A 57671-nucleotide genomic window follows, 5' to 3' on the forward strand; every position below is an offset into this window, starting at 1 on the left:
TAGTGATGTAACACTTCTTCACCTGGTTTCATTGGAACCGTTTGCGGAACGAAATCTTCATCATGACCTGGATTAGAATAATCATAAGGCCATCTGTGAACTTCTGGAATTTCTCCAGGCCAGTTACCGTGAATATGCTCTACCGGTGTAGTCCATTCCAAAGTATTTGATCTCCAAGGATTTTGTACTGCTTTCTTACCAACAAAGATACTGCTAAAGAAATTATACAAAAATACCAATTGAAACACACCACCAACCAAGGCAAATGTTGTAATCAAAACGTTTACGTTTTGTAAATCATCAAACAATGGAAAGTTAGTATTAGTATAGTAACGTCTAGGTAAACCAGCTAGTCCAATAAAGTGCATCGGGAAGAAAACACCATAAGCACACACTGCAGTTACCCAAAAGTGAACATAACCCATATTTTTATTTAACATTCTTCCAAACAATTTTGGGAACCAATGGTAAATACCTCCAAACATACCGTAAAGAGCAGAAATACCCATTACTAAGTGGAAGTGAGCAATTACAAAATAAGTATCATGAACGTTAATATCTAATGTACTATCACCTAAAATAATTCCAGTTAAACCTCCAGTAATAAAGGTTGACACCATTCCGATAGAAAACAACATTGCTGGATTCAATTGTAAGTTTCCTTTCCATAAAGTTGTGATCCAATTAAATGCTTTTACAGCAGATGGAATCGCAATCAGTAAGGTTGTAAAAGTAAACACAGATCCCAAGAATGGATTCATACCAGAGATAAACATATGGTGTCCCCAAACAATTGTAGATAAAAATGCAATTGCAAGAACAGACATAATCATCGCTCTATATCCAAAAATTGGTTTACGAGAGTTTGTAGCTAAAATTTCAGATACAAGACCCATCGCAGGTAAGATAACGATATATACCTCAGGGTGACCTAAGAACCAAAATAAGTGCTCAAACAATACAGGAGAACCACCTTGATAATGTAAAACCTCACCAGCGATATAAATATCAGACAAGAAGAAAGAAGTACCAAAACTTCTATCAAAGATTAATAATAAACAAGCTGACAAAAGAACAGGAAACGATACAACTCCAATAATAGCAGTTACAAAGAATGTCCAGATAGTAAGAGGTAATCTAGTCATAGACATACCCTTAGTTCTTAAGTTAATTACTGTTACAATATAGTTCAAAGAACCCATCAAAGAAGATGCTATAAAAATAGCCATGGAAATTAACCATAAAGTCATTCCCATTCCTGAACCAGGAATAGCTTGCGGTAAAGCACTCAAAGGAGGATAAATTGTCCAACCTGCAGAAGCAGGACCTGCTTCAACAAATAATGAGCTTAACATAATAACAGCTGACAAAAAGAACAACCAATAGGAAATCATATTCATGAATCCAGAAGCCATATCCCTTGCTCCAATTTGTAGCGGTATCAGCAAATTACTAAACGTACCACTAAGACCGGCGGTCAGTACAAAGAAAACCATTATGGTACCGTGAATGGTAACTAGTGCTAAATAGACGTCATTTTTCATTACTCCATCTGGAGCCCATTTATCACCTAAAATAAAATTGAAAATTTTAAAAGATTCTTCTGGCCATGCTAATTGCATTCTAAAAAGCATTGACATACCAATTCCAATAACTCCCATAATAATACCTGTAATTAAGTATTGTTTGGCAATCATCTTATGATCAATACTAAAAATATATTTAGTAATGAATGTATCTTTATGATGATGTTCGTGTTCGTGATCGTGTCCGTGATCGTGACCTTCTGCTGACATATAAGTTTACTTTAAATTTTCTTAATAATTATTTTACTGCTACTACAGGAGCAACAACTACTGAATCTTTCGAAACACCTTCACCATCTGCAGCGGGTGCAGGAGCAGCGTTAGCATCTCTTACTTGTACAGCCAATAAAGCTTGTTCTTTTAACCATTTTTTATAATCCTCTGGGGTATCAACTACAATTTTCATTTGCATGTTGTAATGTGAAGCACCACAAATTTTATTACAAAGTAACAAATAATCAAAAGTATATGGATCAAGAGCAGTTCCACCCTTAGCCACTAAATCAATAGATTTTTTAGCTCTTAACTCATTAATATGAGATACTTTCTCAATCATATAAGGTAACTCTCTATACTCAGCTGTTGTGTAAACTGGTTCGAAAGCAAATTCAGTAACCATACCAGGAACACAGTTCATTTGAGCTCTAAAATGTGGCATATAAGCAGAGTGCAAAACATCCTGCGACCTCATTTTAAAGTGAACCTTTTTCCCTTTAGGAATGTGTAATTCTGAAACTACAATATCATCTTGAGAATTTTTGTCTGACATATCCACACCAAGAGTATTGATTCCCTCAATGTATCTTACGTTTGCCTTACCAAGAACATTATCTTCACCAGCATAACGGGCAGACCACTTAAATTGCTGAGCATAAAGCTCAATAACTACTGTATCTTCATCTTCATCTATAAACATAATGTTAGTCCAAGCATACAATCCGTAAAGAATCAAACCTGCAAGAACAACAGCTGGAATAATACTCCAAACAGCTTCTAGCTTGTTATTATCTGCAAAGAATAAAGCCTTTTGACCTTGCTTTCCTCTATACTTAAAACTAAAGTAGTGAATCAATACCTGCGTAATAGCCTGTACGATAAACAATAAAACCCATGAAATATTCATCAAACTATCTACTTGAGCACCATGTGCCGAAGCTGGAGTATGCAAAACTAAACCACCCCATTTAAACAAACCATAAATAGTTAGTATATAAATGAATGCTAGAAATCCAAACATCAAATAACCCTGAACATTATTATCATTATCATTAGCCACTTGAGAATTGTCCTCATTTGAACCTACCTGAGTAAGATCAAATATTTTGGTCAATTGCCATAGAGCAACTGCTAATAAAACTAAAACTATAATTACCAACAAACTCGTCATCTGTTTATCTCTTTAAATATTAATAATGAAAATGTTTACTTTCTTCTATAAATGGATTTCTTTTTGGTAACAAAGGAGTCTTAGTCAAAGCAGTAAACACTGCAAAGATAAACAATCCTAAGAAGAAAAGAACTGATGAAATCTCAGGAACACCGATAAACCAACGATCACCTACTGTTCCAGGCATAATCATATTAAAGAAATCAACATAGTGACCCGCTAATATAACTGTTCCAGCCATAACGATAACCCAACTAAGTCTTTTGAAATCAGTATTTAATAAAATTAATAATGGGAATACAAAATTCATAACTACAGCACCAAAGAAAGGAAGGTTGTACAATTGAATTCTTGTAATAAAATAAGTAATTTCTTCAGGAATATCTGCATACCAGATTAACATAAATTGAGAGAACCATAAGTACGTCCAGAAAATACTAATACCAAACATAAATTTAGCTAAATCGTGTATATGACTAGTATTTACATACTCTAAATATCCTTTTGATTTCAAATATACAGTTACAAGAGCAATAGTAGTAATACCACTTACAAAGAAACTAGCAAAAACGTACCATCCGAAAAGAGTACTAAACCAGTGTGGATCTACAGACATAATCCAATCCCATGACATAATAGATTCTGATACAATAAAGAAAACTAAGAAACCAGCTGACATCTTAAAATTCTTTTTGTAGAATAAATTATCATTAGCCTCATCTTGTGCAACACAATTTTTAGCAGAATAAAATCTGTATAGATTCCATCCTATCAAAAATATAGCAGCACGAATTATCCAAAATGGAAAATTCAAATAACTTGCTTTATTAGCAATAAGCTCATCATGCGCAACTACTTCTGGGTCTAACCAAATAAACAAATGGTTAAAATGAAGTCCGCATAAAATTAAAATAAAGAAGAAAATAGCAGAACCATAAGGAAGGTAAGCTGTAATCCCTTGCATAACTCTAAACAAAACAGGAGACCATCCCGCTTGTGCAACTTGTTGAATAGCATAAAAAGCTAAAACCCCCATTGAAATTAACATAAAGAAAATACACGCAACATATAAAGCAGCCCATGGCTTATTTTGCAACTGGTGCAAAACATGATTTAAATGTTTTGTATGTTCTCCATCTTCATGAGAAACTTTCGCTTGTTCGTGATGAGCAGCACCATGCGCATCATCTGCCACTTTACTCTCTTCATGTTGAGCAGCACCATGTTCACCATGGCTCTCAGCAGCAAGAAGAATTTCAACTTCTTGAATATCTTTAGGTGCATTTAAAAAACCATACCCAATCCCCAATAAACCAACGGCCATTAGGATAAAAGAAAGAGTTTTTAATTTACTTGAAAATGTATACATATCTATTACGATCAGTTTGTTCAACAATTATAATTGGCTTTTAAGCTTCAAAACGTAGTCAGCAACTAACCAACGTTCGTGAGCACTTAATTGATTAGCATGAGAACCCATAGAATTCAAACCATAAGTAACTACATGAAAAATACTTCCCTCTGTAATAACTCTATCTTTGTAACTAGGAACTCCCAAAAATTTCTCTCTTTCTACCAATTTACCTTTACCATTTCCAGATGCTCCATGACAACTGATACAATAAATTTCAAAAAGCTCTTTTCCTTTTTCAGAACCACGATCAATAGAATCTAATGGAGACTTTGAATTTGCTTTTGCTAATTCGTACCCTTCAGTAGTATTTGCGTATTCATATGGCTCAAACCCTCTGTTAATAGTACCATCTGGAGGAAGTTGACCTTCTTTTCCATTTTTAAAAGCAGCAGATTCTGAATAAGTTTCATATCCTGCTGATTCGTACATATTAGGAAAGTATTGATAGTTCGGTGATTTATTATTATGACATGATGTCACTAATACAGTGATGCCTAATAAAAGTGCTGTTTTATATACCCTTTTCATATCTTAATTAGTGCTTTTCAATTACTTTAACTTCTACAGCGCCTGTTCCTTGGAAAAAAGAAACTAACGCTTCTTCATTATCATTAACAGCTACTTCCATCAAGAAGTGATCATCTGTAGTTCTTACATCTGGATTTTCAGCTTCTTTGAATGGCCACAATTTACTTCTCATGTAAAAAGTAATAACCATAAGGTGAGCTGCAAAAAATACAGTCATCTCAAACATAATTGGCACGAAGGCAGGCATATTTTCAATATAACTAAAACTTGGTTTACCACCAATATCTTGAGGCCAATCTTGTATCATTACAAAATTCATCATCCAAGTAGCAAATGAAATACCTATACAACCGTATATGAAAGAACAAATTGCTAATCTTGTAGGCGCTAAGCCCATTGCTTTATCCAACCCGTGAACGGGAAATGGAGTAAAAACTTCTTCAATATGATGATGAGCTGCACGGGTTTTTTTAACCGCATCCATCAATATATCATCGTCATTATAAATGGCGTATATTACTTTATTACTCATGGTGTGAATCTTTATTTGCTTCTCTTTCTCTAATATAATTATCTCCCGTTCCTTTTAATATTGTTTTAACCTCTGCTTGAGCAATCACAGGGAAAGTTCTAGAGTATAACAAAAACAACACGAAGAAAAATCCAATTGTCCCGATAAAAATACCGATATCAACAAAAGTCGGAGAAAACATTGTCCAAGAAGACGGTAAATAATCTCTATGTAATGATGTAACAATGATCACAAAACGCTCAAACCACATTCCAATATTTACTACAATTGAAATAATGAAAGAGAACATGATACTTGTTCTTAATTTTTTAGACCACATAAATTGAGGTGAAAACACATTACATGTCATCATCGACCAATATGCCCACCAGTAAGGACCAGTAGCTCTATTCAAAAATGCATATTGTTCGTATTCAACACCTGAATACCAAGCGATAAATAACTCAGTAATATATGCAACACCAACAATAGAACCTGTAATCATAATTACAATATTCATCAACTCAATGTGTTGCAAAGTAATATAAGCCTCAAGGTTAGAAACTTTTCTCATAATAATAAGCAAAGTGTTTACCATTGCAAAACCCGAGAAAACTGCTCCTGCCACAAAGTAAGGAGGGAAAATCGTTGTATGCCATCCTGGAATTACAGATGTAGCAAAGTCCATCGATACAATCGTGTGAACAGAAAGTACAAGTGGAGTTGCTAAACCAGCCAATACCAAAGATACTTCTTCAAAACGTTGCCAATCTTTGGCTCTACCGCTCCATCCAAAACTTAATATAGAATAAATTCTTTTATTAAAAGGAGTTATAGCTCTATCTCTCAACATAGCAAAATCTGGTAGCAAACCTGTCCACCAAAATACAAGTGAAACAGATAGATACGTTGAAATTGCAAATACATCCCAAAGTAATGGTGAATTAAAGTTAACCCATAATGAACCAAATTGATTCGGTATAGGTAAAACCCAATATGCCAACCATGGACGACCCATGTGTATAATTGGAAATAAACCCGCTTGAATAACTGAGAAAATAGTCATTGCTTCTGCAGAACGGTTAATAGCCATTCTCCATCTTTGACGGAAGAGTAAAAGTACTGCAGAAATTAATGTTCCTGCGTGACCAATACCAACCCACCAAACGAAGTTGGTAATATCCCAAGCCCATCCAACGGTCTTATTCAAACCCCATGTTCCGATACCTGTAGATACGGTGTAAATAATACAACCTAATCCCCAAAGGAAAGCGGTTAATGCGATTGTAAATACAATCCACCAATGTTTATTAGCTTTTCCTTCAACAGGAGCAGCTACATCAACTGTTACATCGTGATAGCTTCTATCACCTATAACTAAAGGTTTCCTAATGCTTGATTCGTAGTGAGACGACATAATCCTTTATATGTTTCTAATTAATATTTATTTTAATACTAGGTATTTCTAACTTTAACATGATAAATCACGTTAGGCTTAGTTCCAACATGCTCCAATAAATGGTACATTCTTTCATCTTCTAATAAATTAGCAACATGACTTTCCTTATCATTTACATCTCCAAATATCATTGCCCCTGTAGTACAAGCACTTGAACAAGCCGTTTGAAATTCACCATCAACGATAGTTCTACCTTCTCTCTTAGCTTTTAAGATTGTCGCTTGTGTCATTTGAATACACATAGAACATTTCTCCATTACACCACGAGAACGAACATTAACATCTGGATTTAACACCATACGTCCTAAATCATCATTCATATGGAAATCAAATTCACTATTTCCGTTGTATAAGAACCAGTTAAAACGACGCACTTTATATGGACAGTTGTTTGCACAGTAACGAGTACCAACACATCTGTTGTATGCCATATGGTTTTGACCTTGACGGCTATGAGAAGTTGCAGCAACAGGACAAACAGTCTCACATGGAGCATGATTACAATGTTGACACATTACTGGTTGGAAAGCAACTTGTGGATTATCACCCGCTTTTTCCATCTCGTTAAAAGTAGACAATGAACTAGATAAACCAGCTATATTCTCTTTTCTTTCGTTATCACCTTCAAAAGTAGATTCAGAAGAATAATATCTATCAATACGCAACCAGTGCATATCTCTACTTCTTCTAATTTCAGACTTACCAACAACTGGAACGTTGTTTTCAGCGTGACATGCTATTACACATGCACCACATCCAGTACAAGCATTCAAATCGATTGACAAATTGAAATGATGTCCAACAGAACGATCAAAAGAATCCCATAAATCAACAGTAGTAGATTTAACTTCTTCATGATCTAAAGAAACCATAGGAACTGGGTTCCATACTTCAGCATCTGCAGTATTGAAGATCTCTAAAGTAGTTTCCTTAATAATATCCCCTCTACCCATTAGAGTCTTTTGACCTTGAACACAAGCAAACTCATGTGTGCCATTAGCTCTTTCAAAAGTAACAGATTGAACGTCATTAAAACCTTTATATAAACCGTAAGCATTTAAACCTACTTGCATTTCTTCTTTCAAAGCAGCCTTGCGACCGTAACCTAAAGCTAAACCTAATGTTCCCACAGCTTGACCTGGCTGAACAATAACTGGCACATTTTCTAATTTAAGACCATCTGCAGTAGTAATAGTAGCATAACTTCCGTTTAAACCACCATTAGCAACAATCTCATTAGAAAGTTCCAATTCCTTAGCATCTGCATTCGAAACAGTAACATAATTATCCCATGAAACTCTAGTAATTGGATCCGGAAACTCTTGCAACCAAGGGTTAGCAGCTTGTTGACCATCTCCTAGACCAGTTTTAGTATATAAATTCAATTCAAAACCTGAACCAGCTTTAGCACTTGCCAAAGTAGATGCAGCAGAATTGTAATCAGCAGCAGCGCCTGAAATAGCAACTGAACCGCCAACAAAAATACCATCATGTAACACCTTATTCCAACCAGCACCATCAGTTACACCTGCAGCAGTACCTTTGATATAATCATAATATGTTCCTCCAATACCGTTCAAAGACATTAAAACATCTTGAAATTGTTTTGTATCGAACAATGGTCGAATTGTAGGTTGAGTTATACTATAAGTACCTTTTGTCAAACTTAAATCCCCCCAAGATTCTAAATAATGAGGAACTGCAGCGGCAATGGTACTTACTAAAGCTGTTTCATCTTCTTTCAAAGAAAAAGCAACTGACATTTTAACCTTTTTAAGACCATCTGCAAAGGAAGCAGAATCAGCCAATGTGTAGATAGGATTGACACCACTCATTAATAAGGTATGAACGCTACCTGACTTCATCTCATTAATTAATTGAGCAACTTTTTCATTAGATCCTTTTCTGATTTGTCTCGTGCCTGCAGTTGAAAAAGCAGCACTTGACAATGCATTATTAATTGCAATAACTAATAATTGTGCATTTTTATCTTGAATACCTGAAACCAAAACACCTTGTGCTCCAGCCATTTTCAATTGATTAGCAGCTTTAACTACTTCAGCTTTCACTGTAGCATCTAAAGTAACTGACACATTTGATCCGGTAACAATATTATAAATTTGAACTAAAGCTTGTTTTTGAACTGCTGTAGACATTGCTAAACGCTTATCAGCAGCTGCACCAGACAAAGTCATATTAGCCTCCAACTGGAAGTGACGTGACATTTTTCCGTTTTTAGGAATTCTTCCTTGTGCAAAACCAGTATCATATCCACCACCTTGCCAGTCTCCTAAGAAGTCAGCACCAACAGATACAATTAATCCAGCTTGTGAAAAATCATAATCAACTAAAGCTCTTTCTCCGTAAACAGTTTCAAAAGCATCTAATGCTGCAGAAGACGATACCGCATCATAAACCACATGCTTTGCATTAGGATTTTTTGCAATAAACTCAGCTATTAATTTTTCAGTTGAAGGACTTGCCAAAGTATTAGTCAAAAGAACTACTTGACCACCCTTTGCTTTTGCATCAACTAAACTTGAATTGATTTTTGCAGTAACATTAGACCAAGCTACAGGTTTACCCTCCATCTTTGGTTCTTTCAAACGCATACTATCATATAATGATAACACAGACGCATGAACTCTAGCGTTAGCAGCAAATTTTGCTCCAGAAATAGTATTATTCTCTATCTTAATTGGACGCCCTTCACGTGTTTTAACAAGAAGATTTGCAAAATCAAAACCATCAAACATTGAGGTAGCATAATAATCAGCTACACCAGGAATGATTTGTTCTGGTTGTAATACATAAGGTATCGACTTGTGCACAGGACCTTCGCAAGCAACAAGCGTAGCTGCCGCAGTACTAAATCCAACGTACTTTAAAAAATCACGACGTGATGTTGAAGACGAAGACATCGCCCCTTCATTTCCTAAGAACTCATCGGTAGGAATTGCTTCAACAAATTCGTTATTTTTAAGCGCCTCAACAATAGAACTATTTACGTCTAGTTCCTCAACACTTTTCCAGTATTTTTTGTTTGATGACATTTTATATAAATATTAGAATCTTAATTATTATTTTCTTAAATCAGCAACCTGAAATTTAACTACTTCTTAGTTAACTCTCAAATCTAGTAGTGACATTTACCACACTCTAAACCTCCCATTTGAGCAGCAGTCAACTTATCGACTCCATACTTCTTAGAAAGCTCTTCGTGAATTTTGGTATAATACTCATTACCCTCCATTTTAACATCTGTTTTTCTATGACAATTAATACACCATCCCATAGTTAATGGAGCAAATTGTTTTTGAATCTCATAAGTTTCAACAGGTCCGTGACAAGTTTGACATTCTACACCTGCAACAGTAACGTGTTGTGAGTGATTGAAATAAACAAAATCAGGTAAGTTGTGGATACGAACCCATTTAACTGGTTGTGTTTTTCCAGTATATGATTGCGTATTTCTATCCCAACCAACTGCTGTATACAACTTTTGGATTTGCTCATCATAGAATGCTTTACTGTACTCTGGAGTAGCAGTAGTCTCAGCAACTTCGGCAATGTTCTTATGACAGTTCATACAAACATTCAAAGAAGGAATACCAGCATTTTTACTTACTCTAGCAGCAGAGTGACAATATTTACAATTGATCTCATTATCACCAGCATGAATCCTGTGAGAATAATGAATTGGTTGAATTGGCTCGTAACCTTGATCAACACCAACTTGCATTAAAAATCCGTATACAAGATACCCACTAGCCAACAACATAAAAATTGCTGTAACTAAAACTAAAAATTGATTTTTAGCAAAAGCTCTCCAGATAGGAATAGATTTTTCTTTTTGTGCAATTTCGATTCCGTTTGCATTTGCAACTTTCGTCAAAACTTTATTCACTAAGAATAACATTACCACCAACATTGCCATTACTAAAGCAAGAGCTCCAAGAATAACATTGTTAGATATTCCACCTTCAGCAGGAGCAGCACCACCAGGAGTAGCACCAGCTACAACAGGAGCAGCAGCTTTCTCTTCAGATGTATATGCAATAATATTATCAATGTCTCCTTCTGACAATTGAGGAAAAGCAGTCATTGCAACTTTATTGTTTTCTTCATAAACCTTTACAGCAGCAGCATCACCTGACTTAATAAGTTCAGCACTATTATGAATCCACTTATAAAGCCATGGCATATCATGTTTACCAGCAATACCTCTCAACATAGGCCCTGTAGCCTTAGCATCAAGCTTATGACAAGCAGCACAATTTGCATTAAAAAGTTCTTTCCCTTTTACAGGATCGCCACCTTGCGCGGCCGCAGGAGCTTCAGTTGCAGCTGCAGGAGCAGCATCTTGAGCAAAGGAAGTTAAGGAAAAAGCTAGCGATAAAGCAAAGCTTAAAAATAAATTCCTTGAGATCGAATTATGGTTACCCACCTTTTTCATATTATATAATGATTATCTACTAAAAATTGGCATAGTTTTTAATACTGTAACGCTATAAAAAGCTACCCCTTTATTATAAATCTCGACAAAAATACGACTTATGCGCTATTCACAAAAACCTAAAATAACCTTATTTCCAATTTATACTTATTCTAAATAATAATTCACTTTCACATTACGGCATTAAGCATTACTTTTGTCTAAAAATCATGACATTATGAATATTTTAACAATTAAAAATTTCCTTGCCCCTAGTATTTTACTGTGTTTTTTCACTATTGTTACACTAGGCCAACAATCACAAACAAGCATCAAACAGGATGAAAAATTCGAACAGTTACTAAGTGAAAAACGAAAAATAAACAGCTCAATGGTTGCTAATGAGCGATATAAGATTCAAGTATTTGTTGGAAATAGCGAAGGTGCTCGCAATGCTCTTTATGCTTGTAAACAAGATTTTCCAGAATTGGATGGAAGCATCAACTTTTTTACTCCCAATTATAAGGTTTGGATTGGAAACTTTAGGACTCGACTTGAGGCCGTACGCCATAGTATGGACATTAAAAGAAAATATCCAAATATGCTAATTATAAAACCGCAATAAGACACCGAACTTATTGAATGATGAAATTTCCTTGATAATTCTCTAAAAAATAAACAAACATCTTTCTGGCAGGATAACCTCCTCTAGTTTGCACTACGACTCGGGGATTATTAATCTTTTTGAAATATTGGCGATACAGCACCTTAGGATCTGAATAGCAGTTCGAAAATGTAATGAAATAAGCGTTATCACCTCTTTGCAAAGGCCTTCTAGTTTTGTTTAACCAAAAATAGTTATGAATATCCTCGAGCTTTCCTAAACCTACATAATCCAAATGTAATGGTTGGGCAATATAATTATCAACATGCGCTCCTGGAAACCATTTATTATTAACAATAAAAGTACTAGAATAACCCTTCTGCAAAATATCTTGGTTTCTAAGTTTAGAAAATTCATTTTTAAAAAAATCCCAATCATACATATCTAAGGTCACGTCACGTTTACCTAAGCTACTAGCCTGTTTATCCCCCATAGTACCTGGGAAATAATTAATAACTAAGACCCCTAAAAAACAAATCAGTACTATAAAATAATTTGCATAATACACCCAATTTAAAATAACACTATCCTTTTTCACATCAGACAAGTAACAAGAAACCAAAATAATCAAGGAAACATACCCAGGACCAGACCAATGAGGCAATGTATCCCTAAAAAGGGAAACAGCTAACAAAACGACAATCAAAGGCAATCCCATCAAGATTAGAATGCGCTGAAAACTTACATCAATTGTTATTTTTTTCTTAAAAAAAGCGGTGATTCCAACCGCAATAATCGTACTATTTATTGGATTATTATAAAAAGCTCCTCCCACTACTTCTCGAATAAAACTACTAAAGTTAATTCCGTTTTTGACAACAACGCGATCACTATGAAATTTGTAGGTGATAAAATCATTATCGATATTCCAAAGTATTATTGGCGAAGCAATAAAAACCGTCAACAATAGTGACACATACAAATATGGATTACAAAATAATTGTCTTTCGAATAAAAGAATATAGGCTCCAAATCCAAACCACAAAAAAACTGCATGTACTTTACTCATAATACAGCAACCAACCAAAATCCCAAAGTACACAAGATTACGATTTACTACGCTTTTAGCTTGATGTACCACAACAATTTGCAAAACACAATAAATACTAAGAATCCAAAAAAATAATTGAGGCGTATCAGGTAAAATGAATATGCCAGCGATAATACTAGAATAAAGTGAAGAAGTGAAAAGTAATGCTGCAAGAATACCTGCCCTTTCCCCTTTAATTTTTTTACCGATTTTATAAATAAAAAAAGTATTCACTCCAGCTAATATAATTGGACCTAAACGAATAAAAAATTCTGATGTAAAATATAAATTGAATGTCGTCAACTTAATCAACAAGGTCACTAAAGGAGGATGATCAAAATAATTCCACTGTAGGTGATGCGCATAAGATAGATAATATACTTCATCATTGCCTAATGACATTGAACAAGCTACAATCACACGTATTAATGTAGAAATAAGAATAATTAGGTAAATAGTTTTTTTTGAAGTCATTTTAAATTTTGAAAGTATAAAAAGAATTTGCTCCAAAATTCCAGAAAAAAACCAAGACAGTAACAACAACTTTACAAACATAAAAATTGATGGAAGTCCGTTTTTGCAAAAAATACAAAACACTTGTATTAATACTAAAGCCAATAACTGCAATAACTAAAAAGCTAATAAATTGTGCAGCTATATGCGGATCATTATCTTGAAAGGTAAAATATTTGTTCAAAAGATAATTATTGGTTACCCCAAATAAAAAGCCAAATCCATTTGCCACAAATTTATTCCACTTTAATTTTTCTTTACAGAACCATGTAACAGAAAAATCAAGGATTAAACCTGAAAACCCCACAAGACCAAATTTCAGAAATTTTACAAGATCCATATTATACTTAATTAAAATAGGGATTAGGGAATTCTGAATCTGAGGTTTGTGTGACTTTCTTCCATTTTCGAATCAATGGACTGGACAATATTATTTTTACCCAAATTACAGAGAGAGATCCAAACAAAACCCCTATGACAGCTCCCACAAATACATCTATCAAAAAATGATGAGCCAGATAAATACGTGAATACCCTACCAACATACTAGCCAACAATAAACAAATACAAACAGCTTTTTTACGACAGTATAAACTTAAGACAGTAGCAAATGCAAAAAACGAAGCTGTATGACCTGATGGAAAACTACTAAAACCAATACGACTAGAAGAAAACGTATCTACAACATAAGAAACCTTATGAATACCGAAGTAAACACTCGGTCTTGGCGCACTAACTATATTTTTTAAAAGCTGAGAAAACAATCCTGAACTAATATAAGACAACAGTAAAACGAAAGCCAAAAAACGATACTGCTTCATAAACAGCAAAAGTACAACGGTCAACAAAATAAACCAACCATCACCAAATAGTGTAATGTTTTCGAAAAAGGACCTTAGAAAGATGGTATGACACTGATTCAGCCAAATAAAACCTTCTGTTCTCGAAAAAAAGAGCAACAAGAAAACTACAAAGAAGATCAGAAGAAGTTGTAGCCCGTAGAATAATTTATTTTGATTGATAACAATAAAAAGTGCTTTCATTTTACAAAAAATTAAGTTCTTGTAAAACTAGCAGACAAATGTTTTTAAACCGTCAAGCCAACTTTGTAAAAATACAATCAAATCTTTAACCCAAGGTTAGCAATGAAAACTTAAAGTTAAGCATCTATAAAAAGCATTTAACAAATTATAAACTGAAACATTTTCGAAAAAGAAAACAAAACCATCAAATCAATTCGCTAGGTCTAACATTCTTTTGCTTTTTGAAGTAATTAGATAAATGACTTTCGTCGGTAAACCGAAATTCATGAGCAATTTGCTTCATAGACATTTGTTTGCTCAAAATTCGTTTCTCAATTAATTTGACACGCAAAGTATTAATGTAGTCGCGATAACTGATTAAAAACTTTCGTTTAAAATAGGTACCGAAGTAACTTTCTGAAATATTAAAATGAGAGGCAATTACTTTGATTTGAATTAAACGAGGATTATAAATATTTTGATGAATATAGCTTATTATCATCTCGTTATCGATACCACTGCCTGAAATTTTAAGGTTCATGATCGAAAGCGTCTCCTTAATCAAACCAAAAATTGAAAGAATTTGATAGAATATAATAGCCGAGGTAGAAATATCACCTTTACTACTATACGACATAATATTTTCAATAGTATTTTTTAAAATTAAACTACACGGAAATCCTAATTCCAACACATTTTCCTTCAAAACTTTGTCTCGCATAAAACTCTCTGGCGTATTCAGTAAAAACTCATCACAAGAAAGCTTCTTATTCGAATCGAAATAATTATCAGTGAACTTAATAAATATAAAGCGAGTACGCTCCTTAATATCAAAGTAATGTTCATCATCTGGTGACAATACAAACAAATCACCAGCTTTATACTGCAACAAGTTCGCGTTCAAATGATGCACACCACTCCCCTTGACAATATAAATTATCTCATAATAGGTATGACTATGTGTAGGTAAATGAAACTGATCTTCTTCAAATTCATCCAAAAGTAAGGTCTCAAACTGACGTAATTTATGCATAACCGATATTTACAATTAAACAGCGCAAATTTACAACTAAAATAGGTACGAGAATGAATAATTTTGAGCTGTAAAAATATCTAAACAATTAAAATGAAAAAGAGCCTTCTATCCCTTACCCTAGGCGGATTAACGATCGGGATAACCGAATTTGTAATGATGGGTTTACTACCTGATATTGCAAACGATTTAGATGTAAGCATACCTGTTGCCGGATACTTAATATCCGCTTATGCTTTTGGCGTTGTAATTGGAGCGCCATTATTAGTTATTCTAACTCGAAATCTACCTCCAAAAAAAACCTTATTAATTCTGACTGCCTTGCTAGCACTATTCAACTCCTTATGTATCATTGCACCGAATTATAACTTTTTATTCCTGGCGCGGTTTCTATCAGGGTTACCACATGGAGCATTCTTTGGTGTTGGAGCCGTTGTAGCAAGTCGACTTGCAGAAAAAGGCAAAGAAGCACAAGCCATATCGGTCATGTTTCTCGGGCTTACTATAGCAAACGTAGTAGGTGTCCCCATTGGTACATATATAGGACATCACTTTACATGGCGATACACCTTTATTATAGTAGGTGTTATAGGCACAATCACGTTGCTGTGCATACAATTCTGGATGCCAAAGATAGAAGCAGCCGAAGCGGGAAATATAAAAAGTCAACTACAGTTTTTCAAGAAACCAGAATCCTGGCTCGTAATCTTAATAACTGCGGTAGGATCAGGTGGATTCTTTTGCTGGATAAGCTACATCGCACCATTATTAACCAAAGTGTCTGGATTTAAAGAAGCTGACGTACCTTATATTTTGATCCTTGCAGGTCTAGGAATGGTGGTAGGAAATATAATCGGTGGAAAACTAGCAGACAAATTCTCTCCAGAAAAAACTACAATTTACATCTTGCTAGCAATTGCACTAGATTTAACGTTGGTATTTTTCCTTTCTAGCCATACAATAATCAGTTTACTTTTAGTTTTTACAACAGGAAGCTTGGCAATTGCATTAATTGCACCGGTACAAATGATGATGATTAGAACAGCTGTCGGCGCGGAAATGATCGCATCAGCCACTATACAAGCAGCCTTCAATATCGGTAATGCACTTGGCGCATTTCTCGGAGGATTACCCTTAGTTGCAGGCTACAGTTATGCCTCACCTAACTTGGTTGGTGTAGTGATGTCATTACTTGGTGTATCACTAACTATTCTTTTTATAAAAAGAAAGAAACATGCAGCAAAGGTTGTCACAACTTAAGAAACTGCTATTAAGTAATAAAGCAGACCTTGAACAGTCACAACAAGACACAAAAAAACCGCCTCTCTCACGAAAGGCGGTTTTTGTTTATTCGTTTATAACATTTCCATTTTTGTCATAGAAATGATATTCCAAGTACGTGTAAGCGTCACGTGGTATGATTTTAACCCATTTTTTATGTTCAAAAAACCATTTTGAACGTAATGATGGAAAACCTTTACTGAGGTATGCAGCCACAAACGGATGTGTATTTAATACAACATTGCTATGGATTTTTAATAATCTATCAAGATCAGATTTAATTTTGTCGATGATTAAGATTGGTGCTTCAATTTCACCATTCACATCGTTTGGATCTTCTTCTCTAGTTTTAATGTTTACTTCAGGTCTTACTCTTTGTCTTGTAATTTGAACAAGTCCAAATTTACTAGGAGGCAAGATCTTATGCTTCGCTTTATCATCATTCATTTCTTCTCTAAGGAAGTCGAATAAGACTTTACGATTCTCTGGATTAGACATATCGATAAAATCAATAACGATAATACCACCCATATCACGTAGACGTAATTGTCTTGCGATTTCGGCAGCTGCTATCATGTTCACTTCCATTGCGGTGTCTTCTTGGTTGGTAGCTTTATTAGAACGGTTTCCGCTGTTGACGTCTATAACGTGCAAAGCTTCAGTGTGTTCAATAATAAGGTAAGCCCCTTTACTCATGGAAACAGTTTTCCCAAAGGATGTTTTGATTTGTCTCTCTATATTGTATTTTTCAAAAATCGGATTGTCTTTTGATTGATAGAACTTAACAATAGATTGTTTAGAAGGTGCAATTTCTTGCAAGTAATCTTTTGTTTGATTGTACAACTCTTCGTCATCAATTTGAATGCTACTAAAAGTATCATTAAAAACATCTCTTAATATTGAAGAAGCTCTATTGAGTTCTCCTAATACCTTAGATGGATGATGAGCTGTTGGTAATTTTTTACACATTGCAGTCCATCTGTCTAGCAGGTTCTGCAAATCTTTTTCTAATTCGGCTGTATTTTTGCCTTCGGCTACTGTACGTACAATAACGCCAAATCCTTTTGGTTTGACAGATTGCACAAGCTTTTTCAATCGGTCTTTTTCTTTTTTGTTTTCTATCTTTTGAGAAATAGAAACACGATCAGAAAAAGGAACCAGAACAATAAAACGACCTGCAAGAGAAAGCTCAGCACTAATTCTTGGTCCTTTGGTCGATATTGGTTCTTTGACCACTTGTACTAAAATAGATTGATTGGCATTGATTACAGTTGTAATCGAACCATCTTTTTCTATCTCTTTTTCAAACTGAAAGTTTTTTAGGGAGAAATCTTTTATTTTACCTGCGCTTACAAGTTTTATGAATTTCAGTTGGGAAGATAAATTAGGTCCCAAATCGTGATAATGTAAAAAGGCATCTTTTTCATAGCCTACATTTACAAAAGCAGCATTAAGACCAGCAACGGGTTTCCTTATTTTGGCAATAAAAATATCACCAACTTGAAAGTTGCTTTTTTCTTCTTCTTTGTGTAATTCAATTAGTTTTCCATCTTTTAATAAGGCAAAATCTACGAAATCAGAACTAGATCGAATGATTAATTCTTTATTCATTTGTAAATTTTTATCCGAACTTTTTGGCTTTTAGCTCTCGGCTCTTGGCTTTTGGCAATTAAAAATTACAAAAAGCTATTAGCTACAGGCCAAAGGCTAATTGTAGGGATGGATTAAACAATAATTTGAACAGGTTTTATTACCCGAAGAAAATCAGCTAGCAGTCTTCAACTCATAGTTATCAGTAAACTGAGGACTATAATTTGAAGACTGAAGACTAATTTTCAATTTCAATGAACTTTTAAAAAGAAAAAAGTAGTTATAAACTACTTTTTCTTCTTGTGACGGTTAGCTCTCGCTCTTTTTTTACGTTTGTGCGTCGCTACCTTATGTCTTTTTCTTTTTTTACCACTTGGCATAATCTTTTAGATTTTATGATTAATAATATTATTTTGCTTCGTTATTTGTTTTTACTCCTTCTACAAAAACTTTTGCAGGTTTGAAAGCTGGAATATTGTGTGCAGGGATTTTGATTGTAGTGTTCTTAGAAATATTTCTTCCTGTCTTTTCAGCTCTCGTTTTAACGATAAAACTTCCAAAACCTCTTAAATAAACGTTATCACCAGTTTCTAAAGAGTTTTTAACCTCCTCCATAAAAGTTTCAACTGTTGCCTGAACATCACCCTTTTCAAGACCTAGTTTTTCTGAAATTTTTGCTACGATATCTGCTTTCGTCATTGTCTTTCCTATTTATTATATTGTAATAATTTTTTTTGAGTGTGCAAATATAGGAATTTAAAATACAATATATCAAGCTAATTCATTAAATTTTAATCATATAAACTTTTACTTTTGTTTACAAATAATTAATGATGATTTTTCATAACACGCTTATTTCTTGGTACTTACAAAATAAACGCGATTTACCATGGCGCAAAACCACCAATCCATACCACATTTGGCTCTCTGAAATCATGTTACAACAGACCAGAGTTGCGCAAGGAATGCCTTATTTTTTGTCTTTTACCACCAATTTTCCAACCGTTTTTGACCTCGCAAATGCCGACGAAGAGCAAGTTTTAAAATTATGGCAGGGATTAGGTTACTATTCTCGCGCTAGAAATTTACATAAGACGGCACAATATATAGCTTTTGAATTAGATAGCCAATTTCCAAACAACTATAATGATCTATTAAAATTAAAAGGTGTTGGCGAATATACCGCAGCAGCTATTGCATCTTTTTCTTATAATGAAGTTGTTCCTGTAGTTGATGGTAATGTTTTTAGAGTACTCGCACGGTATTTTGATATTGAATCTGATATTGCCCATGCAGCAACCAAAAAAGAATTTACAGCTCTAGCGGCAGAATTAATCCCTGCTGATCAACCTGCACTCTTCAATCAAGCCATAATGGAGTTTGGAGCTTTGCAGTGTGTACCCAAGAATCCCGATTGCGAAAATTGTGTTTTTAGCGACAGCTGTTTGGCATTACAAAGAAAAAAAGTTACCCTACTACCTGTAAAATTAAAAAAGACAAAAGTAACCAACCGCTACTTTAATTATATGATTCTTGAAGATGCAGAGAATAAAACCTTGGTTCAAAAACGAACTCAGAAAGGAATTTGGCATAATCTTTACGAATTTCCACTTTTAGAAACTCAAAAACCTGAAGATTTCGATTTTGTATCTGAAGCCATCGAAAAAGAACTCTATAAATCTGAAAATATCACTACTATATATGAGTACGATCACAAGAGGGTAATTCATAAATTATCCCATCAACATTTGCACATAAAATTTTGGAAAGTAGTAATTGAAGGAACATTATCAGAAGGCATAGATCAAATCCAATTAAAAACACTCCCCTTCCCGATCGTACTTCACAATTTCATCGAAGGAATTTAAAAAAAATGTACCTTTGAGTTAAATACCATAAACAATTATGAACGGAACATTAAATAAAGTGATGCTTATCGGTTTTCTTGGCGAAGATGTCAAGATGCATTACTTTGATGGAGGAAATTGTATTGGACGATTTTCATTGGCCACAAACGAGGTCTATATTAACAAAACAACCAATGAAAAAATAACCTCGACGGAGTGGCATAACCTTGTTGTGCGTAATAAAGCGGCCGAAATATGTGAAAAATATTTATCGAAAGGAGATAAAATTTACATCGAAGGAAGAATAAAATCACGACAATGGCAAGCTGAAGACGGATCAACCAAGTATACAAGCGAAATTCAGGTCACAGAATTCACTTTTTTATCAACTAAAAAAGAGAACGAAAACAACAAACAAAATTCTCCAACTGAATCCACAAAAAACACTAACTTTGACCCTCAAAATAATAACGACTTACCAATTAATGATTTGCCGTTTTAAATGTCTAACTAATCTTTTGTAATTTGGACCCAGAGCCCAGTTTAAATCTCGCATATACAATAGACACTGATCTATTATTTGGTTCCTTCGCAATACTAGCTTTGCTATTTTGCTCAGCAGTAGTATCAGGAGCAGAGGTTGCTTTATTTTCGCTTTCGCAAAAAGATATCGACGACTCCCTTCAAGAAGATCAATCTAAGGGTAAAATCCTTGCCGACCTTCTTACTCGCCCAAAAAAATTACTAGCTACTTTACTTGTTGCAAACAACTTCATCAATATTGGTGTTGTTATTCTGTTTTCATTTGTGGGAGGTAATCTATTCGCAACAATACATTCACCAGTACTCAAATTTATACTTGAAGTAATTGTAGTTACTTTTCTACTTTTACTATTTGGAGAAGTATTACCCAAAGTGTACGCTAGTAGAAACAACATTAAGTTTGCAAAGTTTGTCGCTTATCCTATTCTAATTTTAGAAAAGGTTTTATCACCTATAAGCATACCTATGCGTAGCGCAACCGTTTTTTTACACAACAAACTCGGCAAGCAAAAAACCAGTTTTTCGGTCGATCAGCTATCGCAAGCCTTAGAACTAACTTCTTCTGACGACACAACCTCAGAGGAACAAAAGATTTTGGAAGGAATCGTTTCTTTTGGTAACACAGACACCAAGCAAGTAATGAGCCCAAGGACAGATGTTTTTGCATTAGAAATAAATGAAACATTTGAAGAGATTTGCCCTAAAATAATCGACAAAGGCTATTCTAGAATTCCAGTTTATCGAGATAATATTGATCAGATCGAAGGAATATTATTTGTAAAGGACCTACTCCCATACATTAATAAGAAAGAATTTAATTGGGCATCACTAATAAGAGAACCATTTTTTGTACCTGAAAATAAAAAACTAGACAACTTGCTAAAAGATTTTCAAAACATGAAAAATCACTTGGCCGTAGTAGTCGATGAGTATGGAGGAACCTCTGGACTTGTTTCTTTGGAGGATGTTATCGAAGAAATTGTAGGCGACATCAGTGATGAATTTGATGATGAAGATGTGAATTACTCACAACTAGACGACAAGAATTATATTTTTGAAGGGAAAATAAATTTAAAAGATTTTTATCGAATAGTCGAAGTTGAAGACGAATTGTTTGAAGCTAAAAAAGGTGAAGCCGAAACTCTGGCTGGGTTTTTACTCGAAATAGTGGGTAACTTCCCCAAAAAAGGACAAAAAATAACTTTTGAAAATTGTACTTTTAAAGTAGAAACAGTCGACAATAAAAGGATCAAACAAATCAAAGTAACCCTGGAATAAGACGCAATATTTCTTTCGAAAAAAAACTAGAAAGCTTTTCCTCGATGCACTAAATCACTATAACTGACGTTTTCTAGCTTAACAACCTGAAAAGACAAGGTAAAAAAATTATGTTACTAAAAAAGATCACCTCTCTCAGCTTATTTTTTGGACTTACACTTTTGGTAAGTTGCAAAGATACCGTATTGCCAAAACCCTCAAGCTATCTGCGTCTGGACTATCCCGAAGCGCAATACGCAGCTTTTGCCAACAATTGTCCTTTTGCATTTGATATTAACGAGAAAGCAGTAATAAAGGGTGACAAAAATTGTGGTTTTAGCATCACTTATCCAAAAATGAAGGCGACTATTTACCTCACCTACAAACCTGTAAATGGCAATATCAAGAACCTGCTTCGTGACGCTCAAAAACTCACATACGAGCACGTGATCAAAGCAGATGACATTTTGGAGCAACCTTATTTAAATCCTGATAAAAAAGTATACGGTATGTTTTACCAAGTAAATGGAAACGCAGCCACAAACTCTCAATTTTATGTAACCGATAGTACAAAGCATTTTATAACTGGATCTGTCTATTTCTATGCAAAACCAAATTTTGATTCCATCATGCCCGCAGCGAGTTACATCAAAAATGACATGCAGCGACTTATGGAAACTTTGAAGTGGAAATAATACTGATTCATCAACAAAACAGTTTAGTTAGCTACTCAATCAAAGTTAAATAGCACGGATTAAAAACCGGACACACTCGATCTCATAAATTTACACTACTATATACAACAGTTGTCTCCTATAATTACTAAATTATAAACATAAAAAAGCCATTAAGACGAACTACATCTTAATGGCTTTTTTATAATTTGAAGGATATTTTTTATTTAAAGTCAGAAACTTTGTAAGTAGTTCCATCTCCAGCTGCTTGAACGATTTTTGTCAAAGACGCTTGATTTTGAACTGTTTTATCAAAAGAAACAGTCGCCAATTTTTTATCAAAATCTACAGCTGCTAATTGAACGCCATCAGTTTTAGTCAAATCTTCTTGTATAGTTTTAGCACAACCTTCTGGACAAGTCATCCCTTCAATTTTGAATGTAGCCGATTGCAAATTTTCTGCAGCAACTTCTTTCTTAACTACAGCTGTTTCAGCCTTAGCGTTTTGTGGAATTATTTTCTCTGAGACTTCGGCTTCTTTTTTACAACTTGTAAAAACAATTCCCGCCAAAACCACTAATGCAATTGATTTTATAATTTTCATCTGAAATAATTGTTTAAAAATTAATTACAAAATTACTCAAATTAGTGTCGATAATTCATAAAATAATTACAATTTTGGGTTAAAATAAAACAGCATGGAAGCAAAACAAGGAAAATGGGCCTACTTAACATTATTAGCGCTTATATGGGGAAGTTCTTTTATATTAATTAAAAAAGGTCTTATCGGTTTAACCGCAATTCAAGTGGGTTCTTTGCGAATTATATTTGCCTCTATCTTCCTGATGATAATTGGCTTTAAGAGTTTATCAAAAGTTCCAAAAGAGAAATGGAAATACCTTGCCTTAACTGCTTTATGTGGCACGTTTTTCCCTGCGTTTCTATTTGCTATTTCGCAAACAGAACTCGATAGTGGCGTAACAGCTATTCTTAATTCTCTTACTCCCTTAAATACACTAATCATAGGTGCTATAGCTTTCAAAGTAGGATTTCAAAAAAGACAACTTTTTGGGGTTTTCATCGGGTTGGCAGGTAGTTTATTATTAGTTTTAAATGGCGCAATGAACCATCCGGAACAAAATTACTACTATGCTTTTTTAATCATCATTGCATCAATTTGTTACGCAATCAATGTCAACCTAATCAAGCATTACCTATCAGACCTATCACCATTAAGTATCACAACCGGGAATTTTGCTGTGTTATTTTTACCTGCGCTTGCCATTTTATTCTTCTCTGGATTTACAGAAACAATGGCCGTAGAAAAAACACAAACATCAATACTCTTCATTTTGATTCTTGGCGTATTAGGAACTGGTATCGCAAACATTATATTTTTTAAACTAATACAAATTGCCTCACCGGTATTCGCCTCTTCGGTAACTTATTTGATTCCGTTAATCGCCTTTAGCTGGGGACTATTAGACAACGAAAGCCTCACTCCTGTTCAGTTCTTTGGAGCCTTCATCATCTTAATTGGCGTTTATCTATCTGCTAGGAAGCAAAAAGAAACTACCTGAAACAAAAAAACCAATCTTCATAATAATTTGAAGGTTGGTTTTTTTTTAAATAGTAAGTCTTTCGAAAACTACTGCGCTACTTGCAATTGCGCTTCAGTGATAGGACTACCAAATTTATCAAAATAATGAATTGGAATATTTAATTTCTTAAGACCCGGTAGCACTACTTCGGCATTACCAATTATAATGATTCGCGAATTATCAATTAAAAAATACTTATTCGCTGCTTTCAAAACATCATCTGCAGTTACTGCAGTTATCGTTTTAATATAATTTTCGTAGAAATCTTTAGGCAATTCTTCAATCTCAGTATTCAACGCATAACGGGCAATAGATTGAGGTTTTTCAAAGTTCATCACAAATCGGCCTATAAAACCAGCCTTAACATCTGTCAACAATTGGTCAGACACTTTTTCAGTACGCATTTTCTTGATCTCCTTAACAAATTCAACCACCGCACTATCTGTAGCATTTACACGCACCGAAGAGGATGATCTTAATTTATCAATATATTTTCCAACCCCCATTGAGGAATTAGCTCCATACGTCCAACCATTTGCCTCACGAAGATTCATATTCAAATTACTATTATACCCACCACCCAAAATATGAGTTGCAATTACTGCCGGAAAAAAGTCAGGTGCATTCATTTTTAAGTGAACAGTATTCACCACCGAGATTTCGGTTTGAGATGCAGTTGGCACATTAACAAAATTAATCTCAAGCGCACCTACATTTGCAGGCTCAGGATAAGATGCTACTGTCGTATTTCGTTTTTGCCATTTTCCAAAAAGGGTTTCGACACTCTTTTTAACTTCATTGAATTTCACATCCCCAATAATAACGAGATAGGCATTTTCTGGAACGAAGTACGCATTATAGTAGTGTTGAATATCTGCAAGACTCACATTATCGATCGTTTGCAAAGTGATATATTCGCCCATTGGGTGTTCTTTACCAAAGCTCAACACATCGACAACTCTATTTGATATGGCTGGAGCGCTTTTTTCTTGCGATTTTAAACTTTCGCGCATTTTGGCTTTTTCTTTATCCAACTCTTCTTGAGAAAAATTAGGATATAAAGTCCCAAAAGACATCAACTCCAAAACTCTACCAGCATATTTTGATAGTGAATTGGCATACGCACCATGCGAATTAAAATTAACGTTAGCGCCCAAAAAGTCCAACTCTTCATTAAAATCGTCTTTGGAGATCTTCACACTTCCGTTCCCCATTAGGCTGCTTGTCAAGTCATCTACTCCTTTTTTATCTTTTTCAGCATAAGGCGGATTATCAATTGTCAAATTAAAAGTGACTCTCGGTAATTTATGATCTTCAACCACCATCACCTTTAATCCATTCGAAAGTGAAAATATTTGTGGTTTTTTGACATTTACAACGGGTGGCTTGCCTTGTTTTGGCTGTTTATAATCTTGTGCTTGCATAGTAGCGGTAAACAATAATAGGATGAATAATAAGGAATATGTTTTCATATAGATGAACTATTTTTTTGATGGATCGCGCGACACTCCTTTTGAATTGAAGCAGATTACCAACCTTTAAAAAATACGATTTAAATCAAAATTAATTTTTTGGTTCTGGAACTGGAACATAATCCAACAACAATCTTTGATTTGGATTTAAATATTTTCTGGCAACTTCTCTAATTTCTTCTCTAGAGATCGAATGATAAATATCTATTTCAGTGTTTATCAAATTTACATCACCGTATAACATGTAGTATTTTGCTAAATTCTCAGCAACACCTTCCACGTTTGAATTATTGTTCACATATTGATTTTCGAATTGATTTTGCAACTTTTGAAAATCTTTTTCTGAAATTAAGTCTGTTTGAATTTTTACAATCTCTTCATCAATCTCTTTCAGTAAATCTGCAGCACCAAATTCTGCCATAGGCAAACTATAAATTATGTACATTCCGTAATCTTCTTGGCTGTAGTTAAAAGCACCAACTTGCAATGCCTTTTTACTTTGATCAACCATTTTTTTGTACAATTTTGAACTTTTACCATCACTTAGATACCCCGAGATATAATCCAATACTCGTGCTTCTCTAGTTTTCATCGAAGGCGTTCTGTATGAAGCCACCACCATCGGAATCTGAATATTTGGATCTTCGTATCTTGCTTTTATCGTTTCGGTTATTGGAGCCTCTTCAAATGAAACCCTTTTCACAGCTGGTCCTTTTGGTATAAAGCCAAAAAATTTTTGGATCCACTCTTTGGTGATTTTAATATCGATATCACCTGCAACCACCAAAACAGCATTATTAGGAGTATAAAATTGCTGATTAAACATTTGAAAATCTTCTAATTTAGCCGAATCCAAATGTTCCATAGAACCTATAATAGGCCATCTATAAGGATGTTTGGTGTACATATTTTCTTTAACCACTTCGATCACCGCACCGTAAGGCTGATTATCTGATCGCGACTTTTTCTCTTCCTTAATAACACCTTTCTGCGTGTCTACTCCTATTTGATTAATCACAGGATGATACAAACGCTCAGCCTCCATCCATAAACCCAACTCCAAACTGTTTGACGGAAAGACTTCATAATAATAGGTACGATCTTCGGTTGTATTGGCATTATTAACACCTCCATTGGCCGAAACCAATTTCATCCATTCCCCTCTTTTAATATTTTTTGTTCCTTCGAAAAGTAAGTGTTCGAAAAAATGTGCAAAACCAGTTTTATTTGGGTTCTCATCTTTAGAACCTACATGATACATCACTGAAGTAACCACCACAGGCGCGGCGCTATCTTTATGCAAAATCACATGCATACCGTTATCAAGATTATATTCTTCAAAAGTGATTTTCTGAGCAGACGCTACTCCACCCAACATAAGAGCAGTACTTGCTATCATTATATATTTTTTCATAAGGATTAATAATATTGTAATGTAATTACCTAAATAATGACATCAAAAATACAGTATTTTAATCATCAAAGAATATTTGTTCCTAATAATTCATCAAAAACAAGCTGCAACACCCATAAATACAAGGGAAATTGAAACCAGACTACAAAACTTAATAAATTTTATTTTAACTAATTGCATAATAAAATATTAATTGTATATTTGCAACCTTAAAAATTTATAAATCAATCGGTATGTATGCAATCGTAGAGATAGCAGGGCAACAGTTCAAAGTAAGCAAAGACTTAAAGGTTTATGTTAACCGTTTGGCTAGTGAAGAAGGTTCAAAAATTTCTTTTGACAAAGTTCTTTTATTAGACGACAATGGTAATGTAACTTTAGGCGCCCCAGCTATAGAAGGTGCTTCAGTAGAAGCTAAAGTGTTACAACACTTAAAAGGAGACAAAGTTATCATTTTCAAAAAGAAAAGAAGAAAAGGATACAAGAAAAGAAATGGTCACAGACAATATCTTACTCAAATTGTAATTGAAGGTATTACTGCTACAGGTGCTAAAAAAGCAACTAAAAAAGCAGCTGCTGAAGCAAGTACTGAAGAAGCACCAGCTCCAAAAGTAAAAAAAGCTCCAAAAGCTAAAAAAGAAGATACTCAAGAATAATAACAATATTTAAAACTAATACGTCATGGCTCACAAGAAAGGTGTCGGTAGTTCCAAGAATGGTAGAGAATCAGAATCAAAACGTTTAGGTGTTAAGATTTTTGGTGGACAAGCTGCTATTGCAGGGAACATCATCGTAAGACAAAGAGGTTCTAAACACAACCCAGGAGAAAATGTATACATCTCAAAAGATCATACATTACACGCAAGAGTTCCTGGAATTGTAAAGTTCCAAAAGAAAAGAGATAACAAATCATACGTTTCAATCCTTCCATTCGAAGTTGAAGGATAATTGATTTTCTCAATTGATAATAAAACCCAATTCGCAAGAATTGGGTTTTTTTTTGGCCCAAACTTAACTTCCGCAATTAAATTTTTTATTTTAAAACGTCAACTTCTACATTTTAAGAATCAATTATGTATCGAAAAGGCCTTTAAAAAAAACAGTAAAACTTTCAAATAAAAGCAATTCTTCATTTTTTGAGCACCTACATTACTATTGCTTTAATTTTACATATTATTTCAACTACCAAAAGATGATTTAATAAATAAATATTTATATTTACTACAATCTCAAAAACCTAATCAGATAATCAAACACAACATGACCATTAAAAAAGCTTTTATATTTGACCTAGATGGAGTTATTGTAGACACGGCGAAATACCATTATCTAGCCTGGAAAAAAATTGCAGATCAACTTGGAATTGATTTCACACATGAGCATAATGAGCTCTTAAAAGGCGTTAGTCGTATTCGTTCTCTGGATATTATATTAGACTTAGGGAAAATTGACGCAACACAAGAAGACAAAAATAAATGGCTAATTCAAAAGAATGATGATTACCTATTGTATTTGGTCGATATGAATCAAAGCGAAATATTACCAGGTGTTCTTCCGATATTAAAATATTTAAAAGAAATAAAGCAACCAATTGCCCTTGGTTCTGCCAGTAAAAATGCGCGACCAATCCTTGAAAAAACTGATATCATTTCGTACTTCGATGCCATCGTGGACGGAAATGATGTAACAAATGCCAAACCTGATCCAGAAGTATTTTTGATTGCAGCTCAAAAGCTTGCCATAAGCCCTGAAAATTCAATTGTTTTTGAAGACTCAATTGCGGGTGTGCAAGCTGCAAACATAGGCAAAATGACTAGCATTGGTATTGGAGACCCTAGCACATTATACGAAGCAAAATACATATTTAACGATTTTACCGAGATCACCACTCAATTTGTAGACACACTAATCCAGGAACAAAGCTAAAGCACAGCAGAAGCTAATTTTAAACAACACAAAATGAACCAAGATTATATACAACCAGACAATTGGTCTATCATAGAAGAAGGATTTGATGTCGAAAGAGTAAAATCATCCGAAAGCTTGTTCAGTATTGGTAATGGAGCAATGGGACAACGTGCCAATTTTGAAGAACAATATTCTGGAAAAACGTTCCAAGGAAGCTACATCGCCGGAATATATTATCCAGATAAAACTAAAGTGGGTTGGTGGAAAAATGGCTACCCAAAATATTTTGCAAAAGTATTAAACGCACCCAACTGGATCGGAATAGACATCGAAATTAACGGTGAGGCATTAGACTTGAACAGTTGTACTAAGATTGAAAAATACCGTCGTGAATTAAACATGCAAGAAGGTTGGTACAACCGATCTTTCACGGCAACTTTACAAAACGGCATCACGGTTGAAGTGAATTCTAGACGCTTTCTATCCATCAATGAAGATGAAATAGGCGCCATCAAATTTGATATTACTCCATTGAACCAAGATGCAACAATCATTTACAAACCCTATCTTGACGCAGGAGTATCAAACGAAGACACAAACTGGGAAGAAAAATTTTGGGAACCACTTGACGTAGCAACTGATAACAATAAAGGTTTTGTTACTGCTCAAACGCTAAAGACAGCTTTCAAGGTTACCACTTATATGCACAATAGCATTTTTGAAAATGATAAAGATCTGCAATTATCACCGCTATCCATCGAAAACGAAGTAGATAAAACACAATTTACTTATCAAGTTTCTGTTTCGAAAAGTATAAAATCTTCTATTCAAAAATTTGGAGGATATACCGTATCATTAAATCATAATAATACACTAGAAGCCGCAAAGAGTGCTATAGAAAAAGCAACTACGATTGGTTATGAACAACTTTTGTCTGACCAAAAAGAAGCCTGGGGAAAAATTTGGGAGATGTCAGATATCACCATTAAAGGAGATGTAAAAGCGCAACAAGGTATCCGTTTTAACATCTTCCAACTAAACCAAACTTATTTAGGGAAAGACAGCCGTTTAAACATTGGTCCCAAAGGATTTACAGGAGAAAAATATGGAGGCTCAACGTATTGGGACACCGAAGCATATTGCATTCCGTTTTATATGGCAACCAAAGATCAAAAAGTAGCTCGCAACCTACTAACCTATCGTTACAATCAATTAGACAAAGCGATTGAAAACGCAGAACAGAATTTAGGGTTCAACAACGGAGCAGCGCTCTACCCTATGGTAACCATGAATGGTGAAGAATGCCATAACGAATGGGAAATCACACACGAAGAAATTCACCGCAACGGTGCCATTGCATTTGCTATTTTTAATTTTTACCGTTTTACAGGTGACTATTCCTATATTCCAGAAAAAGGTTTGGAGGTATTAATTGGTATTGCCCGCTTTTGGCATCAGAGAGCTAGTTATTCGAATGACAAAAAACAATACGTAATTCTAGGTGTTACTGGACCAAATGAATACGAAAACAATATCAATAATAACTTTTACACCAACTATATAGCCAAATGGTGTATTGATTACACAACAGCACAATTAAAAAGAGTTGCTATTGAATACCCTAAAGATCACAAACGTATCATTGAAAAAGTAAAACTGGGTGATGCGGAAATACAAGCTTGGAACAAAGTAGCATCCAACATGTATTTTCCTAAATCAGAAGCCCTTGGAATCTACCTTCAACAAGACGGATTTTTAGATAAAGATTTAGTACCGGTAAAAGATTTAGACAAAGCACAGCGCCCTATCAATCAAAAATGGTCATGGGATCGCGTGTTACGATCTCCCTACATAAAACAAGCAGACGTACTGCAAGGTTTTTACTTTTTTGAAGATCACTTTACGAGAGAAGAATTAGAGCGTAATTTTGACTTTTATGAGTCATTTACCGTACATGAAAGTTCGCTTTCACCATGCGTCCACTCTATTCAAGCCGCTAAGTTAGATAAAATGGATATGGCGTATCAATTTTACCTGCGCACATCACGTTTAGATCTTGACGATTATAACAAAGAAGTTGAAGAAGGTTGCCACATCACATCAATGGCAGGAACATGGATGAGTATTGTAGAAGGTTTTGGCGGAATGAGGATCAAAAACAGCCAATTGCACTTCACACCAAAAATCCCAAAAGAATGGGAAGCTTATTCTTTTAAAATCAATTTCAGAAACCAAATCGTGACAGTAAACGTCAGTGCCGCACAATCTACTTTTACAGTCGATGGCAATCAAGAATTAGTTTTAAATGTTAATGGCAAAGAATTAACTGTTGCTCCAAATGTAGTAGCAACCATTTAAAATTAGTTACAACCATCAAATTCCGGTATAATCAGGTAGAAAGGGTTTTCTATCTACATTCAACATATAGCGACAAATACTAAAGCTCTTTCACTTTCATTCCAAAAAAAAGCAACTCAGTAATGTGTTGCTTTTTGTGTTTATAAACACTTTACTTCCTCAAATTACGAAGTATACCAGGAACCCTAGTCGCACAACAATAGAGATAATAGCGATTTTTAGTTTTAAATGAAATTTCGGGAAGTAGATACAATGCAGAATGACATCTACAACTTTTCAAATAAAAGACGTCAGTGAAAATCATTTTTTTTAGACTTTTACTAACTGATAAAAATTGGATCAACCCGAAGCGTCACGAACTTGAACCGTTTTTTTGGCGTTGCAAGTCCCTAATAAAAAATTACCAAAACAAACAAATGTCTTAATAAATTCGACTTCCACGATTTGAGAATACACATTCCAAGACATTCTTAAACACAAAAAATCCCGATTGCTCGGGATTTTTTACTTTATATACTGAAAATTCTATTTCAATTTTTTCTTGATTGCTACTTCATGGTAACATTCGATAACATCTCTTTCTTCAACGTCGTTGAATCCTTTTACTTGGATACCACAATCATAACCTTTGGCTACTTCTTTGACATCGTCTTTGAAACGTTTCAAGGCTACTAATTCTCCTTCGTGAACTACAACACCTTCACGAATAATACGAATCTTAGCGTTACGTTGGATTTTACCATCCATAACCATACAACCTGCAATAGTACCCACTTTAGAGATTTTAAACAATTCTCTAATTTCAGCAGTACCAAGTACTTCCTCTTTCATTTCAGGAGCTAACATTCCTTCCATTGCATCTTTCAAGTCATCGATTGCTGCGTAGATAATAGAGTAGTAACGGATGTCGATTTCTTCCTTATCAGCCAGTTGTCTTGCGTTTCCAGCAGGACGAACGTTAAATCCGATAATGATCGCATCAGAAGCAGAAGCCAACATAACGTCAGTTTCAGTAATTGCTCCAACACCTTTATGGATAATATTAATCTGAATTTCTTCAGTAGATAATTTAGAGAACGAATCAGAAAGTGCTTCAACAGAACCATCCACATCTCCTTTAAGGATCACGTTCAATTCTTTAAATTGACCTAATGCAATACGACGACCAATTTCATCCAGTGTAATATGACGTTGTGTACGTACAGATTGTTCACGCATTAATTGAGAACGTTTTGCAGCAATTTGTTTTGCTTCTTTTTCGTCTTCAAAAATATTGAACTTATCACCTGCTGTAGCAGCACCATCAAGACCTAAAACAGAAACCGGAGTAGAAGGACCAGCAACTAGTACTGAGTGACCTCTTTCATCATGCATTGCTTTAATCTTACCGTGGTGTTTACCAGCCAACATATAATCTCCAATTTTCAATGTACCGTGTTGTACTAAAATTGTAGATACATAACCTTTACCTTTATCCAAGAATGCTTCAACAACAGTTCCTTGTGCTGCTTTATTTGGATTTGATTTCAAATCTAAAATTTCAGCTTCAAGTAATACTTTTTCCAAAAGTTCTTTAACACCAGTACCTACTTTAGCAGAGATGTCATGAGATTGGATTTTTCCACCCCAGTCTTCTACTAGTAAGTTCATACTTGCCAAACGTTCTTTAATTCTTTCAACGTTCGAGTTCGGCTTATCAATTTTGTTTATCGCAAAAATGATTGGCACCCCAGCTGCTTGAGCATGAGAAATTGCTTCTTTTGTTTGTGGCATGATATCATCATCCGCCGCAATAACAATAATAGCAATATCGGTAACTTGTGCTCCACGTGCACGCATCGCGGTAAACGCCTCGTGACCTGGTGTATCTAAAAATGCAATTTTTTGACCGTTATCTAAAGTTACTCCATAAGCACCAATATGCTGTGTAATACCTCCAGACTCACCTGCAATTACATTTTCTTTACGAATATAATCTAGTAACGACGTCTTACCGTGGTCAACGTGACCCATAACTGTAACGATCGGCGCTCTAAATACTAAATCTTCTTCTTTATCAACAACTACTTCGATTGCTTCTTCAATGTCTACAGTTATGAATTCAACTTCATAACCAAACTCATCAGCAACAATTGTCAAAGTCTCTGCATCCAAACGCTGGTTCATGGTAACCATGATTCCAAGTGACATACAAGTACCAATAACTTTAGTAATTGGCACATCCATCATGATTGCAATTTCACCAACAGTAACAAACTCAGTAACCTTAATAGTTTTACTTCCTTCGTCTATAGCTCTTTGCTCATCATCAGATTTTTGACGGTGCGTATCTCTTTTATCTCTTCTGTATTTCGCCGCTTTAGATTTACCACCTTTTTTACCTTGTAGTTTCTCTAGCGTCTCACGAATTTGATTCTTAACTTCTTCTTCTGTAGGCTCAACTTTTGCAACAATAGCAGGTCGATTACCTTTTACAAAACCAGGTCTAGAACTTCTGTTCGCATTGTAACCACCACCACCAGTATTTGGCGTAATCTTATTAGGATTTGGTGCACCAGGAACTCCAGGAGGTCTTGGCGTGCCCGGTTTAGGAGCAATTCTTTTACGTTTATTTTTATTAGCCGCACCTGCAGCACCTGGTTTATTAGGTGTTATTTTTGGCTCTTCTTTTTTCTTTTTAGGTTTGTTAAACTGAGACAAGTCAATAGTTTGACCTGTTAGTTTAGCACCAGATAGTTTTTGATACTGCGTTGCAATAGCTTCTTCAGCAGGAGCTTCATCAGTAGCGGGAGTAACAACTACCTCTACTTTTGGAGTTGTCTTTTTTGGAGCAACTGGCTCAACAACTTCAGCTTTAGCTTCTTTTTTCTCAACAACTGGTTTCTCTGCTACCACTTCTTTAGGAGTTACTTTTTCAGCAACTACTTTTTCTTTAGGCACTTCAACAGGTGCTACTGTAGCTTTAACAGCGGGAGCAGCTTTCTTTGGGTTAAGATCAATCTTCCCAACTTGAACAGGTCCCGTAACCACAGCTCTAGCCTTGATTACTTCTTGTTGTTTCAAGCGTTCCTCTTCGTCTTGCTTACGTTTGTCTTCAATTTCATTTTCTCTCTCAACACGCAATGCCTCTTTTTCCTTTCTTCTTTCCTCTCCTACTTCTTTTGAAGCTTCTTTTTTTCCTTTGTCACCCGCAAATTGACCGCACAAGACCTTGTATTCATTATCAGAAATTTTTGTGTTGGGGTTAGACTCAATGCTAATCCCTTTATCTTTCAGATAATCCACAGCTCTTTCTAAAGAAATATTCAATTCTCTTAAAACTTTGTTTATTCTAATAATTCTCTCTTCAGACATAAAACCTTTTTAATATTACCTTTTTCGTTGTGTTGCTAGAAGTATTTAGAGGTTAACTCTCAAATTCTTCTTTCAAAATTTTCATTACATCTAGAATTGTTTCCTCTTCTAGGTCTGTTCTTCTAACTAAATCATTTACTTCTTGAGCTAAGATACTTTTTGCAGTATCCAAACCAATTTTAGCAAATTCTTCAATTACCCACGCTTCTATCTCATCTGAGAATTCTGTCAACTCCACATCATCCTCATCTGCCGTAGCACCAGCTACATCGCCTTCACGTATAACATCTAACTCATAACCTGTCAATTGACCAGCCAATCTGATGTTATGCCCTCCACGACCAATAGCCTTAGACACTTCTTCCAATTTCAAAAACACTTCTGCTCTCTTAGTTTCTTCATTGATTTTAATCGAAGATACTTTTGCAGGGCTTAATGCTCTTGTTATATACAATTGAATGTTACTAGTAAAATTAATAACATCAATATTTTCATTACCTAATTCACGTACAATTCCGTGAATACGTGATCCTTTCATACCTACACAAGCACCAACTGGATCAATTCTATCATCATAAGTTTCAACAGCTACTTTTGCTTTTTCACCAGGAATTCTTACAACATTTTTAACCATAATCAAACCGTCAAAAACCTCAGGAATCTCTTGTTCAAACAATTTCTCTAAAAACTTCTCAGAAGTTCTAGACATAATAATTTGAGGTTTATTTCCTTTTAGCTCAACGCTTTCAATAATTCCACGAACGTTATCTCCTTTACGGAAAAAGTCAGAAGGAATTTGTTTTTCTTTAGGTAAAACAATTTCGTTACCTTCATCATCTACCAAAATTACAACTCTTGGTCGAACATGGTGCACTTCTGCGGTGTAAATATCGCCAATTAAATCTTTAAATTGCTTATAAAGATTTGTATTGTCGTGTTCATGAATTTTAGAAATCAAGTTTTGACGTAAAGCCAAGATCGCTCTTCTTCCTAAATCAATTAATTTCACCTCTTCAGAAACCTCTTCACCAATTTCAAAATCGGCTTCAATTTTTCTTGCTTCAGTTAGCGTAATTTCTTCGTTTTCAAAATCTAGATCTTCATCAGCAACGATTACTCTTCTTCTCCAGATTTCCATATCTCCTTTATCAGGATTTATAATAATATCAAAATTGTCATCTGAACCGTATTTTTTCTTCAATGCATTTCTAAATACATCTTCTAAAATTGCCATAAGCGTTACACGATCAATAAGTTTATCATCTTTAAACTCTGAAAATGAATCGATTAATGCTAAATTTTCCATGCGAATTCTTTAATTAAAATGTTACTGTAACAATTGCTTCTTTTATATCTCCATAAGATAGCTCCAGTCTTTTTTGAACTGTCTCTTTCCCTTTCCCAATTTTCTTAGGTTCTCTTGCTTCCCACGCCAAAATTACAAAATCATCATTAGCTTCTACCAATTCTGCTTCTATATTTTCGGTTGCTGTTTTCACAATCAGGGTTCTACCTACATTTTTCTTGTATTGTCTAATAAATTTAAGCGGTCCACCAACTCCAAAAGAAGCTACTTCAAGCGAGAAATCTTGTTCTTCACGATCCAAATTACTCTCTACCGCTCTACTTACATCAATACAATCTTGTAAAACCACTCCGTTATCACCATCAATAGTCACAATTACTTTAAAAGCATCTGTGATTACAACGTCAATCAAGAAAAGCGAAGGCCTCTCTGATAACGCTTCTAATAGCAATGAATTTATTTTTTCTTTAAACACCATATTTTTATAAAAAGAGGGGACTATTAGTCCCCTCATTATCTAGATTTTAATAAATAACGGTGCAAATATAGTGTTTTTTTTATAAACCAAAAAAAATACCTTACCCTCAGACTATATCTTCGTCCTTTTGCATCCTAAAATTTATCGTTTCCCTACTTTTTTTTCATTCGAAAAATAAAAACTAACTTTTTATTGTTTCGGAAAAATTTGTATCGAAAATGAATTGTCGCAAAAAGTATCTGTTCTACCCTCCAAATTAAGAGCAAAAAAAAAGCTTCTCAATTGAGAAGCTTTTTGTTGGTCCACAAGGACTCGAACCTTGAATGACTGCACCAAAAACAGTAGTGTTACCATTACACCATGGACCATTATTCCTTTGTTGCGGGTGCAAATTTATAATAATATTTAGTTTGCGCAAACTTTTTCGGCACTTTTTATTGATTTTTTTTCATTTTTTTTTCGAAAGCATCGAACTAAAAACAAAACAAACTAGCATTCAAGTACTTAACACATGAGGTTAGTTTGCTAGAATTTTTTGTTAATGCTAAGTAGTTTCCATAAAAAAACATTTTCTTTGCATTGTAAAAATAAAACTAAATTTTGATACATGAATAAGGCAGCATTCAATTTCAACAAATGGAATACTATAATAGGTTGGGTTACATTTGCAATCGCATTAATAACGTACAGCTTAACAGTTGAACCTACTATGAGCTTTTGGGATTGTGGTGAATATATCGCTACATCGGCAAAACTAGAAGTAGGTCACCCTCCAGGAGCACCACTCTTTCAAATGATCGGTGCCTTTTTTGCAATGTTTGCTACAGACGCGCAACATATAGCGCTTATGGTTAATATGACATCCGTGTTTTCGAGTGCCTTCACTATCCTATTTATGTTTTGGTCTTCAACCATGATCTTAAAAAAGATGATTGGTGAGGATGCTGAAAAAGAAATCTCAAAAGAAAATTATATTGCAATACTCGGGAGTTCATTTGTAGGTTCATTAGCCTATACCTTCTCTGATAGTTTTTGGTTTAATGCTGTTGAAGCCGAAGTATACGCAATGGCCTCCTTATTTATTGCTTTGCTGTTTTGGCTAGGATTGCGTTGGGAGCAAGAAATGAACACTCCTCGCGGTAATAGATGGCTGCTTGTAATTTCATTAGTAATCGGACTTTCATTTGGTGTACACTTTATGGCCCTATTGACTATTCCTTCTATTGGATTATTATATTACTTTAAAAACTACAAAACAATTACCGTAAAAAACTTCATAATTGCCAATGTAGTTGTGGTTTCTGTCTTATTGTTTATTTTTAAATTGTTACTACCACTTACGATGGCGTTTTTTGGTAAGAGCGAAATTTTTATGGTGAACAGCTTCGGTCTACCTTTTGACTCTGGTACTATCATTGTCACTCTTGTTTTGATTGCCTTCTTTTACTTTAGTTTAAATTACACCAAAGCCAAAGGAATGATACACTATAATACATTGTTATTATGTGTCCTTTTTATTCTAATTGGATTCTCAACTTGGATGATGTTACCTATTAGAGCCAATGCAAATACGGTTATCAACGAGAACAAACCCTCAGATGCGGCAGAGGTTCTTGCTTATTACAATAGAGAACAATACGGTGTAAACCCATTATTCTACGGACCACAATACACTGAAGCTTTTGCTGGACTTGACCCAGAAACTCCATACTTGGACAAAGCACCTAACTACGAAAGAGATCGTAAAACTGGTAAGTACGTTATTGTAAACAATTACAAAAATGCTGTTCAAAATAGTGATGATTACCACAAAACTATATTACCTAGAATGTGGAGTTCTGAGCACGTAGAAAACTACATTAACTTCACCCATGCACCCGAATTTAAAATCAACCCAAATTATCCGTACGAGGAAGATTTGGCAAAATACGGAATCGACGCTAGTAAAATATCTGAGGAAGATTACAACAAAGCTATAGCACAGTTAAAAAACGAGGTTGAAAAAACGGTATCTGAATTTAGATTGGCCTATGCTCAAAAACAAATTGACAATGAAGGCTATGTAAAATTCTTAAAAAGCTACGGTGAATATTTAATTATCGAAAAACCAACTACTGCAGACAACTTGAGCTTCATGGTTGAATACCAATTTGGATACATGTATTGGAGGTATTTGATGTGGAATTTTGTTGGAAGACAAAGTGACAACCAAGGACGTTATGATTCTATGGACGGGAACTGGTTGAGTGGTATTGACTTTTTAGACGAAATCCATTTGGGTTCACAAACTGATTTACCTTCGGATGTATTGAACAATAAAGGTAGAAATACGTATTATTTCCTACCGTTTATCCTAGCATTAATCGGGATCATGTTTCACGCAAGCAAAGAGCGCAAAAGCTTTTATGTTTTATTGATGCTGTTCTTATTTATGGGACTTGCATTAAAAATTTACCTTAACGAACGCCCTTTCGAACCAAGAGAAAGAGATTATGCACTTGTAGGCTCCTTTTATGTGTTTGCGATGTGGATTGGATTTGGAGTTTACTCTTTATACGAAAGTTTACAAACCTATTTATCACCCAAAATAGCAGGACCAATAATTATCTCTGCAAGTTTACTTGCTGCTCCAGTCCTTATGGCTGCTCAAAACTGGGATGACCATGATCGCTCTGATAAATACACAGCATTGGCAATGGCCAAAGCCTATTTGAACTCCTGTGATCCAAATGCCGTATTGTTTACTATTGGAGACAACGATACCTTCCCGCTTTGGTATGCACAAGAAATCGAAAAAATTAGAACGGATATCAAAATCGTCAACACCAGCTTATTGATGACAGACTGGTATATTGATCAAATGAAAATGAAATCTTATGAATCTGATGGTTTACCTATTTCGTTCACACATGATGAGTACGTAGGAGACAAACTCGATTATGTAGCTTATATTCCGAAAATAAATAAAAGAGTAGGATTAGATTCTATTATTGATTTTATCAAAGACCCTAAATCTACAGTAGGCCTTCAAAATGGACAAACGATTCATTATTTCCCAACGAACAAATTGAGGATTACTGTTAATAAAAGTGACATCATCAAATACAAAGTAGTTTCACCTACTCAATATGATTCTATTGTTCCTTACATTGACATTGACATCAAAGGAAGCGCATTGTACAAAAACCGTTTGATGATGCTTGATTTTATATCAAAAAATAAATGGAAACGTCCTGTTTACTTCAGTGGAGGTGCCTATGACGATGAAGATTATTTATGGATGAAGGAATACTTGCAATTGGACGGAATGGTCTATAAATTGATTCCAGTACGCACCAAATCAAAAGAGAGAAGCCCAATTGATATGGGACAAATTGACTCTGAAAAGATGTATAAAAATGTAATGGCTTGGGATTGGGGAAATAGCGATAGCGACAAAATCTATCACGATCCAGAAACAAGAAGAGAAAGCATCACCTACAGAACCAATCTTGCTCGATTGATGGACAAATTGATTGCAGAAGGTAAAATGGAAAAAGCTAAAAATATAATTGAGCTAGCGATGACCAAGATGCCAGTAGATAAATTTGGCTACTACTCGTTGCTTGAACCTTTTACTAGAGGATATTACCAAACCGGTGAACCCGTAAAAGCACAAGAGTTACTGAACCACTTAATCGCTAAGTACAGAGAAAATCTGGATTATTACAGCAAACTAGAACCTTCTGAGCAATCAGAACTTGCAATGGATATCGTAACTGATATTGAACGCTATAGAAGCTTGGTCGAAGTGATGAAAGCAAATAACGATATGACTTTTTTCGAAAAGAATAAAAAAACTTTCAATACCTATATCGAAATATTCTCTCGATTTGGAAGAGATAAAATAGAATAAAAAAGCATAGTTAATTCAAAAAAAAATGCAGCAATTCCTTTCGAGATTGCTGCATTTTTTTGTACCTTAATGTCATCATATTAAAGACACAATCATGAGCTTTTATTGGGTAAAAACACATTCGATATTAAAAAAGATATTTTCAAAATACATTTGGGATATGCCAAATCGTGATAATAAAATATACCTAACATTTGATGATGGCCCAACGCCAGAAATTACGAATTGGGTACTTGATGAGTTAGGAAAGCACAATGCTAAAGCTACCTTTTTTTGTATTGGTAAAAACATAGAACAAGAACCTGCCCTATTTAAAAGAATTATCGAAGAAAAACATGCTATTGGTAATCACACACAAGATCATGCCAACGGCTGGGCTACATCCAAGGAAACCTACCTAGAAAGCATTGCTACTTGCGCCAAGGCCATAGGTAAACATATTTGTAATAAGACGAGTCCAAAACTTTTTAGACCACCATACGGCAAAGTAAAGTCGTCGCAAATTAATGCATTGAAAAAACTAGGATATAAAATTGTAATGTGGGATGTGTTGAGTGCCGATTTTGACACCTCTATTACAAAAGAAAAATGCTTAGAGAATGTCATTTCTAACATTTGCTCAGGAAGCATCATCATATTTCATGATAGCGTAAAGGCTTTTCCGAACTTGGAATATACGTTACCTAAAGTGTTAGAGTATATTGACCAAAAGCATTTTCAATACGCAACGGTCTCTTAATCTATAATTGACCTTGTACGATTGCAATAATACTATTGGCATCTAATTCTCCGGATTGTCTCCAAATCATCTGTCCACCTTTGTAGATCATTAACGTAGGTAATCCTTTGATGCGAAGTGCATCTGCCAACTCTTGATTTTTATCAACATCAATTTTAATCACTTTGGCTTTATCACCCAAAGCAGCAGCCACATCCCTAATTACAGGATGCATCGACAAAGAAGGTTCATTCCATTCTGTATAAAAATCAATCAATACAGGGACTTGTGCGCTTATAAGTTCTCCGAATTTTGACATAAAACAACGTTTTTATATATAACTCTACTAAAATAATAGCTATTAATTTACAAATGTAGCATTTTTAATGAATTAAGACACTTTCTTCCCTTTTTTTAGCTCAATCACGGTGATTTCAGGCATAATTCCTACCCTTCCTGGGTACGCATGAAATCCAAATCCACGGTTCACATATACATAACGCCCCATGGTTTCATACAAACCTGCCCATTGCGGGTAGATGTACTGCGCCAAACTCCATTTGAAAAAACCTGGGATTTCGATTCCAAATTGCATTCCGTGCGTATGACCTGAGAGTGTTAATTGGTAATTTTTGGGATCTTGTTTTAATTCATAATCCCAGTGAGAAGGATCGTGACTCATCACAATTTTAAAATCATCTTGAGCTACCTCCTTAGAAGCTTTCTTGATATCTCCAACTTTTTTAAAGTTATGCCCCCAATTTTCAACTCCAATTAAGGCAATTCTTTTACCATCTTTTTCAATAAAACGGTGTTCATTCAATAACAACTCAAATCCAATATCGCCATAAAGCTTTTTGATGGCCTCAAAGTTCTCCTCTTTTTCTTGTTGTGTTTTCCAGTCAATATATTCACCATAATCATGATTACCCAAAACAGAGAATTTACCATAAGCTGGACGATTAATCGCTTTGAAAGTGTCAATCCATGGATACATTTCTTTAGCATGCGTGTTCACAATATCACCAGTAAACAAAACCAAATCAGAATTTTGCTGGTTAATCAAATCAATAGCATAACTTATTTTTTCGGGATCATCAAAACTACCCGAATGCACATCTGATATTTGTGTGATGGTAAAACCATCAAATTCAATAGGTAAGTCAGGAAAATGAATCGTTTGTTTGATTACTTTGAAATTATATTTCCCAATGGTCATTCCGTAAATCAATGAAAAGAAAGGAATTGAGGCCAACCCCAACCCTATTTGGCTGACAAAAGTACGTCTTGCACCAAAAAACCCTTCACCAGAATCTCCTACAGCTGCGCGAAACATACCTGAAATCAAGCGATACATATCTTCACCAAGCAGCACCAATGCCAAAACGATTTTGGGAACGTAGACCAATAACATTAGCCCCATTGTAAACATCGTTTGTTTGGTTTGCCCAACAGAACGATCAAAATTTAAAAAAGAGTAAGCAATATATAAAAACAGCACCAAACTAATAGCACCATAACCCATCAACATCCATCTATTTCGCAATAATGTCTTAAAAGCTTGAAAAGCATATACCTCTACAAGAAGTAACAGCACAAAGAAAAACAACAACCTAACAACCATTTGACCAATTTTTAGACAAAATAACGACTTAAATCACCGATAGCGGTTCTAATTAATTAAATTTTAACGCAAAAATGAGTATTCTACCTAAGCTATTATCCCTAGAAAAAGTAAAAATTAACCCCCAAATCCCATCCGCGTTTAGAACAGCCTTTATTAGACTAATAGTAATAGCATGAAGAAGTGACACTTGACATCATCAAGACGATCAGGTTTTCAAATTTAATTTGAAACTGTTTTCTCCTTTTTTGACGCAGCCTTCTTTGCGGCTTTGGCTTTCTTCTCTTCTTCTACTTTTTTGGCCAAAGCTTCTCTTTCTATGTTATTCTTATTAATTTCCTCCTTATAACTTTCAATGCGTTTGGTAGTTTCAGCCTGTTTGGCATTCATTTTATCTAATTTTCTCTTATCCTTCTCTAGATGACTGTTTAGATTGTTCAGTTCACTTTGATCAGCTGCGTCACTAGCATTTTTTAAGGTTGATAATTCTGCTTGTTTGGTTTCCATAAGCTCTTGCAGCTTCTGGCGTTTTTTAGTAGTTTTAAGTAGTTTTTTTTCCTCTTTAGCCATTTTGATTTCTGCTGTTTGAACATTGTACGTCAAACTAGCCATAATACGTTGCTGCTGCTGAAATAGCATTGTCATACGATTTTGTTGGGCAAACATGGTATTTGACATTTGTACTTGGCGTTGTGCACTTGAAAATTGTGCTCTTGAAAGCAACGGCAACATTATTATAATCAAAAGCAATAAACGGGTTTTCATGTGGACTTTATTTAATTTCAAATTTCATCTACAAATATATCCCTAATCGCAAACCGTAGTATAACAAAAACAGCATTTTTCTTATCGAAAGTTATTATGCTATATTTAATTCGAATAGCCCAAAACCAACAACCTTTCTTATCAGCAGAAGCACCAACTTTTTTCATACCTTTGCGACCTTCAAAAAAAGCAAAAAAAATAGACTTTATAGGCATTTGCCTTTACAGCAAAACAAATAAGCAATGAATAACTTAGGAGGTTCTATACTATCAGCAGCGGTTTTATTATTTTTTCTAATGGATCCGATTGGGAACATTCCAATTTTATTATCGGTTTTAAAAGGAATAGCTCCTAAAAGACAACGTTTTATCATTGTACGTGAATTATTGATTGCCTTAGGAATTCTTATGATTTTCCTTTTTGGTGGTCAAGCTATGTTGACCTTTTTACATTTACAACAAGAGTCGGTTACCATTTCGGGCGGAATTGTATTACTTATCATTGGTTTAAGATTGATTTTTCCTCGTGAAGAAGGAATCATGGGCGTTCAAGCCGATGGCGAACCTTTTATTGTACCTATCGCGATCCCTATGATTGCAGGACCATCCGTTTTGGCCATGCTAATATTGATGACCAAAAACGAACCACAATTTATAATCAATTGGTTTTTTGCCGTTTTGCTGGCGTGGTCTGCAAGCGCATTAATTTTACTATGCGGCCCCTTTATTTACAGTATACTAAAGGAGAGAGGATTAAAAGCTATTGAACGTTTAATGGGAATGATCCTAATTATGATGGCGGTCCAAATGCTTATTAACGGAATCAAAATTTTGTTTTTGACCAAAGCTTAATTTTTTTTCTATGGAGAAAAACAAATCCGATATCATTGCTAATCTTTGTTATACCGAACTTGTATATGGACGAATCAATAAAAAACTCAAGTCCAATAAGTCGAATAAGGAGATTGAAGTTTATCTATTAAACATTTTAAAGAATACTCCACTATCAGGTTACATCAAAACGGGTAAGAATTTTTATGTTTCCAGCTTTGAAAACAACATTCGCATTACCGTGAACTCTTATACGTATAGAGTAATTACGGTAGACAAACTTGATTAGATTAACTTAAAACAGTATTGTTAAGAGTCACTATCGACCTCATTCGCCCGCGTGAGTGATAGTAGTGAAAAGCCCACAAACAAGTGTAGCGGTAGCGGAACTTGTTAAGGACTTGCAACGTATAGCACGACAGCAGCCTAAAAAGAAGCCTATCAACATACGCTGCATGGCTTCTTTTTGGGGTGGTGGCACGCCCAAATGATTCAGCAGAATTTGAATAATGACTTGATAAAATGACTGTTTTTAAAAAGCTTTGTTTATTTTTACGGTCAAATTATTTTTATTATGTCTACTCAAAAACGTCTTTTTCTACTCGATGCCTATGCTTTAATCTTTAGAGGCTATTATGCTTTTATCAAAAACCCACGAATTAATTCGAAGGGGATGGATACCTCGGCCATTATGGGATTTATGAATTCGTTGATGGATGTGATTAAGAGAGAAAAACCAGACCATTTGGCGGTGGCATTTGACAAAGGTGGAAGTGATTTAAGAAACGAACTTTTTCCAGAATATAAGGCCAATCGCGATGCAACTCCCGAAGCGATCAAGATTGCTGTACCTTATATACAAGCGTTATTGAACGCAATGCACATTCCGATTATCGAAGTGGCGGGTTTTGAGGCCGATGATTTGATTGGAACTATTGCCAAACAAGCCGAAAAAGAAAACTATAAAGTGTTCATGGTGACACCTGATAAGGATTTTGCTCAATTGGTGTCTGAAAACATCTTTATGTACAAGCCTGCTCGTATGGGTAACGGGATTGAAATTTGGGGTATCCCTGAGGTTTTGGCAAAATTTGAGATTGAAAGACCAGAACAAGTAATTGACTTTTTGGGAATGATGGGTGATGCTGCCGATAATATTCCGGGATTGCCTGGCGTGGGTGAAAAAACTGCTAAGAAATTTTTGGCTCAGTACGGCTCGATGGAAAACCTTCTGGATAACACCCACGAGCTCAAAGGCGCAATAAAAGTTAAAATAGAAGCCAATAAAGAATTAGGACTTTTATCGAAAAGATTGGCTACTATTCTACTAGATTGCCCTGTCACATTTAACGAAGATGATTATGAATTATCAACTCCTGATGTAGAAAAAACAGACGAACTCTTTAATGAGTTGGAGTTTAGAAGAATGGCAGAACAATTTGATGCCATTTTTAGAAAGCCTTCCTCAACTCTCTCAGAAGGAGAAGGAGCTGCCCAAAATGAAGATAGATTATACAAAAAACCACAACCGAAAAACGACGATCAATTTGATTTGTTCTCGGCAACCACTGCTGGGCAAGACTCCGAAGTAGCGCACCAGTCATTTTACAGTACGTTAGAAAACACCGAACACTCCTACCAAATAGTGCAAGGCGATTTGGGAATAAAATTGCTGCTACAAAATTTACAAAAACAGACTTCGGTTTGTTTTGATACCGAAACCACTGGTTTGGATGCTTTGCATGCTGAGCTAGTTGGAATCTCTTTCTCTTGGGAGAAAGGAAAAGGATATTACGTTCCGTTTCCAGAAAGCCAAGAAGAAGCACAGGTTTTGGCTGCGAAATTTATGCCTTTTTTCGAAAATTCAGAAATCGAAAAAATTGGTCAAAATCTAAAATATGATTTAAAGATTTTGGCGAACTACAATATAACGGTAGCCGGAAAATTGTTTGATACCATGATTGCTCATTATTTGATCAATCCAGATATGCGTCACAACATGGATATTTTGGCAGAAACCTATTTAAAGTATTCTCCAAAATCAATTGAAGCCTTGATTGGTAAGAAGGGGAAAAACCAGAAAACAATGCGCGACGTTGCCATTGAAGAGGTCAAGGAATATGCTGCGGAAGATGCCGATGTTACTTTTCAATTAAAAGAGCTTTTTGCAGTTGAACTAGAAAAAACAGGCACGCAAAAATTGTTTGACGAAATCGAAATTCCGCTTGTTCCTGTCCTTGCTGCTATGGAAACCGAAGGAATCAATCTTGATGTCACTTTCTTGAAAAACATGTCGGTTGATATGCAAAAAGACATTGACATTTTCGAACAAAAAATATACGAAACCGCTGGAGAGACTTTCAATTTAGCTTCTCCAAAACAACTTGGTGATATATTATTCGATAAATTAAAAATTGGAGGGCCGAAACAAAAGAAAACCAAAACAGGTCAATATGCAACTGGCGAAGAAGTCTTGAGCTATTTAGCAAATGATAACGAAATCGTACGTGACATACTCGAATGGCGCCAAATGGTAAAATTACAAAGCACATACATTGATGCTTTGCCTACCCAAGTAGATGCCAAATCAGGACGCATACATACCGACTACATGCAAACGGTAGCGGCTACGGGACGTTTAAGTTCGAATAATCCAAACTTGCAAAATATTCCTGTGCGAACCGAAAGAGGACGTTTGATCCGTAAGGCTTTTGTACCTCGCGATGAAAATTACAAGCTTGTTTCTGCCGATTATTCACAAATTGAATTGCGTGTGATTGCGGCTTTGAGTGGCGAAGAAAACATGATTGCTGCCTTTAAGAATAATGAAGATATTCACAAATCAACAGCTGCCAAAGTATTTAATGTTCCGTTAGAAGAAGTTACTAAGGAACAACGTAGTCATGCCAAGACAGTCAACTTTGGAATTATATACGGTGTATCTGCCTTTGGACTTTCGAACCAAACCAATCTTTCTCGATCTGAAAGTGCTGAATTGATTGAAGCCTATTACAAATCGTACCCACAACTGAAATCGTATATCAGCGATCAAGTTGATTTTGCTAGAGATAATGGTTTTGTTCAAACTATTTTAGGCCGTCGTCGTTACTTAAAAGATATCAATTCACAAAATGCCATTGTACGTGGTGGGGCTGAGCGTAATGCCGTTAATGCACCTATACAAGGTTCGGCTGCCGATATTATTAAAATTGCGATGATTAACATTCATAACAAACTAAAAACTGAAAACTGGAAATCAAAAATGCTACTTCAAGTACATGATGAGCTTGTGTTTGATGTACACAATGATGAACTAGATAAAATTCAACCCATGATTAAACATGAAATGGAAAATGCTTTTAAGCTTGATGTTCCTTTGGTGGTTGATTTAGGAATGGGAGAAAACTGGTTGGAAGCGCATTGATTTTTTAGTGTTCACTCACAGTTTTTAGTATTCAGTTTACTCAGAATAATTAAATTAAAAATTTTAGATTTGTTACTACCCATACAAACCATTCTTGCAGCAATGCTCGAATGGTTTTTTTTATTTTAAAAAAATATAACATTTAATTAGGACTATAAGTTAAGTAGGGATTAACTGTAAGTTATATTTTTGTAAAAAACCTTTAAAATCTATTAACAATTTGAAAAACTTAAAAAAAAACCTTGGCATTGGCCTCTTGCTAGCTGTAACGACCTTGTCATGGGCGCAAAATGACTCCAAAATCAACCAGACAAATGGCTGGCTGAGCTACAACGGAAATCATAAATTGACTGAAAAATGGGGACTTCACACAGAATACCAAAACAGAAGAAATGACGGATTCAAAAACCCTATGCAGACTATGGTGCGACTTGGATTGGACTACCATATAAACAAGGAAATAATGGTAACTGCTGGATGGGCACATATTGAAACATCCGCGTATGGAGACTTTGCTAAACAAACCCCTTCAAAATACAATGATCACAATTTTAGCGAGCACCGTATTTGGGAACAGTTAGCAATCAACCATCATGATATAGGTCGCTTTTCTTTTGACAGCCGTTTCAGGTTGGAACAAAGATATAGTCAGTCATTTAAAAATTTCGGAACAGGCTTAACCAACAACTACCTAAGATATGACGATCCCGAAGAAGGTTATTGGAAATTACGACACAGAGCTAGATATCGTTTTCGAGTTCAAGTCCCATTAACAAGTGCAAAAATGGAAGACAATACGCTATTTCTAGCGGTCGCAGATGAAATTTTTGTTAATGTAGGAGAACGCGTTGGAGCAAATGTATTTGATCAAAATAGATTATCAGCAGCTTTAGGGTGGCGCTTTAACAAACAATCAAATATTCAGGTTGGTTATCTTAATCAGTTTTCCGAAAAAGGTGATGGTATCAGCCGAGAGAACAACCACACAATAACAGTAGGTTACACTCATAATATAGATTTCACAAAGATATAATTCATTTATATTCAATAAAAAAACCATTCTTATTTAAATCATAAGAATGGTTTTCTACTATTTTATATAATCGCTATTTACTTTTTACGAGCACTCTTTTTCTTTGTTCTCGAAGACTCTCTTTCTTTCAATTTAGTTTTTATTACTACCGTTTCAAACGGAGGCTCAATTTCGTCGTCATTTTCCAAACGATCAATTAATAATTTTGCAGCAACCTCCCCTATCTCTACACCGTGTTGACTAACTGTAGTCAAACTTGGAGACAACCTTCTAGAAGCTAATATTCCGTCAGCAAAACCAATAATTGATAAATCTTCGGGTACATTATATCCTTTTTTTATTGCCACTCTTAAGGCTGCAACCGAATCATTTTCTTCTAATGCAAAAACAGCATCTATCGTATTATTATCGAAAACGCCTTCAATTTTAGATTTCATATCCTCCTCACAATCTGTACGCAAGATAATATTTTCGTTCACCGGAATTCCGTTGAGTTCCAAAGCCTTCAAATACCCTTCAATACGCAACTTCCCAACACTTAGATTTTCGATAGACGAAATCAAAGCTATGTTTTTACACCCCAGTTTAATTAAATGCTGTGTCACATTCAACGCCGAATCAAAATCGTCGACAACTACTTTATCACATTCGATTTCTTCTGCAATTCGATCAAACATTACTATTGGAGTACCTTCATTTATAATTTCAGAAAAATGAGAGTAGTCTTGTAATTTCTGAGCTTCTTCAGAAACAGACAAAATAAAACCATCAATTGTACCGTTACTCAACATCTCCAAAGTGTGTACTTCTTTGACAATTGACTCATTTGATATGCAGGTAATCACATTATACCCTTGTTTATCGGCTACTTTTTCGATTCCGCTAAAAACCTTAGCATAAAAAGAGTTCAATATATTAGGTATAATAACACCAATCGTTTTTGTTTTTCTGTTCTTTAGATTCAAACCAATTACGTTTGGCTTGTAATTTTTAAGTTTTGCATACTCTTTAATTTTAACTTTAGTTAGTTCACTAATTTCAGGACTATCATTGAGTGCCTTTGAAACTGTTGAAACCGAGACATTAAGTTCTTTTGCAATTTGCTTAAGAGTTGCTTTTACTTTCATAACACTATTGTTTTATTATTTAAATTCTTAACACCACATCCTACTATATAAAGGATAGCTATTTTTGTTGACCATTTACGATAAAACGCAAAGTTGTCGATAGTTCATACCTACATCGCTCATAATACATAAGACGCGAAGCACATTTTAAAACTACAAATTGTCAAAGGACAAAGTAGTGATTAAAAAAGTATGAACTCGCAAGATAATAAATTAAACAATATCATAAAAAAAGCAAAAAACAGTTGGCTAAAAAATTAACATATGTATAAAAAGGCGATACAAATCACAAATAAACCTGACAAGAGAGAGTACATGAAAATAGACAATTGATTATCAGCTAAAACCATAAATAAAATAATCATTTAAGGTATTTGTATTTAAAATAATTAATTGTACTTTTGCAACCCCTTTTATGGGGATGGAATGTTTAATTAAAATTTATTTATTGTGAACGCATTAAGCTACAAGACAATTTCAGCAACAAAAGCCAACTCTACAAAAGAGTGGATTGTTGTGGATGCAGATGGTCATAACTTAGGACGTCTTGCTTCAAAAGTCGCTATGATTTTGAGAGGTAAGTACAAGCCAAGTTACACACCACACGTTGACTGTGGAGATAACGTAATTGTTATCAACTCAGAAAAAATCAACCTTACAGGTAAAAAAATGGATGACAAAATTTACATGCGTCATACAGGTTACCCAGGAGGACAAAGAACTTTAACTGCTAAAGTATTGCAAGCAAAAAACCCTGCAACTTTGGTAGAAAAAGCAGTAAAAGGGATGTTACCTAAAAACAAATTAGGAGCTGAACTTTTCAGAAATTTAAATGTAGTTGTTGGAACTGAGCACAAACAAGGAGCTCAAAAACCAAGAACTGTTAACCTAAACGATCTTAAGTAATGGGAGTTATTCACAAAATCGGTAGAAGAAAAACCGCTGTTGCACGTGTTTATGTATCAGAAGGAACAGGAGTAATCACTGTAAACAAAAAAGAATTCGCAACTTACTTCCCTACAGCTACTTTACAGTACAAAGTTTTGCAACCAATGTCTATGACAGAGAACGCTACAAACTTTGACGTAAAAGTAAACGTATACGGAGGTGGTTCAACTGGTCAAGCAGAAGCTGTAAGAATGGCATTGGCACGCGTTATGTGTGAAGTAAATGCAGAAAACAGAGCGATATTGAAACCAGAAGGTTTATTGACAAGAGATCCAAGAATGGTTGAACGTAAGAAATTCGGTCAGAAGAAAGCTCGTAAGAGATTCCAATTCTCTAAACGTTAATATTGCCTGTCTTGTGCGATATGTACAAGACTTCGTTTATTTATTGAATTTAAAAACAATGTTGTTGTTGTCCCGTTGAGGCGGGAAATTAGTTTAGCATCTAAATGAAGCCAAAGGCCGAAAGCTAGAGGAACATTGCTAATCAACAGAACGTAAACTAAACAAAAAATGTCAAACAAAGTAGAAGTAAAAGACTTACTAGAAGCAGGTGTTCATTTTGGACACATGACTAGAAAATGGGATCCAAATATGGCTCCTTACATTTATATGGAACGTAATGGTATTCACATTATCAATCTATATAAAACTGCAGCAAAAATCGAAGAAGCTAGTGAAGCTATGAAAAAGATTGCTGCATCAGGTAGAAAAATATTATTTGTTGCTACCAAAAAACAAGCAAAAGACATCGTTGCTGAAAAAGCAAAAGCTGCAAACATGCCTTACATCACTGAAAGATGGCCTGGTGGAATGCTAACTAACTTCGTAACTATCCGTAAAGCTGTTAAAAAAATGGCTACTATTGATAAAATGAAGAAAGATGGTACATTCATGACCCTTTCTAAGAAAGAGCGTTTGCAAGTTGATCGTCTACGTGCTAAATTAGAGAAAAATTTAGGTTCAATCGCAGATATGTCTAGATTACCTGCTGCATTATTTGTAGTAGATATCAAAGCTGAACACATCGCAATAAAAGAAGCTCAAAAATTAAACATTCCAGTTTTTGCAATGGTTGATACAAACTCTGACCCACGTGAGGTAGATTATGTTATTCCTGCAAATGATGATGCTTCTAAATCAATTGACAAAATTCTATCTTTAGTAACTGCTGCAGTTACAGAGGGACTTTCTGAAAGAGGTTCTGAAAAAGAAGGTGAAGTTGCTGACAAACCAGCTGCTGAAACTGTTGCACCAGCTGCTCCAGTTGCTGCTGCACCTGCAACTGAAACTAAAGAATAAATTAAATAGTATATTCCAATACTAAAATTCCAAATTCCATATAAATAGTCAACTATAAATTGATGATTTAATAAAATTGGAATTTGGGATTTTAAGATTGGAATTTCTTTTTTTACATAAAAAAATAATCTCAAAACATACAAAGATATGGCAACAATAACTGCTGCAGACGTAAACAAATTAAGACAAACTACAGGTGCTGGAATGATGGACTGCAAGAAGGCTTTAGTTGAAGCTGAAGGAGATTTCGATAAAGCTATTGAAAACCTTAGAAAAAAAGGACAAAAAGTTGCTGCTAATAGATCTGACCGTGAGTCTAGTGAAGGAGCTGCTGTTTCTTTTATCAATGCAGACAAAACTAAAGGCGCTATTATTACTTTAAACTGTGAAACAGATTTCGTAGGTAAAAACGAAACTTTCGTAGCTTTAGCTAAAGAATTAGTTGAAAAAGCAATCAACTTCTCTTCTAAAGAAGACTTTTTAGCTTCAGAATTTAACGGAATGACTGTTGCTGAAAAACTAATTGAGCAAACTGGTGTTATCGGTGAAAAAATCGAAATCGGTGGTTTTGAAATATTAGAAGGTGCATATATTGGATCTTATGTTCACGTTAACAAAATTGCTGCTTTAACAGCAATCTCTACTCCAGTTGAGAATGGTGACATTTTGACAAAAGATGTTTCTATGCAAGTAGCTTCTATGGGAGCTGATACATTATCTTACAAAGATTTCGATCCTGCTTTCGTTGCTTCAGAACTTGAAGCTCGTATCGCTATTATCGAAAAAGAAAATGAAGAAGCAAAACGTTTAGGAAAAACATTGAAAAATGTACCTAAATATATTTCTTACTCTCAATTGACAGAAGAAGTATTGAAACAAGCGGAAGAAGATGCTAAAGCTGAATTAAAAGCAGAAGGTAAACCAGAACAAATTTGGGATAAAATTGTTCCAGGTAAAGTACTACGTTTCATCTCTGACAATACAACTTTAGATCAAGAGAAAGCTTTACTAGATCAAAACTTCATCAAAGATGATAGTAAAAAAGTAAGCGATCACGTAAAATCATTCAACGTTGATATCACTGGTTTCAAAAGAGTATCTTTAGGATAGTCCTTTTTAAACAGAATAAAATTAAGTCCCATTAGCTCACACGCTAATGGGATTTTTTTTTGCTCAAAAATATAGGGATACAAAATTCACACAAACCAATTAATGCATAATATATAACACTAAAGGAAATTGGGAAGTCCTCAATTTAACTAATACACCTACTAACAAAAATTAAGTAAATACAGCAAGTTATGATGTAATGCAAATGATCAATAACAAAAAATAATCTTATCGTTAAAAGGTAAAAAAGAACTGCTTAACGTAAGCCGTCTTCACAACGAAAACAAAGTTTAAGTCCCATCTGCTCAGGCTAATGGGATTTTTTTATTGTTTGATTTCTATTCATTATTACATAAAAAAGTGATTATATTTTGCCATATCAAGCCAAAAAAGTGCCGTTTATCTGAAATATAAAACCATTCAACAAGTAAATTTTTAAATGAAATAGTATTGTCTAATTTTACATCAACAAATAATTAAAACAATAACATTATGAAAAGATTCTTAGTATTATTCGGATTAGTGTTAGCTGCACTTACAATTGCAAATAACACAAAAGCTCAAGAAAACAAGAAAATTGTTGTTAGCGAAAAAACAGTGGCGAATACCACAACTGTTCGTAATTCTGATAACAGTTTTACCTTCAGCCAAGCTCAAACATTCCATGCTGGACTTACTAGAAGTCAGAATAAAATTGTTGATTAACGCATAACATTACCTAAATTAGTGAAAAAGCACCAATGGTTTTAGTACATAACTCCATTCTTTTTTTCTCTCGCATTGTACTACACCAATGCAAATCAGACCCTTTGTGCAGGTATTCTAAATACCCCGCAAACCAAAAGTAAATTTATCCAAGCTGAATACCACAATAAGCTAAAACTTTACTTTTCACTTTTTAAGAACATACAAACCCTTTTTCTAAACTCTGTTTTTAGTATATTTGAATACTAAAGAGAGAAAGCATGGAAGAAAAACAACGATGTAACTGGTGCTTGTCAAGTGACATATACAAGGAGTATCATGACAATGAATGGGGAAAACCTGTTTATGATGACGAAACTATTTTTGAATTTCTACTCCTTGAAACTTTTCAAGCGGGCTTGAGCTGGATTACGATCCTCAATAAAAGAGAAAATTTCAGGACTGCTTTTGACCAATTCGATTACAAAAAAATAGCCTTGTATGATGATGAAAAAATCGCAGCTTTATTACAAGATGCGGGTATCATTCGAAACAAATTAAAAGTATATTCTGCTGTAACAAATGCACAAGCTTTTTTAAAAATACAAAAAGACTTTGGTACCTTCTCCAACTATATTTGGGGATTTGTATCAGGTATACCAATAATCAATAGTCCTCAAAGTTTAAAAGATGTTCCTGCCACTACTCCACTTTCAGATGCGATTAGTAAGGATCTCAAAAAAAGAAGATTTAAGTTCGTAGGCTCTACTGTTATGTATGCCTACATGCAAGCAACAGGCATGGTCAATGATCATGTAGCAAGTTGTTGGACTAGAAATTAGACCTCAATATTCAGTTCTCAATCTATTACAAGCAGAAATAAGTTCAAAAGCTAGCGCGAGTTTATAACTCGTACCAATAAAGTTGTCCAAACTATTCAAATTAAAAAAAGCTACATTTTTATAATAAAGTGTAGCTTTTTGCTTAAAAAACAAATTGTTTAATTAGATTTGCTGTTGTTGCCAATTGTAGATGGTACAAACTAGGAAGAGTATGCAGCGCAATCGTAACAGAAAACGTATTTTTTAAAAGAAAAACTAGGAAGAGTTAGTTTAATGGTTTGTTGCAAAAATTATCTTAATTGGAGTTAACCTAAAATTTTAAAATTATGAAAATTTATAATTATTTAGCAATTATAGTAGTTACTCTGTCTGTTTCCTGCAAAGACAATACGGCGCCAGTTGAAAAGAATACTGTTGTAAAATCAAATACTCCTGAAGTTAAAGTAGACACTTCTTATAAAAAGAACATTAGATTGTATGACCAATTTTATTATGGAATGGCTTCTGATGTTGCACAAAAATTAAACAATCAAGATAGCACTCCAACTGTTAAGCTGAATTACAAAAACCAATCATTTGAATTAAAAAAGGATTTAAAATTTAATACTAATTTACTTCAATCAATTAAGTTATCTGGAGACAGTTATGATGGCACATCTATTCTAAATCTTTTTAAAGAAAAATATGGAGAACCCACAGTAGTTTTAAAAAAGATAAAGTCAGAAGAAAATGAAATAATTGCTACTAAAATTCTACAATATTTAGATAATACCTATACTAAAATAAAATACGTTCCTCGTATTCACAAAGAAGTATCAAATGAAGAATTTCAAAAACATTTTGAACAACCTGAAATAATGAGTGGTAAAGAAGCTAGTAGAAAACTACACGTGGTACGATATGGAAGTGACCATTTCAGCAAAGTAATGAAAGATATAACTAAAAATGAAACAATTGAACTTGATGTCGAAGTAGCTATTGAAAATAATTCTTTCTCTAAAAGCAAGAACTATGTGACATATACATGGAATGAAGGCAAGAAAGAAGTACAATTACATTTTTTGAAATCAGTGACCTTTTCAGGCAACAAAACATATCAAAGAATAACTCTAGATGGAGGTTTAAGTATAAATTTCAGTAATATGGATGACAAAATCAATACTTTAGAAGATAAAAAACCAGTTAATTCTATAAAGCAATTAGAAAAAAAATCATTTAAAGCTATTTAATCCCTAACTCCGCATCTACTTTAGGTGGTCTATTTTTGATTTTTTAAATAACAATACAGAATGATTGTGTTATCCCTGTATTTCCAAAGGACAACGAGAGAACTTTTGCTCATCAAGAGTTCATATAAATCGCTCAAAATGCCCTGTTGAACTTTTCCCAAATCAAAGGTTTGAGCAGCCTGAAATTCAAGTAAGCCATCAAATCAAAGGTAGAATACCTGATTCTACACATAAGAATGTTAAGGAATTACTAGACCATGACAAAACAAAGTACTTTGAAAAAATGGCTTTCATTGTTATAGTGTCTAGTGTTTTAGCTACGAGTAATGGCAATGAATTAGCCTTGAGACTTGGAGGGGTGAGAAGCTATAATTTAGAAAAGCTCTATAATAAGAAGTCATTTGAAAAGTTAAAGTTTTTCATTCTGTTTCAGAACAAGGTGTGTTGCATTCTTTGCGTATGGATTGATGACTTTACAGAGGAAATAAAAATAGCTTCTTAGCAAGAGTTACAAGACAAAATATTAAATTCAGTTCATAGCTACAATGTTGAAAAGCATTTATCATAGATGGAAGAATTAGCATGTCATTCCCTTTCAGAGCATCAATTTGCTCAATAAATTGGTAAAGCAAGGTTATACCAGCATTTACCAAAAAGTAAAAAGGCTTGTATTGCTAATGTGAATTTTACTGATGGTCATATCAATACCATAGCAAGAGATTATTACGAAGATGCTAGTTTTAGCAGAGATGAACAGGGATACATCAACTTATGGGATGTGTACAACCTCTTCACTAAAGCTAATAAAAGTAGTTACATAGATACTTTTCTTGACAGGAATGTGAATGCTTTTGATTTTGTCAAAGGCATTCAAAAGGCACTAATGGGTGATGAAAGTTACTGTTGGTTTTTGAGTTAAAAATTGGAGCCTTAACCTATTGAGGCTCCTTAACTATTATTTGTATTTTCTATTTTTTTATTATCAAAACGAACATCAAAATTTATTGTTAAAATGCCCTTTGCATCATATAAAAAGTATAGACTAAGCAATAATGTCATGATTATTAAGAACTTATAGATTTTTTTTAAGGTCTTTTTATTGTAAATAGCTACAATACAAACTATACCAACAATACAAATTACAAAATACCATAGCGTCAGAACCAAAAATAAAATCTGCAATGCAACATAAAGCAGAGGTAGTGTAATTATAGCTACTACTAAGACCACAAATAAATTATCCGTGAATTTCACAACCTTAATATCATCCGAAAGGTGATGAAATATCATGAATGTTGATATACTTAAAAAAATAATTCCTGCTGTAAAAGATTGAATTACATGCGACTCTCTTACAAAGCTTGTATAAAAGAAATATAAAAATCCAACAATAATTACAACAAAGAATGCGATTCCAAAAAATGATGTTGTAAAATCTATCACTTTTTCTTTCAAACTTTTTTTAGGTAAATCTTC

Annotated in this window: 50 protein-coding genes, 1 tRNA gene and 1 pseudogene (2 of these 52 cut by a window edge); 26 read left to right on the forward strand and 26 right to left on the reverse strand. The window is 34.5% G+C overall.

Annotated elements, in window-relative coordinates:
- From FFWV33_RS01845 to FFWV33_RS01880, 8 genes are all read right to left on the reverse strand, one after another.
- Window positions 1–1796, reverse strand: the 5' portion of a protein-coding gene (locus tag FFWV33_RS01845) for a cytochrome c oxidase subunit I (protein ID WP_108739319.1). It extends 1 nt beyond the left edge of the window; 1796 of the gene's 1797 nt are visible here — the first part of the coding sequence; it begins with the start codon at window positions 1794–1796; the stop codon is cut by the window's left edge — 2 of its three bases fall inside, at window positions 1–2.
- 28 nt (window positions 1797–1824) lie between these two features.
- Window positions 1825–2973: a cytochrome c oxidase subunit II gene (locus FFWV33_RS01850; RefSeq protein WP_108739320.1), complete on the reverse strand. Its 1149-nt coding sequence runs from the start codon at window positions 2971–2973 to the stop codon at window positions 1825–1827.
- A gap of 19 nt (window positions 2974–2992) precedes the next feature.
- Window positions 2993–4342 (reverse strand): cation-translocating P-type ATPase, encoded by a 1350-nt coding sequence (locus FFWV33_RS01855; protein ID WP_108742427.1) that lies wholly within the window; start codon window positions 4340–4342, stop codon window positions 2993–2995.
- 27 nt (window positions 4343–4369) lie between these two features.
- Window positions 4370–4915 (reverse strand): c-type cytochrome, encoded by a 546-nt coding sequence (locus tag FFWV33_RS01860; RefSeq protein WP_108739321.1) that lies wholly within the window; start codon window positions 4913–4915, stop codon window positions 4370–4372.
- A 7-nt stretch (window positions 4916–4922) separates the two neighbouring features.
- Window positions 4923–5447: a DUF3341 domain-containing protein gene (locus FFWV33_RS01865; protein ID WP_108739322.1), complete on the reverse strand. Its 525-nt coding sequence runs from the start codon at window positions 5445–5447 to the stop codon at window positions 4923–4925.
- Entirely contained in the window at window positions 5440–6843 is a 1404-nt protein-coding gene (gene nrfD / locus FFWV33_RS01870) for an NrfD/PsrC family molybdoenzyme membrane anchor subunit (RefSeq protein WP_108739323.1), read from the reverse strand. The genes FFWV33_RS01865 and nrfD overlap by 8 nt, the downstream gene beginning before the upstream one ends.
- Before the next feature lie 38 nt (window positions 6844–6881).
- Entirely contained in the window at window positions 6882–9938 is a 3057-nt protein-coding gene (locus FFWV33_RS01875; protein WP_108739324.1) for a TAT-variant-translocated molybdopterin oxidoreductase, read from the reverse strand.
- Between the two features lie 83 nt (window positions 9939–10021).
- Window positions 10022–11341, reverse strand: coding sequence for a cytochrome c3 family protein (locus FFWV33_RS01880; RefSeq protein WP_108739325.1), 1320 nt, complete (start codon window positions 11339–11341; stop codon window positions 10022–10024).
- 217 nt (window positions 11342–11558) lie between these two features.
- Between FFWV33_RS01880 and FFWV33_RS01885 the strand changes: the two genes are divergently transcribed.
- A complete protein-coding gene (locus tag FFWV33_RS01885) occupies window positions 11559–11945 on the forward strand; it encodes an SPOR domain-containing protein (protein ID WP_245891624.1) in 387 nt (128 codons plus the stop codon).
- A 10-nt stretch (window positions 11946–11955) separates the two neighbouring features.
- On the opposite strand, the gene FFWV33_RS01890 is transcribed toward FFWV33_RS01885, so the two are convergent.
- The 4 genes from FFWV33_RS01890 to FFWV33_RS01905 all read right to left on the reverse strand — a co-directional run bounded on the left by FFWV33_RS01890 (window position 11956) and on the right by FFWV33_RS01905 (window position 15582).
- Complete coding sequence (locus FFWV33_RS01890) at window positions 11956–13488, reverse strand: ArnT family glycosyltransferase (protein WP_159085958.1); 1533 nt, start codon at window positions 13486–13488, stop codon at window positions 11956–11958.
- A gap of 1 nt (window position 13489) precedes the next feature.
- A complete protein-coding gene (locus FFWV33_RS01895) occupies window positions 13490–13867 on the reverse strand; it encodes a GtrA family protein (protein WP_108739327.1) in 378 nt (125 codons plus the stop codon).
- Between the two features lie 7 nt (window positions 13868–13874).
- Window positions 13875–14570 carry a phosphatase PAP2 family protein gene (locus FFWV33_RS01900; protein WP_108739328.1) on the reverse strand — a complete coding sequence of 232 codons (696 nt, stop codon included), beginning with the start codon at window positions 14568–14570 and terminating at the stop codon, window positions 13875–13877.
- Between the two features lie 184 nt (window positions 14571–14754).
- On the reverse strand, window positions 14755–15582 hold the full coding sequence (locus FFWV33_RS01905; protein WP_108739329.1) for an AraC family transcriptional regulator: 828 nt from the start codon (window positions 15580–15582) through the stop codon (window positions 14755–14757).
- Between the two features lie 93 nt (window positions 15583–15675).
- Between FFWV33_RS01905 and FFWV33_RS01910 the strand changes: the two genes are divergently transcribed.
- Entirely contained in the window at window positions 15676–16842 is a 1167-nt protein-coding gene (locus tag FFWV33_RS01910; RefSeq protein WP_108739330.1) for an MFS transporter, read from the forward strand.
- 87 nt (window positions 16843–16929) lie between these two features.
- On the opposite strand, the gene FFWV33_RS01915 is transcribed toward FFWV33_RS01910, so the two are convergent.
- Together FFWV33_RS01915 and FFWV33_RS01920 are read right to left on the reverse strand one after the other, a co-directional pair.
- Window positions 16930–18474: an Rne/Rng family ribonuclease gene (locus FFWV33_RS01915; protein ID WP_108739331.1), complete on the reverse strand. Its 1545-nt coding sequence runs from the start codon at window positions 18472–18474 to the stop codon at window positions 16930–16932.
- A gap of 387 nt (window positions 18475–18861) precedes the next feature.
- A complete protein-coding gene (locus FFWV33_RS01920; protein ID WP_108739332.1) occupies window positions 18862–19152 on the reverse strand; it encodes an HU family DNA-binding protein in 291 nt (96 codons plus the stop codon).
- Window positions 19153–19286: 134 nt separating this feature from the next.
- On the opposite strand from FFWV33_RS01920, the gene mutY reads away from it, so the two are divergent.
- From mutY to gldD, 4 genes are all read left to right on the forward strand, one after another.
- Complete coding sequence (gene mutY / locus FFWV33_RS01925) at window positions 19287–20321, forward strand: A/G-specific adenine glycosylase (protein WP_108739333.1); 1035 nt, start codon at window positions 19287–19289, stop codon at window positions 20319–20321.
- A 37-nt stretch (window positions 20322–20358) separates the two neighbouring features.
- Window positions 20359–20802: a single-stranded DNA-binding protein gene (locus tag FFWV33_RS01930; RefSeq protein ID WP_108739334.1), complete on the forward strand. Its 444-nt coding sequence runs from the start codon at window positions 20359–20361 to the stop codon at window positions 20800–20802.
- 23 nt (window positions 20803–20825) lie between these two features.
- Window positions 20826–22121: a gliding motility-associated protein GldE gene (locus FFWV33_RS01935; RefSeq protein WP_108739335.1), complete on the forward strand. Its 1296-nt coding sequence runs from the start codon at window positions 20826–20828 to the stop codon at window positions 22119–22121.
- Between the two features lie 110 nt (window positions 22122–22231).
- Complete coding sequence (gene gldD / locus FFWV33_RS01940) at window positions 22232–22795, forward strand: gliding motility lipoprotein GldD (protein ID WP_108739336.1); 564 nt, start codon at window positions 22232–22234, stop codon at window positions 22793–22795.
- A gap of 202 nt (window positions 22796–22997) precedes the next feature.
- Here gldD and FFWV33_RS01945 read toward each other — a convergent pair whose 3' ends face one another.
- Window positions 22998–23378: a heavy-metal-associated domain-containing protein gene (locus FFWV33_RS01945; protein WP_108739337.1), complete on the reverse strand. Its 381-nt coding sequence runs from the start codon at window positions 23376–23378 to the stop codon at window positions 22998–23000.
- A 94-nt stretch (window positions 23379–23472) separates the two neighbouring features.
- Here FFWV33_RS01945 and FFWV33_RS01950 point away from each other — a divergent pair, with 94 nt between their 5' ends.
- On the forward strand, window positions 23473–24354 hold the full coding sequence (locus FFWV33_RS01950) for a DMT family transporter (RefSeq protein WP_108739338.1): 882 nt from the start codon (window positions 23473–23475) through the stop codon (window positions 24352–24354).
- Between the two features lie 68 nt (window positions 24355–24422).
- Here FFWV33_RS01950 and FFWV33_RS01955 read toward each other — a convergent pair whose 3' ends face one another.
- Together FFWV33_RS01955 and FFWV33_RS01960 are read right to left on the reverse strand one after the other, a co-directional pair.
- On the reverse strand, window positions 24423–25847 hold the full coding sequence (locus tag FFWV33_RS01955; RefSeq protein WP_245891626.1) for a M16 family metallopeptidase: 1425 nt from the start codon (window positions 25845–25847) through the stop codon (window positions 24423–24425).
- Between the two features lie 91 nt (window positions 25848–25938).
- Window positions 25939–27261 carry a M16 family metallopeptidase gene (locus FFWV33_RS01960; RefSeq protein ID WP_108739340.1) on the reverse strand — a complete coding sequence of 441 codons (1323 nt, stop codon included), beginning with the start codon at window positions 27259–27261 and terminating at the stop codon, window positions 25939–25941.
- A 233-nt stretch (window positions 27262–27494) separates the two neighbouring features.
- On the opposite strand from FFWV33_RS01960, the gene rplU reads away from it, so the two are divergent.
- The 4 genes from rplU to FFWV33_RS01980 all read left to right on the forward strand — a co-directional run bounded on the left by rplU (window position 27495) and on the right by FFWV33_RS01980 (window position 31527).
- Window positions 27495–27917: a 50S ribosomal protein L21 gene (gene rplU, locus FFWV33_RS01965; RefSeq protein WP_108739341.1), complete on the forward strand. Its 423-nt coding sequence runs from the start codon at window positions 27495–27497 to the stop codon at window positions 27915–27917.
- A gap of 25 nt (window positions 27918–27942) precedes the next feature.
- The gene (gene rpmA / locus FFWV33_RS01970; protein WP_108739342.1) at window positions 27943–28209 is read left to right on the forward strand and encodes a 50S ribosomal protein L27; all 267 of its coding nucleotides are present in this window, start codon (window positions 27943–27945) and stop codon (window positions 28207–28209) included.
- A 312-nt stretch (window positions 28210–28521) separates the two neighbouring features.
- Window positions 28522–29187: a beta-phosphoglucomutase gene (gene pgmB, locus FFWV33_RS01975; protein WP_108739343.1), complete on the forward strand. Its 666-nt coding sequence runs from the start codon at window positions 28522–28524 to the stop codon at window positions 29185–29187.
- 33 nt (window positions 29188–29220) lie between these two features.
- Window positions 29221–31527 carry a glycoside hydrolase family 65 protein gene (locus FFWV33_RS01980; protein WP_108739344.1) on the forward strand — a complete coding sequence of 769 codons (2307 nt, stop codon included), beginning with the start codon at window positions 29221–29223 and terminating at the stop codon, window positions 31525–31527.
- A 525-nt stretch (window positions 31528–32052) separates the two neighbouring features.
- Here FFWV33_RS01980 and infB read toward each other — a convergent pair.
- The 4 genes from infB to FFWV33_RS02000 form a co-directional block, all read right to left on the reverse strand.
- Window positions 32053–34881, reverse strand: a complete 2829-nt coding sequence (gene infB / locus FFWV33_RS01985; RefSeq protein WP_108739345.1) for a translation initiation factor IF-2 — start codon at window positions 34879–34881, stop codon at window positions 32053–32055.
- A 52-nt stretch (window positions 34882–34933) separates the two neighbouring features.
- Window positions 34934–36187 carry a transcription termination factor NusA gene (gene nusA / locus FFWV33_RS01990; protein ID WP_108739346.1) on the reverse strand — a complete coding sequence of 418 codons (1254 nt, stop codon included), beginning with the start codon at window positions 36185–36187 and terminating at the stop codon, window positions 34934–34936.
- Window positions 36188–36200: 13 nt separating this feature from the next.
- The gene (rimP, locus tag FFWV33_RS01995; RefSeq protein WP_108739347.1) at window positions 36201–36665 is read right to left on the reverse strand and encodes a ribosome assembly cofactor RimP; all 465 of its coding nucleotides are present in this window, start codon (window positions 36663–36665) and stop codon (window positions 36201–36203) included.
- A gap of 297 nt (window positions 36666–36962) precedes the next feature.
- Window positions 36963–37033, reverse strand: a tRNA-Gln gene (locus FFWV33_RS02000).
- Window positions 37034–37272: 239 nt separating this feature from the next.
- Here FFWV33_RS02000 and FFWV33_RS02005 point away from each other — a divergent pair.
- Together FFWV33_RS02005 and FFWV33_RS02010 are read left to right on the forward strand one after the other, a co-directional pair.
- On the forward strand, window positions 37273–40560 hold the full coding sequence (locus FFWV33_RS02005) for a glycosyltransferase family 117 protein (RefSeq protein WP_108739348.1): 3288 nt from the start codon (window positions 37273–37275) through the stop codon (window positions 40558–40560).
- A gap of 94 nt (window positions 40561–40654) precedes the next feature.
- Window positions 40655–41299 carry a polysaccharide deacetylase family protein gene (locus tag FFWV33_RS02010; protein WP_108739349.1) on the forward strand — a complete coding sequence of 215 codons (645 nt, stop codon included), beginning with the start codon at window positions 40655–40657 and terminating at the stop codon, window positions 41297–41299.
- Window position 41300: 1 nt separating this feature from the next.
- Here FFWV33_RS02010 and FFWV33_RS02015 read toward each other — a convergent pair whose 3' ends face one another.
- The 3 genes from FFWV33_RS02015 to FFWV33_RS02025 form a co-directional block, all read right to left on the reverse strand.
- Window positions 41301–41597 (reverse strand): thioredoxin family protein, encoded by a 297-nt coding sequence (locus tag FFWV33_RS02015; protein ID WP_108739350.1) that lies wholly within the window; start codon window positions 41595–41597, stop codon window positions 41301–41303.
- A gap of 72 nt (window positions 41598–41669) precedes the next feature.
- Entirely contained in the window at window positions 41670–42902 is a 1233-nt protein-coding gene (locus FFWV33_RS02020; RefSeq protein WP_108739351.1) for a metallophosphoesterase, read from the reverse strand.
- Window positions 42903–43124: 222 nt separating this feature from the next.
- Window positions 43125–43667: a hypothetical protein gene (locus FFWV33_RS02025; RefSeq protein WP_108739352.1), complete on the reverse strand. Its 543-nt coding sequence runs from the start codon at window positions 43665–43667 to the stop codon at window positions 43125–43127.
- A gap of 242 nt (window positions 43668–43909) precedes the next feature.
- Between FFWV33_RS02025 and FFWV33_RS02035 the strand changes: the two genes are divergently transcribed.
- From FFWV33_RS02035 to FFWV33_RS02050, 4 genes are all read left to right on the forward strand, one after another.
- Complete coding sequence (locus tag FFWV33_RS02035; protein WP_108739354.1) at window positions 43910–44518, forward strand: MarC family protein; 609 nt, start codon at window positions 43910–43912, stop codon at window positions 44516–44518.
- Between the two features lie 10 nt (window positions 44519–44528).
- Window positions 44529–44786, forward strand: a complete 258-nt coding sequence (locus FFWV33_RS02040) for a DUF3781 domain-containing protein (protein WP_108739355.1) — start codon at window positions 44529–44531, stop codon at window positions 44784–44786.
- Between the two features lie 285 nt (window positions 44787–45071).
- Window positions 45072–47921 carry a DNA polymerase I gene (gene polA, locus FFWV33_RS02045; protein WP_108739356.1) on the forward strand — a complete coding sequence of 950 codons (2850 nt, stop codon included), beginning with the start codon at window positions 45072–45074 and terminating at the stop codon, window positions 47919–47921.
- A 220-nt stretch (window positions 47922–48141) separates the two neighbouring features.
- Entirely contained in the window at window positions 48142–48954 is an 813-nt protein-coding gene (locus FFWV33_RS02050) for a DUF2490 domain-containing protein (protein ID WP_159085959.1), read from the forward strand.
- 77 nt (window positions 48955–49031) lie between these two features.
- Here the strand turns inward: FFWV33_RS02050 and FFWV33_RS02055 are convergent, their stop codons facing one another.
- Entirely contained in the window at window positions 49032–50081 is a 1050-nt protein-coding gene (locus tag FFWV33_RS02055) for a LacI family DNA-binding transcriptional regulator (protein WP_108739358.1), read from the reverse strand.
- Window positions 50082–50531: 450 nt separating this feature from the next.
- On the opposite strand from FFWV33_RS02055, the gene rplM reads away from it, so the two are divergent.
- From rplM to FFWV33_RS02095, 9 genes and pseudogenes are all read left to right on the forward strand, one after another.
- Entirely contained in the window at window positions 50532–50987 is a 456-nt protein-coding gene (rplM, locus tag FFWV33_RS02060; RefSeq protein ID WP_108739359.1) for a 50S ribosomal protein L13, read from the forward strand.
- Window positions 50987–51373 (forward strand): 30S ribosomal protein S9, encoded by a 387-nt coding sequence (gene rpsI / locus FFWV33_RS02065; protein ID WP_108739360.1) that lies wholly within the window; start codon window positions 50987–50989, stop codon window positions 51371–51373. Before rplM ends, rpsI begins: the two co-directional genes overlap by 1 nt.
- Before the next feature lie 168 nt (window positions 51374–51541).
- A complete protein-coding gene (rpsB, locus tag FFWV33_RS02070; RefSeq protein WP_108739361.1) occupies window positions 51542–52330 on the forward strand; it encodes a 30S ribosomal protein S2 in 789 nt (262 codons plus the stop codon).
- Between the two features lie 147 nt (window positions 52331–52477).
- Window positions 52478–53440, forward strand: coding sequence for a translation elongation factor Ts (gene tsf, locus FFWV33_RS02075; RefSeq protein ID WP_108739362.1), 963 nt, complete (start codon window positions 52478–52480; stop codon window positions 53438–53440).
- A gap of 492 nt (window positions 53441–53932) precedes the next feature.
- Window positions 53933–54145 (forward strand): hypothetical protein, encoded by a 213-nt coding sequence (locus FFWV33_RS02080; protein WP_108739363.1) that lies wholly within the window; start codon window positions 53933–53935, stop codon window positions 54143–54145.
- A 260-nt stretch (window positions 54146–54405) separates the two neighbouring features.
- Window positions 54406–54966, forward strand: a complete 561-nt coding sequence (locus FFWV33_RS02085) for a DNA-3-methyladenine glycosylase I (protein WP_108739364.1) — start codon at window positions 54406–54408, stop codon at window positions 54964–54966.
- Between the two features lie 326 nt (window positions 54967–55292).
- Window positions 55293–56195 (forward strand): hypothetical protein, encoded by a 903-nt coding sequence (locus tag FFWV33_RS02090; protein ID WP_108739365.1) that lies wholly within the window; start codon window positions 55293–55295, stop codon window positions 56193–56195.
- 71 nt (window positions 56196–56266) lie between these two features.
- Window positions 56267–56323 (forward strand): hypothetical protein, encoded by a 57-nt coding sequence (locus FFWV33_RS19640; protein ID WP_281261795.1) that lies wholly within the window; start codon window positions 56267–56269, stop codon window positions 56321–56323.
- A 74-nt stretch (window positions 56324–56397) separates the two neighbouring features.
- Window positions 56398–57114, forward strand: a pseudogene (locus FFWV33_RS02095) (DUF3871 family protein).
- A gap of 29 nt (window positions 57115–57143) precedes the next feature.
- Here the strand turns inward: FFWV33_RS02095 and FFWV33_RS02100 are convergent.
- Window positions 57144–57671, reverse strand: partial view of a hypothetical protein gene (locus tag FFWV33_RS02100; RefSeq protein ID WP_108739366.1) — the 3' portion only. The gene runs 381 nt beyond the window's last position; 528 of the gene's 909 nt are visible here — the last part of the coding sequence; its start codon lies off the right edge, out of view; it ends in the stop codon at window positions 57144–57146.

Source organism: Flavobacterium faecale (assembly GCF_003076455.1).
GTDB lineage: Bacteria > Bacteroidota > Bacteroidia > Flavobacteriales > Flavobacteriaceae > Flavobacterium > Flavobacterium faecale.

Excerpts from the sequence above, each read along its gene's own strand:
- FFWV33_RS01850 (WP_108739320.1), bottom strand. The coding sequence starts at position 2,973 with ATGACGAGTTTGTTGGTAATTATAGTTTTAGTTTTATTAGCAGTTGCT.
- FFWV33_RS01855 (WP_108742427.1), bottom strand. The coding sequence starts at position 4,342 with ATGTATACATTTTCAAGTAAATTAAAAACTCTTTCTTTTATCCTAATG.
- FFWV33_RS01860 (WP_108739321.1), bottom strand. The coding sequence starts at position 4,915 with ATGAAAAGGGTATATAAAACAGCACTTTTATTAGGCATCACTGTATTA.
- FFWV33_RS01865 (WP_108739322.1), bottom strand. The coding sequence starts at position 5,447 with ATGAGTAATAAAGTAATATACGCCATTTATAATGACGATGATATATTG.
- nrfD (WP_108739323.1), bottom strand. The coding sequence starts at position 6,843 with ATGTCGTCTCACTACGAATCAAGCATTAGGAAACCTTTAGTTATAGGT.
- FFWV33_RS01875 (WP_108739324.1), bottom strand. The coding sequence starts at position 9,938 with ATGTCATCAAACAAAAAATACTGGAAAAGTGTTGAGGAACTAGACGTA.
- FFWV33_RS01880 (WP_108739325.1), bottom strand. The coding sequence starts at position 11,341 with ATGAAAAAGGTGGGTAACCATAATTCGATCTCAAGGAATTTATTTTTA.
- FFWV33_RS01885 (WP_245891624.1), top strand. The coding sequence starts at position 11,559 with ATGAATATTTTAACAATTAAAAATTTCCTTGCCCCTAGTATTTTACTG.
- FFWV33_RS01890 (WP_159085958.1), bottom strand. The coding sequence starts at position 13,488 with ATGACTTCAAAAAAAACTATTTACCTAATTATTCTTATTTCTACATTA.
- FFWV33_RS01895 (WP_108739327.1), bottom strand. The coding sequence starts at position 13,867 with ATGGATCTTGTAAAATTTCTGAAATTTGGTCTTGTGGGGTTTTCAGGT.
- FFWV33_RS01900 (WP_108739328.1), bottom strand. The coding sequence starts at position 14,570 with ATGAAAGCACTTTTTATTGTTATCAATCAAAATAAATTATTCTACGGG.
- FFWV33_RS01905 (WP_108739329.1), bottom strand. The coding sequence starts at position 15,582 with ATGCATAAATTACGTCAGTTTGAGACCTTACTTTTGGATGAATTTGAA.
- FFWV33_RS01910 (WP_108739330.1), top strand. The coding sequence starts at position 15,676 with ATGAAAAAGAGCCTTCTATCCCTTACCCTAGGCGGATTAACGATCGGG.
- FFWV33_RS01915 (WP_108739331.1), bottom strand. The coding sequence starts at position 18,474 with ATGAATAAAGAATTAATCATTCGATCTAGTTCTGATTTCGTAGATTTT.
- FFWV33_RS01920 (WP_108739332.1), bottom strand. The coding sequence starts at position 19,152 with ATGACGAAAGCAGATATCGTAGCAAAAATTTCAGAAAAACTAGGTCTT.
- mutY (WP_108739333.1), top strand. The coding sequence starts at position 19,287 with ATGATTTTTCATAACACGCTTATTTCTTGGTACTTACAAAATAAACGC.
- FFWV33_RS01930 (WP_108739334.1), top strand. The coding sequence starts at position 20,359 with ATGAACGGAACATTAAATAAAGTGATGCTTATCGGTTTTCTTGGCGAA.
- gldD (WP_108739336.1), top strand. The coding sequence starts at position 22,232 with ATGTTACTAAAAAAGATCACCTCTCTCAGCTTATTTTTTGGACTTACA.
- FFWV33_RS01945 (WP_108739337.1), bottom strand. The coding sequence starts at position 23,378 with ATGAAAATTATAAAATCAATTGCATTAGTGGTTTTGGCGGGAATTGTT.
- FFWV33_RS01950 (WP_108739338.1), top strand. The coding sequence starts at position 23,473 with ATGGAAGCAAAACAAGGAAAATGGGCCTACTTAACATTATTAGCGCTT.
- FFWV33_RS01955 (WP_245891626.1), bottom strand. The coding sequence starts at position 25,847 with ATGAAAACATATTCCTTATTATTCATCCTATTATTGTTTACCGCTACT.
- FFWV33_RS01960 (WP_108739340.1), bottom strand. The coding sequence starts at position 27,261 with ATGAAAAAATATATAATGATAGCAAGTACTGCTCTTATGTTGGGTGGA.
- rplU (WP_108739341.1), top strand. The coding sequence starts at position 27,495 with ATGTATGCAATCGTAGAGATAGCAGGGCAACAGTTCAAAGTAAGCAAA.
- rpmA (WP_108739342.1), top strand. The coding sequence starts at position 27,943 with ATGGCTCACAAGAAAGGTGTCGGTAGTTCCAAGAATGGTAGAGAATCA.
- pgmB (WP_108739343.1), top strand. The coding sequence starts at position 28,522 with ATGACCATTAAAAAAGCTTTTATATTTGACCTAGATGGAGTTATTGTA.
- FFWV33_RS01980 (WP_108739344.1), top strand. The coding sequence starts at position 29,221 with ATGAACCAAGATTATATACAACCAGACAATTGGTCTATCATAGAAGAA.
- infB (WP_108739345.1), bottom strand. The coding sequence starts at position 34,881 with ATGTCTGAAGAGAGAATTATTAGAATAAACAAAGTTTTAAGAGAATTG.
- nusA (WP_108739346.1), bottom strand. The coding sequence starts at position 36,187 with ATGGAAAATTTAGCATTAATCGATTCATTTTCAGAGTTTAAAGATGAT.
- rimP (WP_108739347.1), bottom strand. The coding sequence starts at position 36,665 with ATGGTGTTTAAAGAAAAAATAAATTCATTGCTATTAGAAGCGTTATCA.
- FFWV33_RS02005 (WP_108739348.1), top strand. The coding sequence starts at position 37,273 with ATGAATAAGGCAGCATTCAATTTCAACAAATGGAATACTATAATAGGT.
- FFWV33_RS02010 (WP_108739349.1), top strand. The coding sequence starts at position 40,655 with ATGAGCTTTTATTGGGTAAAAACACATTCGATATTAAAAAAGATATTT.
- FFWV33_RS02015 (WP_108739350.1), bottom strand. The coding sequence starts at position 41,597 with ATGTCAAAATTCGGAGAACTTATAAGCGCACAAGTCCCTGTATTGATT.
- FFWV33_RS02020 (WP_108739351.1), bottom strand. The coding sequence starts at position 42,902 with ATGGTTGTTAGGTTGTTGTTTTTCTTTGTGCTGTTACTTCTTGTAGAG.
- FFWV33_RS02025 (WP_108739352.1), bottom strand. The coding sequence starts at position 43,667 with ATGAAAACCCGTTTATTGCTTTTGATTATAATAATGTTGCCGTTGCTT.
- FFWV33_RS02035 (WP_108739354.1), top strand. The coding sequence starts at position 43,910 with ATGAATAACTTAGGAGGTTCTATACTATCAGCAGCGGTTTTATTATTT.
- FFWV33_RS02040 (WP_108739355.1), top strand. The coding sequence starts at position 44,529 with ATGGAGAAAAACAAATCCGATATCATTGCTAATCTTTGTTATACCGAA.
- polA (WP_108739356.1), top strand. The coding sequence starts at position 45,072 with ATGTCTACTCAAAAACGTCTTTTTCTACTCGATGCCTATGCTTTAATC.
- FFWV33_RS02055 (WP_108739358.1), bottom strand. The coding sequence starts at position 50,081 with ATGAAAGTAAAAGCAACTCTTAAGCAAATTGCAAAAGAACTTAATGTC.
- rpsI (WP_108739360.1), top strand. The coding sequence starts at position 50,987 with ATGGGAGTTATTCACAAAATCGGTAGAAGAAAAACCGCTGTTGCACGT.
- rpsB (WP_108739361.1), top strand. The coding sequence starts at position 51,542 with ATGTCAAACAAAGTAGAAGTAAAAGACTTACTAGAAGCAGGTGTTCAT.
- tsf (WP_108739362.1), top strand. The coding sequence starts at position 52,478 with ATGGCAACAATAACTGCTGCAGACGTAAACAAATTAAGACAAACTACA.
- FFWV33_RS02080 (WP_108739363.1), top strand. The coding sequence starts at position 53,933 with ATGAAAAGATTCTTAGTATTATTCGGATTAGTGTTAGCTGCACTTACA.
- FFWV33_RS02085 (WP_108739364.1), top strand. The coding sequence starts at position 54,406 with ATGGAAGAAAAACAACGATGTAACTGGTGCTTGTCAAGTGACATATAC.
- FFWV33_RS02090 (WP_108739365.1), top strand. The coding sequence starts at position 55,293 with ATGAAAATTTATAATTATTTAGCAATTATAGTAGTTACTCTGTCTGTT.